This window comes from Plantibacter cousiniae (nom. nud.), assembly GCF_977070315.1.
Genome location: NZ_CDRVEU010000003.1, coordinates 170,270 through 225,871, shown reverse-complemented (window position 1 = coordinate 225,871; position 55,602 = coordinate 170,270). Strand labels below are relative to the sequence as shown.

Annotated in this window: 55 protein-coding genes (2 of these 55 only partly in view); 23 read left to right on the top strand and 32 right to left on the bottom strand. The window is 59.1% G+C overall.

The window, feature by feature from the left end:
- Positions 1-405, bottom strand: the 5' portion of a protein-coding gene (locus ACW55A_RS07805) for a hypothetical protein (RefSeq protein ID WP_058397258.1). 123 nt of this gene lie to the left of the window's left edge; 405 of the gene's 528 nt are visible here — the first part of the coding sequence; it begins with the start codon at positions 403-405; its stop codon lies beyond the left edge, outside the window.
- A 1,277-nt stretch (positions 406-1,682) separates the two neighbouring features.
- Between ACW55A_RS07805 and ACW55A_RS07800 the strand changes: the two genes are divergently transcribed.
- Positions 1,683-2,309, top strand: coding sequence for a response regulator transcription factor (locus ACW55A_RS07800; protein ID WP_002554843.1), 627 nt, complete (start codon positions 1,683-1,685; stop codon positions 2,307-2,309).
- A gap of 154 nt (positions 2,310-2,463) precedes the next feature.
- Here ACW55A_RS07800 and ACW55A_RS07795 read toward each other — a convergent pair whose 3' ends face one another.
- The 4 genes from ACW55A_RS07795 to metG all read right to left on the bottom strand — a co-directional run bounded on the left by ACW55A_RS07795 (position 2,464) and on the right by metG (position 6,443).
- On the bottom strand, positions 2,464-2,646 hold the full coding sequence (locus ACW55A_RS07795; RefSeq protein WP_003363588.1) for a PA3496 family putative envelope integrity protein: 183 nt from the start codon (positions 2,644-2,646) through the stop codon (positions 2,464-2,466).
- Positions 2,647-2,752: 106 nt separating this feature from the next.
- Entirely contained in the window at positions 2,753-3,391 is a 639-nt protein-coding gene (nth, locus tag ACW55A_RS07790) for an endonuclease III (protein ID WP_003363585.1), read from the bottom strand.
- Positions 3,388-4,263, bottom strand: a complete 876-nt coding sequence (gene rsxB, locus ACW55A_RS07785; RefSeq protein ID WP_368984942.1) for an electron transport complex subunit RsxB — start codon at positions 4,261-4,263, stop codon at positions 3,388-3,390. The genes nth and rsxB overlap by 4 nt, the downstream gene beginning before the upstream one ends.
- Positions 4,264-4,394: 131 nt before the next feature.
- Positions 4,395-6,443 carry a methionine--tRNA ligase gene (metG, locus tag ACW55A_RS07780; protein ID WP_455808724.1) on the bottom strand — a complete coding sequence of 683 codons (2,049 nt, stop codon included), beginning with the start codon at positions 6,441-6,443 and terminating at the stop codon, positions 4,395-4,397.
- A gap of 185 nt (positions 6,444-6,628) precedes the next feature.
- Between metG and apbC the strand changes: the two genes are divergently transcribed.
- Positions 6,629-7,723 carry an iron-sulfur cluster carrier protein ApbC gene (gene apbC / locus ACW55A_RS07775; RefSeq protein ID WP_498810925.1) on the top strand — a complete coding sequence of 365 codons (1,095 nt, stop codon included), beginning with the start codon at positions 6,629-6,631 and terminating at the stop codon, positions 7,721-7,723.
- 148 nt (positions 7,724-7,871) lie between these two features.
- On the opposite strand, the gene ACW55A_RS07770 is transcribed toward apbC, so the two are convergent.
- Entirely contained in the window at positions 7,872-8,081 is a 210-nt protein-coding gene (locus tag ACW55A_RS07770; RefSeq protein WP_002554837.1) for a cold-shock protein, read from the bottom strand.
- A gap of 319 nt (positions 8,082-8,400) precedes the next feature.
- On the opposite strand from ACW55A_RS07770, the gene dcd reads away from it, so the two are divergent.
- Both dcd and ACW55A_RS07760 read left to right on the top strand, forming a co-directional pair.
- Positions 8,401-8,967 carry a dCTP deaminase gene (gene dcd, locus ACW55A_RS07765; RefSeq protein WP_002554836.1) on the top strand — a complete coding sequence of 189 codons (567 nt, stop codon included), beginning with the start codon at positions 8,401-8,403 and terminating at the stop codon, positions 8,965-8,967.
- 113 nt (positions 8,968-9,080) lie between these two features.
- Positions 9,081-9,299, top strand: a complete 219-nt coding sequence (locus ACW55A_RS07760; protein WP_003363577.1) for a hypothetical protein — start codon at positions 9,081-9,083, stop codon at positions 9,297-9,299.
- A gap of 65 nt (positions 9,300-9,364) precedes the next feature.
- Here the strand turns inward: ACW55A_RS07760 and pdeM are convergent, their stop codons facing one another.
- The 11 genes from pdeM to ACW55A_RS07705 form a co-directional block, all read right to left on the bottom strand.
- The gene (gene pdeM / locus ACW55A_RS07755; protein ID WP_044310583.1) at positions 9,365-10,021 is read right to left on the bottom strand and encodes a ligase-associated DNA damage response endonuclease PdeM; all 657 of its coding nucleotides are present in this window, start codon (positions 10,019-10,021) and stop codon (positions 9,365-9,367) included.
- Complete coding sequence (locus ACW55A_RS07750) at positions 10,018-12,510, bottom strand: ligase-associated DNA damage response DEXH box helicase (RefSeq protein WP_455808728.1); 2,493 nt, start codon at positions 12,508-12,510, stop codon at positions 10,018-10,020. The genes pdeM and ACW55A_RS07750 overlap by 4 nt, the downstream gene beginning before the upstream one ends.
- Before the next feature lie 240 nt (positions 12,511-12,750).
- Positions 12,751-13,515, bottom strand: a complete 765-nt coding sequence (locus ACW55A_RS07745; RefSeq protein ID WP_003431202.1) for an ABC transporter ATP-binding protein — start codon at positions 13,513-13,515, stop codon at positions 12,751-12,753.
- A gap of 9 nt (positions 13,516-13,524) precedes the next feature.
- On the bottom strand, positions 13,525-14,643 hold the full coding sequence (locus ACW55A_RS07740) for a succinylglutamate desuccinylase/aspartoacylase family protein (protein ID WP_072366769.1): 1,119 nt from the start codon (positions 14,641-14,643) through the stop codon (positions 13,525-13,527).
- 12 nt (positions 14,644-14,655) lie between these two features.
- The gene (locus tag ACW55A_RS07735) at positions 14,656-15,366 is read right to left on the bottom strand and encodes an ABC transporter permease (protein WP_058416681.1); all 711 of its coding nucleotides are present in this window, start codon (positions 15,364-15,366) and stop codon (positions 14,656-14,658) included.
- Positions 15,363-16,091: an ABC transporter permease gene (locus tag ACW55A_RS07730; RefSeq protein ID WP_003363567.1), complete on the bottom strand. Its 729-nt coding sequence runs from the start codon at positions 16,089-16,091 to the stop codon at positions 15,363-15,365. The genes ACW55A_RS07735 and ACW55A_RS07730 overlap by 4 nt, the downstream gene beginning before the upstream one ends.
- A 77-nt stretch (positions 16,092-16,168) precedes the next feature.
- Entirely contained in the window at positions 16,169-16,951 is a 783-nt protein-coding gene (locus tag ACW55A_RS07725; RefSeq protein WP_003363566.1) for a transporter substrate-binding domain-containing protein, read from the bottom strand.
- A 343-nt stretch (positions 16,952-17,294) separates the two neighbouring features.
- Positions 17,295-18,998 carry an ATP-dependent DNA ligase gene (locus ACW55A_RS07720; protein WP_003431199.1) on the bottom strand — a complete coding sequence of 568 codons (1,704 nt, stop codon included), beginning with the start codon at positions 18,996-18,998 and terminating at the stop codon, positions 17,295-17,297.
- Positions 18,995-20,041 (bottom strand): ligase-associated DNA damage response exonuclease, encoded by a 1,047-nt coding sequence (locus ACW55A_RS07715; RefSeq protein ID WP_060708186.1) that lies wholly within the window; start codon positions 20,039-20,041, stop codon positions 18,995-18,997. Before ACW55A_RS07715 ends, ACW55A_RS07720 begins: the two co-directional genes overlap by 4 nt.
- A 416-nt stretch (positions 20,042-20,457) precedes the next feature.
- Positions 20,458-22,932, bottom strand: a complete 2,475-nt coding sequence (locus ACW55A_RS07710) for a penicillin acylase family protein (RefSeq protein WP_498810926.1) — start codon at positions 22,930-22,932, stop codon at positions 20,458-20,460.
- Between the two features lie 245 nt (positions 22,933-23,177).
- Positions 23,178-23,378, bottom strand: a complete 201-nt coding sequence (locus tag ACW55A_RS07705; RefSeq protein ID WP_003431196.1) for an SEC-C metal-binding domain-containing protein — start codon at positions 23,376-23,378, stop codon at positions 23,178-23,180.
- Positions 23,379-23,536: 158 nt separating this feature from the next.
- On the opposite strand from ACW55A_RS07705, the gene ACW55A_RS07700 reads away from it, so the two are divergent.
- From ACW55A_RS07700 to ACW55A_RS07690, 3 genes are all read left to right on the top strand, one after another.
- The gene (locus ACW55A_RS07700) at positions 23,537-24,193 is read left to right on the top strand and encodes a LexA family protein (RefSeq protein ID WP_003431195.1); all 657 of its coding nucleotides are present in this window, start codon (positions 23,537-23,539) and stop codon (positions 24,191-24,193) included.
- A 128-nt stretch (positions 24,194-24,321) separates the two neighbouring features.
- The gene (locus tag ACW55A_RS07695; RefSeq protein ID WP_003363552.1) at positions 24,322-24,570 is read left to right on the top strand and encodes a DUF1654 domain-containing protein; all 249 of its coding nucleotides are present in this window, start codon (positions 24,322-24,324) and stop codon (positions 24,568-24,570) included.
- Positions 24,571-24,759: 189 nt separating this feature from the next.
- Positions 24,760-25,089 (top strand): hypothetical protein, encoded by a 330-nt coding sequence (locus ACW55A_RS07690; protein WP_003314406.1) that lies wholly within the window; start codon positions 24,760-24,762, stop codon positions 25,087-25,089.
- A 9-nt stretch (positions 25,090-25,098) separates the two neighbouring features.
- Here ACW55A_RS07690 and ACW55A_RS07685 read toward each other — a convergent pair whose 3' ends face one another.
- Positions 25,099-25,590 (bottom strand): LEA/WHy family protein, encoded by a 492-nt coding sequence (locus ACW55A_RS07685; RefSeq protein WP_003363550.1) that lies wholly within the window; start codon positions 25,588-25,590, stop codon positions 25,099-25,101.
- A 117-nt stretch (positions 25,591-25,707) separates the two neighbouring features.
- On the opposite strand from ACW55A_RS07685, the gene ACW55A_RS07680 reads away from it, so the two are divergent.
- Together ACW55A_RS07680 and ACW55A_RS07675 are read left to right on the top strand one after the other, a co-directional pair.
- Entirely contained in the window at positions 25,708-26,259 is a 552-nt protein-coding gene (locus tag ACW55A_RS07680; protein WP_054082123.1) for a hypothetical protein, read from the top strand.
- A gap of 111 nt (positions 26,260-26,370) precedes the next feature.
- Positions 26,371-28,806: a TonB-dependent siderophore receptor gene (locus tag ACW55A_RS07675; protein WP_455808733.1), complete on the top strand. Its 2,436-nt coding sequence runs from the start codon at positions 26,371-26,373 to the stop codon at positions 28,804-28,806.
- A 129-nt stretch (positions 28,807-28,935) separates the two neighbouring features.
- Here ACW55A_RS07675 and ACW55A_RS07670 read toward each other — a convergent pair whose 3' ends face one another.
- The 3 genes from ACW55A_RS07670 to ACW55A_RS07660 form a co-directional block, all read right to left on the bottom strand.
- Entirely contained in the window at positions 28,936-29,409 is a 474-nt protein-coding gene (locus tag ACW55A_RS07670) for a YchJ family protein (RefSeq protein WP_003431189.1), read from the bottom strand.
- A gap of 3 nt (positions 29,410-29,412) precedes the next feature.
- Positions 29,413-29,910 carry a DUF6231 family protein gene (locus ACW55A_RS07665; RefSeq protein ID WP_455808734.1) on the bottom strand — a complete coding sequence of 166 codons (498 nt, stop codon included), beginning with the start codon at positions 29,908-29,910 and terminating at the stop codon, positions 29,413-29,415.
- Positions 29,911-30,323: 413 nt separating this feature from the next.
- Positions 30,324-30,506: a hypothetical protein gene (locus ACW55A_RS07660; RefSeq protein ID WP_054082124.1), complete on the bottom strand. Its 183-nt coding sequence runs from the start codon at positions 30,504-30,506 to the stop codon at positions 30,324-30,326.
- A gap of 46 nt (positions 30,507-30,552) precedes the next feature.
- On the opposite strand from ACW55A_RS07660, the gene ACW55A_RS07655 reads away from it, so the two are divergent.
- From ACW55A_RS07655 to ACW55A_RS07620, 8 genes are all read left to right on the top strand, one after another.
- On the top strand, positions 30,553-31,230 hold the full coding sequence (locus ACW55A_RS07655; protein ID WP_003363540.1) for an iron-containing redox enzyme family protein: 678 nt from the start codon (positions 30,553-30,555) through the stop codon (positions 31,228-31,230).
- A gap of 24 nt (positions 31,231-31,254) precedes the next feature.
- Positions 31,255-32,142, top strand: a complete 888-nt coding sequence (locus ACW55A_RS07650) for a 2Fe-2S iron-sulfur cluster-binding protein (RefSeq protein WP_455808735.1) — start codon at positions 31,255-31,257, stop codon at positions 32,140-32,142.
- A 14-nt stretch (positions 32,143-32,156) separates the two neighbouring features.
- Complete coding sequence (locus ACW55A_RS07645; RefSeq protein ID WP_455808737.1) at positions 32,157-33,368, top strand: ATP-grasp domain-containing protein; 1,212 nt, start codon at positions 32,157-32,159, stop codon at positions 33,366-33,368.
- Positions 33,365-34,528, top strand: a complete 1,164-nt coding sequence (locus ACW55A_RS07640; RefSeq protein ID WP_060708184.1) for an ATP-grasp domain-containing protein — start codon at positions 33,365-33,367, stop codon at positions 34,526-34,528. The genes ACW55A_RS07645 and ACW55A_RS07640 overlap by 4 nt, the downstream gene beginning before the upstream one ends.
- A gap of 15 nt (positions 34,529-34,543) precedes the next feature.
- Complete coding sequence (locus ACW55A_RS07635) at positions 34,544-35,641, top strand: arginine deiminase family protein (protein ID WP_455808738.1); 1,098 nt, start codon at positions 34,544-34,546, stop codon at positions 35,639-35,641.
- Between the two features lie 15 nt (positions 35,642-35,656).
- Positions 35,657-36,604 (top strand): DMT family transporter, encoded by a 948-nt coding sequence (locus ACW55A_RS07630; RefSeq protein ID WP_498810928.1) that lies wholly within the window; start codon positions 35,657-35,659, stop codon positions 36,602-36,604.
- A gap of 244 nt (positions 36,605-36,848) precedes the next feature.
- Entirely contained in the window at positions 36,849-37,124 is a 276-nt protein-coding gene (locus ACW55A_RS07625) for a DUF1145 domain-containing protein (RefSeq protein WP_003363526.1), read from the top strand.
- Entirely contained in the window at positions 37,117-37,875 is a 759-nt protein-coding gene (locus ACW55A_RS07620) for a hypothetical protein (protein WP_498810929.1), read from the top strand. Before ACW55A_RS07625 ends, ACW55A_RS07620 begins: the two co-directional genes overlap by 8 nt.
- Positions 37,876-37,944: 69 nt before the next feature.
- Here the strand turns inward: ACW55A_RS07620 and ACW55A_RS07615 are convergent, their stop codons facing one another.
- The 3 genes from ACW55A_RS07615 to ACW55A_RS07605 form a co-directional block, all read right to left on the bottom strand.
- Positions 37,945-38,976: a purine-nucleoside phosphorylase gene (locus ACW55A_RS07615; RefSeq protein WP_455808740.1), complete on the bottom strand. Its 1,032-nt coding sequence runs from the start codon at positions 38,974-38,976 to the stop codon at positions 37,945-37,947.
- Positions 38,977-39,002: 26 nt separating this feature from the next.
- Complete coding sequence (locus ACW55A_RS07610; RefSeq protein WP_003363519.1) at positions 39,003-39,914, bottom strand: nucleoside-specific channel-forming protein Tsx; 912 nt, start codon at positions 39,912-39,914, stop codon at positions 39,003-39,005.
- Between the two features lie 228 nt (positions 39,915-40,142).
- Positions 40,143-40,607, bottom strand: a complete 465-nt coding sequence (locus ACW55A_RS07605; RefSeq protein ID WP_003363517.1) for a CopD family protein — start codon at positions 40,605-40,607, stop codon at positions 40,143-40,145.
- A gap of 107 nt (positions 40,608-40,714) precedes the next feature.
- Here ACW55A_RS07605 and dinG point away from each other — a divergent pair, with 107 nt between their 5' ends.
- From dinG to ACW55A_RS07580, 5 genes are all read left to right on the top strand, one after another.
- A complete protein-coding gene (dinG, locus tag ACW55A_RS07600) occupies positions 40,715-42,859 on the top strand; it encodes an ATP-dependent DNA helicase DinG (RefSeq protein WP_003402334.1) in 2,145 nt (714 codons plus the stop codon).
- Between the two features lie 109 nt (positions 42,860-42,968).
- Positions 42,969-44,117 (top strand): EstA family serine hydrolase, encoded by a 1,149-nt coding sequence (locus tag ACW55A_RS07595; protein ID WP_003363516.1) that lies wholly within the window; start codon positions 42,969-42,971, stop codon positions 44,115-44,117.
- A gap of 153 nt (positions 44,118-44,270) precedes the next feature.
- A complete protein-coding gene (locus tag ACW55A_RS07590) occupies positions 44,271-45,431 on the top strand; it encodes an OmpA family protein (protein ID WP_455808742.1) in 1,161 nt (386 codons plus the stop codon).
- A 74-nt stretch (positions 45,432-45,505) separates the two neighbouring features.
- Positions 45,506-46,153: a pyridoxamine 5'-phosphate oxidase gene (gene pdxH / locus ACW55A_RS07585; RefSeq protein WP_003363512.1), complete on the top strand. Its 648-nt coding sequence runs from the start codon at positions 45,506-45,508 to the stop codon at positions 46,151-46,153.
- A gap of 147 nt (positions 46,154-46,300) precedes the next feature.
- Positions 46,301-46,765 carry an outer membrane lipoprotein gene (locus tag ACW55A_RS07580; RefSeq protein ID WP_003363510.1) on the top strand — a complete coding sequence of 155 codons (465 nt, stop codon included), beginning with the start codon at positions 46,301-46,303 and terminating at the stop codon, positions 46,763-46,765.
- Between the two features lie 128 nt (positions 46,766-46,893).
- On the opposite strand, the gene ACW55A_RS07575 is transcribed toward ACW55A_RS07580, so the two are convergent.
- The 7 genes from ACW55A_RS07575 to ACW55A_RS07545 form a co-directional block, all read right to left on the bottom strand.
- A complete protein-coding gene (locus ACW55A_RS07575) occupies positions 46,894-48,507 on the bottom strand; it encodes an NAD(P)/FAD-dependent oxidoreductase (protein ID WP_003431164.1) in 1,614 nt (537 codons plus the stop codon).
- A gap of 97 nt (positions 48,508-48,604) precedes the next feature.
- Complete coding sequence (locus ACW55A_RS07570) at positions 48,605-49,285, bottom strand: COG3650 family protein (RefSeq protein WP_455808743.1); 681 nt, start codon at positions 49,283-49,285, stop codon at positions 48,605-48,607.
- A 256-nt stretch (positions 49,286-49,541) separates the two neighbouring features.
- Positions 49,542-50,243 (bottom strand): ABC transporter ATP-binding protein, encoded by a 702-nt coding sequence (locus tag ACW55A_RS07565; RefSeq protein WP_002554807.1) that lies wholly within the window; start codon positions 50,241-50,243, stop codon positions 49,542-49,544.
- Positions 50,244-51,011 carry a high-affinity branched-chain amino acid ABC transporter ATP-binding protein LivG gene (gene livG, locus ACW55A_RS07560; protein ID WP_003314434.1) on the bottom strand — a complete coding sequence of 256 codons (768 nt, stop codon included), beginning with the start codon at positions 51,009-51,011 and terminating at the stop codon, positions 50,244-50,246.
- Positions 51,008-52,273: a high-affinity branched-chain amino acid ABC transporter permease LivM gene (locus ACW55A_RS07555; RefSeq protein WP_003363501.1), complete on the bottom strand. Its 1,266-nt coding sequence runs from the start codon at positions 52,271-52,273 to the stop codon at positions 51,008-51,010. Before ACW55A_RS07555 ends, livG begins: the two co-directional genes overlap by 4 nt.
- A complete protein-coding gene (gene livH / locus ACW55A_RS07550; RefSeq protein ID WP_003314436.1) occupies positions 52,270-53,193 on the bottom strand; it encodes a high-affinity branched-chain amino acid ABC transporter permease LivH in 924 nt (307 codons plus the stop codon). The genes ACW55A_RS07555 and livH overlap by 4 nt, the downstream gene beginning before the upstream one ends.
- Before the next feature lie 227 nt (positions 53,194-53,420).
- A complete protein-coding gene (locus ACW55A_RS07545; RefSeq protein WP_003431160.1) occupies positions 53,421-54,545 on the bottom strand; it encodes a branched-chain amino acid ABC transporter substrate-binding protein in 1,125 nt (374 codons plus the stop codon).
- A 292-nt stretch (positions 54,546-54,837) separates the two neighbouring features.
- Between ACW55A_RS07545 and ACW55A_RS07540 the strand changes: the two genes are divergently transcribed.
- A complete protein-coding gene (locus tag ACW55A_RS07540; protein ID WP_003363494.1) occupies positions 54,838-55,176 on the top strand; it encodes a DUF2288 domain-containing protein in 339 nt (112 codons plus the stop codon).
- 150 nt (positions 55,177-55,326) lie between these two features.
- Here the strand turns inward: ACW55A_RS07540 and ACW55A_RS07535 are convergent, their stop codons facing one another.
- Positions 55,327-55,602, bottom strand: the end of a protein-coding gene (locus tag ACW55A_RS07535) for a putative bifunctional diguanylate cyclase/phosphodiesterase (RefSeq protein WP_054082132.1). Its footprint extends 2,016 nt past the window's final position; 276 of the gene's 2,292 nt are visible here — the last part of the coding sequence; the start codon falls outside the window, past its right edge; the stop codon is at positions 55,327-55,329.

Sequence of the window (55,602 nt, the reverse complement as noted above, 5' to 3'; positions counted from 1 at the left end):
ATGCATGGCGTGACCTGCAACGACGTCATCGATGTCCGTAACGTCATCAAGGGCCTCCCTGCGGGGGGTAAGCAAGGGCTGGCTGAGGTTAACGGTCACGCCATTTTCTGTCGCCAGGCGGCGCACATCCCTTTTACTCATTCGCAATGAATACTGTAACGCGGTAAAACCGGCACCCTTGGCCGCCAGGTATTTCAGTTGCTGCACTTTGCCCGCGTGTTCAAGTCCGTGTTCTACGGCAGGTTGTGTACGAGTGGATGAGGGGGCGGCTAATCCTGCGGCCTCTCCTTCGGGTATGACGGCTATGACGCCACCGCTGGCAACAAAGGCTTCCACTGCGGTGATGAGATCAGAGGCGGTGGGGGTGGAGGTGGGTGGCCGCGTACGAGCGTATTTAGTGTTCATGGTACATCCCTTTTTGAACATGGTTATACACAGGGCCCATTCAAAAGAGTTGCCAGGCGCCCTGAGAGTTTTCAGAAGGCAGCGATGCCGGATTGGTGATATACCCAGTGCCGGAATTAATCCGACCGCGCGATACATGGAGCCTGCTTAAACACATCGCATAGGCACGTGCGCAAGTACAGTGCGCAGCAACAGGGTTTCTTATAGTGGCGCGTGTTCAAGGGCAGTAAGTAATAAAGTTGCTGTTAAAAAAGTAACGACTGGTAATAAATTTTGCAAGGGAAAAATGGCAAGTTATAAGAATTGACCGAGCGGTTTTTATAATGTCTTACGAGTTGTAATGTCACGTCTGCTAATCGTGTAGTCCGTTTCCTATTCGAAAGAATACGTCTGGCTTTGAAATGAAAAATGGTATTTGCTACGTGTCGAAAGAGCTACTTATGGTCTTGAATGATGTAGGGTTATGCTAGGGTGTATGTAAGATTTTGCGACAGTAAGAGAATGGAGCTTGTTGAGTAGAGGCATGTCAATGAGCAGTTCATAGAGGTATGGCACGTTGATGCTATGTATTTGTTTGTAGGATTTTTCTTGCTGTTTTGTGAGGATTCTCCTTAAATAAATATTTGTACGAAATTTTGTAAATAATGTGTAATTTTTAAACCTTATTTACGTATTTAGTGTGTGGGGTGTGTCCAATGGTCTTCGATCATGGGTGTGCAGGTTAGGGCATCCGCATGCAGAAACTTTTCAGTCACCCTGCTAAGGGGCGTTATGGGCAGATGTCGCCTTCCACGCCGCAGATCGTTAGCAATAGGCTTTAACAGCAGATGTGCTCAATCGGGAACGCAGGGAACGACCTGTTTTTTAAATGATTCAGCTAAAGGGAATTGGTTTTAAATTGCTGGCGATAAGCCATGTGTCGGGTCGATTTGTGACGCTGATGCAGGAATGCTCTGGCGATACTGTTAACAGGTGCAACAGGGCCGCATTTTGAATGTAAGAGTTCGGCGATCGTCTGCTGTACGCATTTATCTACTGATGCTGCGATGCTTGTGCTGCAGCGATCAGCAACAAAATTCACCAGGTTCCGGAAAGGAAGGCTTTGTGAGAATTAATAAAAAATGTACGTTCCTGCCAAGTATTGTAGGAAGTTTCTGCTGTAATTGTAGGAATGGTCTTTGGCTGTCAGTCCACAAGGGTGAGCGCCATGCAAAGCAGTAAACGACTAAGTTATTGTGCTGGCTCTGAAAATTCGAATAGCGAAAAATGGACTGCCCATGAATAAAGTGCTGATCGTGGATGATCATCCCGTCATTCGCCTTGCTGTACGCATGCTGATGGAGCGTCATGGCTATGAGGTCATCGCGGAGACTGACAACGGTGTGGATGCGCTGCAACTGGCGCGTGAGCACCTCCCGGATATCGTCATTCTCGATATCGGTATCCCCAAGCTCGACGGGCTGGAGGTAATCGCCCGACTGTCAGCCATGACGTTGCCATTCAAGGTTCTGATCCTCACCTCCCAGGCGCCGGGCCACTTCTCCATGCGCTGCATGCAGGCCGGGGCCGCCGGCTATGTCTGCAAGCAGCAGGATCTGACCGAGCTTCTCAGTGCCATCAAGGCGGTACTGTCAGGGTACAGCTACTTTCCCAACCAGGCGTTGCACACTGTTCGCTCCAGTATGGGCAACGCGAGTGAGTCGGATATGGTCGACCGGCTTTCCGGCAGGGAGATGATGGTTCTGCAGCAGTTGGCCCGAGGCAAGACCAACAAGGAAATTGCAGATGGCATGTTTTTGAGCAACAAGACCGTCAGTACCTACAAAACGCGTTTATTGCTCAAGCTCAACGCGCATTCGCTGGTCGATCTGATCGAGCTTGCGCAGCGTAACGGGCTTGTCTGAGTAAGGATTGTCTAAAAGGAGCTGTGGCTGATGCCCGGTTGTGCAGGTCGGCTATCGAGCCTTCATCTTTCGTAGTGATCACGTATTGAAGCCTCTTCTGCGAGAGGCTTCAAATGCCTTGATCGAGCAAGTCAGTGCGAGGTTTCAGGGCTGTCTAGAAATCGAAGTCGTAATCAGCCAACTGCTTCTGCAAACGCCGTTCTTCAAGCAGGTTGTCGATGGTGCGTCGTTTGCTCAGGTTGGTCTTCGCCGGCTCGACAGTCACTGGTTCTGTGTCGTCCGTGTCGACGGAGACAAGGTCGTCGTCTACGTCCAGTTGTTCGTTATCAGTGCTCATGAAGTCGACTCCAGGGCTTGGGCTCTCTGGCGCTTCTTATATCGACAATCCACAGGTGGGTAAAAAAGATTTTTTCAATCGACAAGGCAGCAATGAGCTGTCTGGCTCAATCGTCGGACGTTTTTGCCTTGTAATCGCATAGATCCTCTATACGGCAACTGCCGCACCGCGGTTTACGGGCCTGGCAAACGTAGCGCCCGTGCAGAATCAACCAGTGATGGGCGTCGAGCAGGTAGTTTTTCGGCACAAATTTCATCAGTTGCCTTTCCACTTCCACCACATTTTTCCCTGGTGCGATGCCTGTGCGGTTGCTGACGCGAAAGATATGCGTGTCTACCGCCATCGCGATCTGGCGGAAAGCGGTGTTGAGCACCACGTTAGCGGTTTTGCGCCCGACGCCCGGCAGCGCCTCGAGTGCTTCTCGGGTTTGCGGTACCTCGCCGTTGTGCAGCTCCACCAGCATGCGGCAGGTTTCAATCACGTTTTTGGCTTTGCTGTTGTAGAGGCCGATTGTCTTGATGTATTCGGAAAGCCCCTCTACACCCAGTTCGTAGATGGCCTGTGGTGTATTGGCGACCGGGTAAAGCCTGGCAGTCGCCTTGTTGACGCTTACGTCGGTGGCCTGGGCGGAAAGGATGACGGCTATCAACAGTTCAAACGGCGTGGTGTAGGCCAATTCGGTTTTCGGGTCCGGATTGTCCTCATGCAGCCTGCGAAAGATTTCCTGGCGTTTTGCGGCATTCATGAACGGAGCTTTTCCTCGGAATCAGCCTGTGCGGGGGGTGGCAGAAGTGCTGCAAGTGTTTGCTCGGCAGCTTCGTATTCTCGCTGCAATTCCACAAGCCTGGCAGCCTGCTCCGCAATGGGAGGGTGACCAAACGCCTTGAGTGACTTGTTGAGCTGCGCGCGGCTCATGGCCAGCGCAATTCGGGCTTTTTTCACCGCTTCATCCGGTCCGGCAGGCTTGTCGTTGCGGGCGAGAGCGACGGCGGATTGAGGCAGCACACTACGAGCGGATTCAATGCGCTGTGACCGCGCAAGGCGCTCTGCCAGCCGCTTTTGCTGTTCACGGTGCAGGCGCGCATTTCGTGCTTCGAAACGCATCCGGGCATGGCTACGCTTGCGCTGCCGCGCCTCCTGCAGCTCGGCGGTAGGGGCCAGACCACCCACGATGGGCGTGACCGTGGCCAGTGGCAGCGGATGCATTTCAATGCAATCCACCGGGCACGGCGCAACGCACAGGTCACAACCTGTGCATTCGTCGATAATCACGGTGTGCATCAGCTTGGATGCGCCAAGAATGGCATCCACGGGGCAGGCCTGAATGCATTTTGTACAACCGATGCACTCTGCTTCGCGAATGAAGGCAACCTGCGCAGGTGCAGTGCCGCGTTGCATATCCAGTGTCAGGACCGGAACAGACAGCAGTTCGGCCAGCTGGACTATCGTTTCATCGCCGCCCGGTGGGCATTTGTTGATGGCTTCACCGCCAGCGATGCCTTCGGCGTAGGGCCTGCAGCCGGGATGGCCGCACTTGCCGCACTGAGTCTGCGGTAGAAGGGCGTCGATACTGCGGATCAGGTCCACGTCGGGAAGCAGGCGAATCAATTCAGTCATGGTCTTGCCAGGTGACCAACAGGTGTTCTGTCTATCGAGAGAGCAGCATTATCGGACAGATCAGGGAGCTTGCGAATGCGTAAAGGCCCGGTATCCGCCTGATGGCAGGATACCGGGCCCTGCGTCGTTTTTTACTTGATGCGCTGGCCTGGCTTGGCGCCACTGTCGGGGCTGAGCAGATAGATCTCCTCACCGCCGGGGCCTGCCGCCATCACCATGCCCTGCGAAATGCCGAAGCGCATTTTTCGCGGCTTGAGGTTGGCGATCATCATGGTCAGACGGCCTTCGAGTTCGGACGGGTTCGGGTAGGCGCTCTTGATGCCGGAAAAGACATTGCGCTGCTCGTCGCCGATGTCCAGGGTCAGGCGCAGCAACTTGTCAGCCCCCTCCACGTGTTCGGCCTTGAGAATCAGTGCAACACGCAGATCGATGGCGGCAAAAGCGTCAAAGTCGATTTCCGCCGACAGTGGGTCTTTGGTGAGTTCGCCATTACCGGCAGGTGCGGTGTCCGCCGACGAGTCGGTAGCGGTCAGGTCTTCCTTGGAGGCAGTGGCCATGGCCTCGACCTTGACCGGGTCGATACGGGTCATCAGTGCCGAGAACGGGTTGAGCTGATGATTGGCCAGCAAGGTCTTGTGGTCTGCCCAGGTCAGTGGTTCGACATTGAGGAATTTTTCCGCATCGGCGGCCAGATTCGGCAGCACCGGCTTGAGGAAAATCACCAACTGGCGGAACAGGTTGATGCCCAGCGCGCATACAGCCTGGACTTCATCCTGCTTGCCTTCCTGCTTGGCCAGCGCCCATGGCGCTTTTTCCGCGATGTAGGCATTGGCGCGGTCCGCCAGGGCCATGGTCTCGCGCATGGCGCGGGCGAAGTCGCGGGCTTCGTAAGCGTCGGCAATGCTGGGTGCAGCCGCCAGAAACGCGTCGGTCAGTTCGGGCGCCGCATTGGCTTCCACCATCACGCCGGCGTTGCCCTTGTGAATGAACCCGGCGCAACGGCTGGCAATGTTGACGACCTTGCCGATCAGGTCGGAGTTGACCTTTTGCACGAAGTCTTCGAGGTTCAGGTCGAGGTCGTCGACGCCACGGCCCAGCTTCGACGCGTAGTAATAGCGCAGGTACTCGGGCGGCAGGTGGTCGAGGTAGGTGCGTGCCTTGATAAAGGTGCCGCGCGATTTCGACATCTTCTGACCATTGACGGTCAGGTAGCCGTGTACGTTGATGCCGGTCGGCGTGCGCAAGGCCGCACCTTCCAGCATGGCTGGCCAGAACAGTGCGTGGAAATTGACGATGTCCTTGCCGATGAAGTGATAGAGCTCGGTGGTCGCGCCCTTTCCCCAGTACGCATCAAAGTCCAGGTCCGGACGACGCGCACACAGGTTCTTGAAGCTGGCCATGTAACCGATCGGCGCATCGAGCCACACGTAGAAGTATTTACCTGGCTCGTCGGGAATTTCAAAGCCGAAATAGGGCGCATCGCGGGAGATGTCCCACTGCTGCAGGCCACTGTCCAGCCATTCGGCGATCTTGTTGGCAACGGCGTCCTGCAGGGTGCCGCTGCGTGTCCAGCTCTTGAGCATGGCGTCGAACGCAGGCAGGTCGAAGAAGAAGTGCTTCGAGTCCTTGAGCACCGGCGTGGCACCGGAAATCGCCGACTTGGGGTCTTTCAGGTCCGTCGGGGCGTAGGTGGCGCCGCACTTTTCACAGTTGTCGCCGTACTGGTCTTCGGCCGCACATTTCGGGCAGGTGCCCTTGATGAAACGGTCGGCCAGGAACATTCTCTTTTCCGGGTCGAAGTACTGGGTAACCGAGCGCGTCGCGATATGACCCGCATCGCGCAGACGCTTGTAGATCATGCTCGACAGCTCGCGGTTCTCGTCCGAGTGCGTCGAGTGGAAATTATCGAAATCCACCAGGAAGTCGGCAAAGTCGGCGCTGTGTTCGGCCTTGACGTTGGCGATCAGTTGCTCTGGCGTGATGCCTTCCTTTTCGGCGCGCAGCATGATCGCCGAGCCATGGGCGTCGTCCGCGCAGACATAAATGCATTGATTGCCGCGGTGCTTCTGAAAACGCACCCACATGTCGGTCTGGATGTACTCGAGCATGTGGCCAAGGTGGATGGAACCATTGGCATAGGGCAGGGCGCTGGTAACGAGAATCTTGCGTGGCTCGGACATGGGGCTCGGCTACTTGAAGTGAAACGGAGACCGGCCACTATAAAGGTCTGAACGATTTTTTTCACCCGTGCGGTTGTGGGAATGCTCCTGAAAGGTGGGCCGCGGTTCAGTGAAATCATGTGGGCTGTTGGCAGAACAGGTACGATAGTCGGCTGTTCCAGTCAGTCTTTTTACGGAGTAAGCCCATGAGCGCAGTCAATCGCGCAGCGGTGGAGACGATTCTTCGCCAGTACACCGACCCCTATATGAATCAGGATCCGGTCACTGCCGGTTGCGTCCGGTCCATCGATATTCAGGGGGCACAGGTCAGCGTGCAACTCGAATTGGGCTATGCCGCCGACCTGTTCAGGAACGGCTGGGCGCAAGTGTTGAAAACTGCCATCGAGAACCTGGAAGGCGTCAGTTCGGCCACGGTCGCCATCAGCAGCGTGATCAGCGCGCACAAGGCCCAGAGCCAGATCCCGGGGCTTACCAATGTGAAAAACATTGTTGCCGTCGCGTCCGGCAAGGGCGGTGTCGGCAAGTCCACGACCGCCGCCAACCTGGCCTTGGCACTGTCTCGCGAGGGCGCACGTGTCGGCATTCTCGATGCCGATATCTATGGGCCTAGCCAAGGGGTGATGTTCGGTATTCCCGAAGGCACGCGGCCGAAGATCAAGGACCAGAAGTGGTTCGTGCCGGTCGAGGCGCATGGCATCGAGGTGATGTCGATGGCCTTTCTGACCGACGACAACACGCCGATGGTCTGGCGCGGACCGATGGTGTCGGGGGCGTTGCTGCAACTGGTCACGCAGACTGCCTGGAATGATCTGGATTATCTGGTTATCGACATGCCGCCCGGCACTGGTGATATCCAGTTGACGCTCGCGCAGAAAGTCCCGGTGGCGGGTGCCGTGATTGTTACCACGCCACAGGATCTGGCCCTGCTGGATGCGAAAAAGGGTGTCGAGATGTTCCGCAAGGTCAACATTCCGGTACTGGGCGTTGTGGAAAACATGGCGGTGCACATCTGCTCCAACTGCGGCCATGCCGAGCATCTGTTCGGTGAGGGTGGCGGCGAGAAGCTGGCGACGCAGTACGATGTCGAGCTGCTGGCGTCACTGCCGCTGTCGATGCTGATTCGCGAGCAGGCAGATGGCGGCAAGCCTACGGCGATTGCCGAGCCGGAGAGTCAGATTGCGATGGTGTATCAGGAGCTGGCACGTCATGTCGGCGCACGGATCGTGTTGCAGGAAGCTGCAAGTCCAGCCATGCCGACCATTTCGGTAAGCGAAGACTGATTGGATAGCGATGATCGGGCGGGGGAGGTGCTTTGCTTCTCTCGTCCCGGTCAGCTGTACAGCAGGTGCTCAGCCGGCGAGAGGTCAAAAGACGGGCAATAAAAAACCCCGCTTTTAAGGGCGGGGTTTTTAAGCGAATCAGTACAAGTTAGATAACTTGAACTTCTTCAGCTTGCATGCCTTTCTGACCGCGGGTAGCGATGAAAGAAACCTGTTGGCCTTCTTTCAGGCTTTTGAAGCCGTCGGATTGGATAGCTTTGAAGTGCACGAACAGGTCGTCACCGGATTGTGGAGTGATGAAGCCGAAGCCTTTTTCATCGTTGAACCACTTAACGGTACCAGTTTGGCGATTGGACATAGTATATCTCCTTGGACAAAGTTAACTGCGGCGTAGGAAGAGCCCTGGCCGAGACTGAGTGCAAAGAGCTGGAAAATTCATGGAGATGGTTGGATCGAAATTCAACATCGTGTAGAGATTCTCAGTGACACAAGCAACACAGTGACGCCACCTTAACCCTTTTTTCCGAACGTGCCAATGGTCTGTTGATGATTATTTCCATTCACAGCGAAACAGCCCGGCCAGTCACGCAAACTCGCGATCTGTTGCCTTTGAACCGTCGGCCTCAGCCCGGTAAGATGCCGGATATCTTTTTCACCTCGCTATTCAGGACACCGCCATGAGCATCAAATCGGACAAGTGGATTCGCCGCATGGCGCAGGAACACGGGATGATCGAGCCCTTCGTAGAGCGCCAGGTACGTGGCGAAGGCGCCGATCGGGTGATCTCTTTCGGGGTGTCCAGTTACGGCTACGACGTGCGTTGCGCCGACGAATTCAAGGTGTTCACCAACATCAATTCGGCCACGGTCGATCCGAAAAACTTCGATGAAAAAAGCTTCGTCGATATCAAGAGCGACGTGTGCATCATCCCTCCCAACTCGTTTGCGCTGGCGCGCACGGTGGAATATTTCCGTATTCCGCGTAACGTTCTGACGATCTGCCTGGGCAAGAGCACCTACGCGCGCTGCGGCATCATCGTCAATGTCACGCCGCTCGAGCCAGAGTGGGAAGGCCATGTAACGCTGGAGTTTTCCAACACCACGACACTGCCGGCCAAGATCTACGCCAACGAAGGCGTGGCGCAGATGCTGTTCCTGGAGTCCGATGAGGAGTGTGAAGTGTCCTACAAGGATCGGGGTGGCAAGTACCAGGGCCAGCGTGGCGTCACCCTGCCACGCACCTGATTTGCGCTTCAGGTGACTAGTGGAATTGAATTAATACTCTATTCCGCACTCTATCTGCTCACATGCTTTCGCATCATTCATTACGTGCGAAGGCCTTTGATCTGGAGTGCCCTATGAAGACTACTTTCAAAATCTCTGAACAGGTTCAATCTCCGCTTAACGAGATCGGGCTGCTCGCCTGGTCATTGATGGCTCATTCCGATCTCAGCCCGGAGCTGAACATGGTCGGTGGCGGGATCCCGGGCGATCCAGGCCCCGACACTCCGTTTCAGCCTACCGAGCCAGGCGGGCCTACTGTTCCGGACGAGCCGCCACCTGCACCTGTGGCCTGATTATTACAAGACTGCCTGCTGCTCTCGCGAGCAGTGGGCAGTTTTTTATAGGGCGACCGGCTACGTTATGCCACTCGCCACACCGCATCACCGCCGGTCACATAGACCGTGCTGTCCTGCGCGGGACGAATCTGAAAACCACCGGTGAATTCGCCGAAGGCTGGCAGCAGACTGACTTGCCGGCCCAGGTAAAAACACGCCAGCCGCAAGCTTTGCCGGCCGCGCCCGTGTAGCCGATACACCGGATGAACGTGCCCGGCCAGTACGTGCAGGTCAGGGTGCGGATCGGGCTCGTGCTGCAGTGCAAATGGCCCGAGTGCCAACGGCTCGGGGACCACATCGATGCCCAGATAAGCGGGCGGATCGCCAGCCCGTTTGTCATGGTTGCCGCGGATCAGTGTGATGCGCAGCGTCGAGCGTTCTGCCCGCCATTGTTCCAGCGCGGCCAGCGTGCCGACCGCGTGAGATTCCGGCGCGTGCAGGAAATCGCCCAGAAAGATCAGATGATCGCAGGGATAGGCCTTCAAAAGGCTGTCCAGGCGGCGCAGATTCTCCTGTGTAGTGCCGTGCGGCACCGGCTGGCCGAGCTTGCGATAGGCGGCCGCCTTGCCAAAGTGCGCATCGGCAATCAGCAAGGATCGTTCGGCGGGGTAGTAGATGGCCTTGTCAGCCAGCAACCACAGCTCTTCTCCTGCCAGCGTGACAGCCAGATACGGGTTCATTGTTCAGTCTCCGGGCCGGCGGCTTTCTCCAGGTCGCGGACCATTCGCGCGATGCGGTCGGCAAGTTTCTCCGAACTGAGGCTTTCGCGAAAGCGTTCGACCAGCAATGGAAAGGCCAGCGGAGTCGCGCGCTTTATTGCGTGCAGGTCCAGCGTGCGGCTGTTGATCTGGCGCAACGTCAGTTCAAGACGCTGCAGGTCCAGTTCCTGACGCAGGACTTCCTGTTCGGCCTGGGTCAGCAGCATGTTGTCCGCGTCGTACTGCTTGAAGACCTCGAAGAACAGTCCGCTGGATGCCTGAAGCTGACGATTGCTCTTGGCCGCGCCAGGGTAGCCGGAAAACACCAGACCGGATATACGCGCGATTTCCCGAAAGCGCCGCAGGGCCAGCTCGCCAGCGTTCAGGCTGGCGATAATATCGGCTAACAGATCCGTTTCGCTGAACAGGTCAGCCTGCAACGCTTGCGCCCAGTCGATCTCGCTGGCACTGAGCAACTCCAGCCCGTAGTCGTTGACGGCAATGGAAAAGGTCAGCGGCCGATGCCGGCTCAGGCGCCAGGCCAGCAGGCTGCCCAGTCCCAGGTGCACGTGTCGGCCGGCGAACGGGTAGAGGAACAGGTGCCAGCCTTCGCGGGATTTGAGTGTTTCGGCCAGCAATGTGTCGCGTCGTGGTAGCCCTGACCACTGCTGCTGCACTTCCAGCAGGGGTTTGATAGCGCGCATTTCCGGGCTGTTGAATTCGCCTCGTGCAGCGGCATCGAACTTCTCCACCACGGCATCCGCCAGTTCGCTGGACAGCGGCATTCGACCGCCATTCCAACGTGGCACGGCGGCTTTCTTGCCGGTCGCGCGCTTGACGTAGGCCGTCATGTTTTCCACTCGAACCAGCTCCAGCAAGCGTCCGCCGAACAGAAAGCCGTCACCGGGTTTGAGTCTGGCGATGAAGCCTTCTTCGACGCTGCCCAGCGAGCCACCGCCGCCACCTTTTTTCCAGTATTTCAGGTTGACGGTGGCCTCACTGACGATGGTCCCCACGCTCATGCGGTGACGTCTGGCGAGACGCGCATCGGGGACGCGCCAGACGCCGTCCTCGTCAGGTTCGGCACGGCGATAATCAGGGTAGGCGGTCAGTGAGTGGCCGCCGTTGCGGACAAACGCCAGCGCCCATTGCCATTGCTCGTCGCTGAGGTCCCGGTAAGCCCAGGCGCTGCGTACCTCGGCGAGCAGCTCATCAGGCAGGAAACCACCGCCCAGAGCGATGCTGACCAGGTGTTGGACCAGCACGTCCAACGGCTGGAGCGGTGATTCGCGGGGCTCGATCATCCGTACTTCGACGGCGTCGTGAGCGGCAGCGGCTTCGACCAGCTCCAGGCTGTGGGTCGGCACCAGCGTCACGCGCGAGGGGCGACCCGGCGCGTGGCCTGAGCGCCCGGCGCGCTGCATCAGGCGCGCGACACCTTTGGGTGAGCCGATTTGCAACACGCGCTCCACCGGTAGAAAGTCCACGCCCAGGTCCAGACTGGAGGTGCACACCACAGCCTTGAGTGCGCCTTCTTTCAACGCGCGCTCGACCCAGTCTCGGACCTCTCGCGCCAGCGACCCGTGATGCAGGGCAATCAACCCGGCCCAGTCGGGGCGGGCTTCCAGTAGCGCCTGATACCAGATTTCCGATTGTGCCCGAGTGTTGGTGAACACCAGACAGCTCGCGCTGCTTTCCACCTCGGCGACGACCTGCGGCAACATGCGCAAGCCCATATGCCCGGCCCACGGGAAGCGTTCGATGGACGGCGGCAACAGCGTATCGACCTGTAAGTCCTTGACGATCTTGCCTTGCACGGTCACGCCGCCGTCGCCGATCAGCACCTGCTGCGCGTGTTGCTGATTGCCCAGCGTCGCGGAAATGCCCCACACGATCAGTTGCGGATTCCAGCGCCTCAGGCGCGCCAGGGCCAGTTGCAACTGCACGCCGCGCTTGTTGCCGATCAGCTCGTGCCATTCGTCCACCACCACCATCTTCAGTGTCGACAGGGCGACATGAGCGTCGGCACGGGTCAGCAGCAGCGTCAGGCTTTCAGGGGTGGTGATCAGGGCAGAGGGCAGCCGCCGGCTCTGCCGGGCCCGTTCGCTGCCGCTGGTATCGCCGGTGCGCAAGCCGACCGACCACGGGATATCCAGTTCAGCCAACGGGGCCTCAAGGGCTCTGGCGGTATCGGCGGCCAAGGCGCGCATGGGCGTGATCCACAGCACACTCAGCGGTTCAGCGGGCGGTTTGCGTTTGCGGGGTTTGTTGTCAGCGGTGAGCGTATTGGCTTTGGCGAAGCGGTTGAGCGCAGCGAACCACACGGCGTAGGTCTTGCCCGAGCCGGTGCTGGCATGCAGCAATCCGGACTCACCGTTTTTTACCGCTGCCCAAACTTCCTTCTGAAACGCAAAGGGCTTCCAGCCCCGGGCGAGAAACCATCGTCGAGCGAAATCGGTGGGTCTGCTCATCCGTTTGAGTGTGCTCTGAGTGGCGTTAAGTCAGAGACAGCAGAGAAAGGGTAATAGTTTTAAATGGTTATGTGGCTGATCGCTCCTGGATTACCCATCGTGCCGATGCTCCGCGTCGACATGCCGTTCTGGACGCTCTGCGTCCTGTTTATGACTCGCAGCGTCATGAAGGCCATTCCCACGCTGGAGCGTGGGAACGAGATTTGAGGGGGGGCAGACGTGTGTACGCAGCAATCGGTACTACTTCAGATTGCCGCTCAAGAACTGCTGCAAACGCTCGCTTTTCGGATTGTTGAGTACTTCGTCCGGGTGGCCGGACTCTTCGATCTGGCCCTGGTGCAGGAACACCACCTGGCTCGCCACCTTGCGTGCGAAACCCATTTCGTGGGTCACCAGAATCATCGTCCGGCCTTCTTCAGCCAGGCCTTGAATGACTTTCAGCACCTCACCGACCAGCTCCGGGTCCAGCGCGGATGTCGGCTCGTCGAAGAGCATGATTTCCGGCTCCATCGCCAGCGCACGGGCAATGGCCACGCGCTGCTGCTGACCACCGGAAAGAAACGCGGGGTACTGATCGGCAACACGCTCCGGCAGACCGACCTTTTCCAGGTATTTGCGCGCGCGCGCCTCGGCTTCGGCCTTGGGCACGCCCAGGACCCGGCGCGGCGCCATGGTGATGTTTTCCAGCACGGTCATGTGCGCCCACAGGTTGAAGTGCTGAAACACCATCGCCAGCCGCGTGCGGATACGCTGCAGCTCATCCGGGTCGGCAACGCGCATGCCGTCCTTGTCGCTGACCATGCGCACTTGCTTGCCATCCAGGCTCATCGCCCCGTCACTGGGTTGTTCGAGAAAATTGATACAGCGCAAAAAGGTGCTCTTGCCGGAGCCGCTGGCCCCGATCAGGCAGATGACGTCACCGCTGCTGGCCTTGAGCGATACGCCTTTGAGCACGTGATTGTCGCCATAGCTTTTGTGCAGGCCATCGATGGTCAGTTTTTGCATGACAGGTCCTCAAGGAGAAAGTAGATAGCCGCTGCGATAGGCCTGGGTGCCGGCGATGTGCGCAATGACCATGCCGGCAGTCGCCATGCGGCGCAGCGAACGCGCATACAGCAGGCCTGCGTTGAGGGCATGGATGCAGGTCACGGTGTCGCTGATGGGGTCGATGACCTCGGCAATCAGCTGGCCGGCCTCGACGTGTTCGCCAGGCATCGCACAGAACACCAGCAGGCCGCCGACCGGCGTAGCCACCGGTTCGACCGCTGCCAGTGGCGTAGCGGGGTAGAGCAGTTCGGGCAGCGGCTGCAGATCGCCGTCGATGATGCCAGCGTCGATCAGGTAATGGATGATCGCCTGACAGTCGCGGCTGGCCAGCGCATGGTTCACATCGCCTTGTCCGCGCAGCTCCAGGGTCACTGAAAAGCTGCCCATGGGAATCGGAAAACGCTCGCCAAAGCGTTGCTGCAATTGCCACCAGACCAGCGTAAAGCACTCATCGAACGACTGACCGCCTGAGTCGGTTGCCAGCAGGCTGGCTTGCGCGCCCAGGTAGCGTGAGAGCGGTTCGACTTTTGGCCAGGCCTCGGGCGTGGTGTACAGGTGCTCGACCGACTCGAAATCACAATGCAGGTCCAGCACGATGTCGGCGTCGCAGGCCAGGCGCTGCAGGGTCAGGCGCAGCGATTGCAACTGGGTGGTCGCCGACAGGGCATTCAGCGCCGCCAGCAGGCTGTCCCTGACCAGTGCGCGGTTGTGCTCTGCGTCGGCAGTCAGTCGGGCTGCAATGTCATCACCGACCTGAGTGCCGAGATCGCTGAACCAGCGATTGAAATTCTGGCCGCTTTCCAGCTCGTAGCGGCCCAGCGGGGTGTCCATCAGCACCTGTTCCAGACCGATCGGGTTGGCGACGGGCACCACAACGATTTCGCCCAGCAGGCGCCCGGCATTTTCCAGTTCGGCCAGACGCTGCTTCAGGTACCAGGCCACCAGCATTCCGGGCAGCTCATCGGCATGCAGCGACGCCTGGACATAGACTTTGCCGGTGCCGTTTTGCGGACCGTAATGGAAGCTGTGGATCTGCCGGCCAGTGCCGGGCACTGGCGACAGCAAGTCATGGGTGTGGTGGCGCATGTTCAGTCCTGATTAATGGGCCGGGCCGAGAAAGGCCAGCCAGCGGCGTTCGGCAAGGCGGAACAGCCCGACCAGAATGAACGTCACGGTCAGGTACATGACGGCGGCGATACCGAAGGACTGGAAGGTCATGAAAGTGGCAGAGTTGGCGTCCCGCGCTACTTTCAGGATGTCCGGCACCGTGGCGGTAAAGGCCACGGTGGTCGAGTGCAGCATCAGGATCACTTCGTTGCTGTAATACGGCAGCGAACGGCGCAGCACCGACGGCATGATCACGTAGGCGTAAAGCTTCCAGCCGGTCAGGCCGTAGGCCTTGGCCGCTTCGACTTCGCCGTGGGCCATGCTGCGGATCGCCCCGGCAAAGATCTCCGTGGTGTAGGCGCAGGTGTTCAGAGTGAAGGCCAGGATCGTGCAGTTCATCGCATCGCGAAAGAACGCATCAAGCATCGGCTGTTCACGCACCGCAGCAATGCTGTAAATGCCGGTGTAGCAGATCAGCAACTGTATATAGAGGGGCGTGCCGCGAAACAGGTAGGTGTAGAACTGCACCGGCCAGCGCACCCAGCGGTTTTTCGACACCCGCGCAATCGACAGCGGGACCGACACGCAGAAGCCGATGGCGATGGAGGCGCTGAGCAGCCACATGGTCATCGCCAGGCCGGTGACGTTGACGCCATCTGTATAAAGGAAGGGCTTCCAGTATTCCTGCAGCAATTCGATCATCGCTGTGCCTCCCGGCTGCCTGCGGCGTAATACCGCTCAGCCCAACGCAGGGCGAAGTTCGAGGCGCTGGTGATCAGCAGGTAGATCAATGCCGCCAGTACCAGAAAGTAGAACAGCTGATAGGTGCTCTTACCCGCGTCCTGTGACGCCTTGACCAGATCGGCCAGGCCGATGATCGACACCAGCGCAGTCGCCTTGAGCAGCACCTGCCAGTTGTTGCCGATGCCCGGCAGCGCATAACGCATCATCTGCGGGAATACGACGTAACGAAAGCGCTGGCCGCGTTTCAGTCCATAGGCTGTCGCTGCTTCCACCTGACCGCGAGGCACGGACAGAATCGCGCCGCGAAACGTCTCGGTGAAATACGCACCATAGATGAAGCCCAGGGTGATGACGCCTGCGCCGAACGGGTTGATCTCGATGTATTCCCATTCCATCGCGTCGGTCAGCATGGTGAGCCAGGTTTGCAGGCTGTAGAAAATCAGCAGCATCAACACCAGGTCCGGAACACCACGGATCAGTGTCGTGTAAATTTGCGCCGGCACGCGCAGCAGCGCGGAGCTCGACAGTTTGGCGCTGGCCCCGATCAGTCCGAGCAGAATGCTCAGAGCAAGCGACAGCACAGCCAGTTTGACGGTCATCCAGGTGCCTTCCAGCAACAGCGGGCCAAAGCCCTTCAGGCTGAATGCCGAGAGTCCCAGGTTTTGCATGAGTGCATCGAGCATGGATAGGCCTTGTTACCAACAAAAACGCCCACCGATCGGGCGACGAATCATCGCCGAAATCGATGGGCGTCGGGGTGTTATTTACCGCTATAGAGATTCAGGTCGCCAAAGTGTTTTTTCTGGATTTCAGCGTAGGTGCCGTCGTCGTGCATCGCCTTGATGCCTTTATCCAGCAGCGCTTTGAGTTCCTTGTTGCCCTTGGCAATGCCGATGGCGGTTTTGGCCGGCAGCAGTTCGCTGTCGACAGGCTTGCTGACTTCGTAGTCGGCACCGGCTGGCGATTTGAGGAAGCCCAGTTCGGCCTGCAGCATGTCCTGGATAGAAGCGTCCAGACGGCCCGAAGTCAGGTCGGCGTAAACCTGGTCCTGGTTGGCATAGGCCTTGGTGGATACACCAGCCTTGTCCAGTACGGCCTTGGCGTAGGCTTCCTGGATGGTGCCTTGCTCATAGCCCACGGTCTTGCCTTTCAGGCTGGCCGGGTCGGCGGTCAGGCCTGCACCTTTCTTGAACACCAGCGAGGTCGGGCCGGAGAACAGTTCGTTGGAGAAGTCGATGACTTTTTCGCGAGCCGGGGTCACGGTCATCGAGGAAATGACGCCGTCGAATTTGCGTGCCTTGAGGCCAGGGATCATGCCGTCGAAGTCGCTTTCGACCCATTTGCAGGTGACTTTCAGCTCTTTGCAGATCGCGTTGCCCAGATCGATATCGAAACCGACCAGGCTGCCGTCGGCCGCTTTGGACTCGAACGGTGCGTAAGATGGATCGACGCCGAAGCGCAGTTCCTTGTATTCCTTGGCCATGGTGTTACCGGCGGCGATGCACAGAGCCAGTGCAGAAAGAGTCAGCCATGCTTTTTTCATTGTTCAGTCCTTAAAACCTTAAATGGGGCGTTGGGAATACGCGAAGCGTGCTACCGGCAAGTGCCAGACAGGCATTGGTTAGCAATTTCCGAACCAGAGGAACGAACGTGCGTTTGAAATATAAGGGGTTGTCGCTATTTCATATAAACGGCTGGCAATAGGCCGCCCATGCGCGCTTACAGGGCTGGTGTTCATCGCCCGGTCCTACACAAGATGCTTTTTCAGGTAAGAAAGAGCGGAAGATTGGTAACGAATCGGGAAGTTTCCTGCGTGGAGACGGGATGATTCGTTCGTCGGTGTTTCAAAAAGGTGCACGGTATTTATCGTGCGCCTTTTTGGTGCTCTAGTTCAGCAGGTCCTGCAGCGTCGCCAGACTGTCGGCTTCGGCGACCGGCTTGTCCTGCCGCCAGCGCAGCATGCGCGGAAAACGCACCGCGATGCCGCTCTTGTGGCGCTTCGACAGCGCGATACCTTCAAAGCCGAGCTCGAACACCAGCGTCGGGGTGACGCTGCTGACCGGACCGAATTTCTCCACCGTCGTCTTGCGAACGATGGCGTCGACCTTGCGCATTTCTTCATCGGTCAGCCCCGAGTAGGCCTTGGCGAACGGCACCAGGGTGCGCTCACTGGCGTCGGGCGGGCCGTCCCACACTGCAAAGGTGTAGTCGCTATACAGGCTGGCGCGTCGTCCGTGACCGCGTTGCGCGTAAATCAGCACGGCGTCGACACTGAACGGATCGATTTTCCATTTCCACCACACCCCCATGTCTTTGGTGCGACCGACCCCATACAACGAGTCGCGAGCCTTGAGCATCATGCCCTCGACGCCCAGGCTGCGAGAGGCCTCGCGCTGGGTGGCCAGATCGAGCCAATCCTTCCCGCTGAGCACCGGGGAGGGCATCAGCACCTCGCTCTGGCAGGTTTCGATCAGCGCTTCCAGTTGCGCACGGCGCTCATGTTGCGGGCGACTGCGCCAGTCATCGCCTTGCCACTCCAGCAGGTCATAGGCGAGCACCACGACCGGAACGTCGGCAAGAATCTTTTTGCCGAGCGTCTTTCGGCCTATGCGCTGTTGCAGCAGGGCGAACGGTTGAACCGAGGGCGCAGCCGCAGGCGCATCGCTGTTCAAGGCAAACTCCGCATCGGCATCGGGGTTCGCATCGGGGGCTTTCCAGACCACGATTTCGCCATCGATCACCGTGCCGTCCGGCAGGCACTGCACCAGGCTGTGCAACTCTGGAAAACGGTCGGTCACCAGCTCCTCGCCGCGCGACCAGATCCACAAGCGTCCGTCACGCTTGACCAGTTGCGCGCGAATACCGTCCCACTTCCATTCCACCTGCCAGTTCTGCGCCGGGCCGAGCAACTCCTCGAACTGATCGGCGGGCTGTTGCAGGGAGTGGGCGAGGAAAAACGGGTAAGGCTGGCCGCCGCGTTGGGCGTGCTCATCTTCGGATTCAGGCGCGATCAGCTTCAAATAGCGTTCGGCGCTGGGTCGGTGCGACAGGTCGGTGTAGCCCACCAGTCGTTGTGCGACCCGCTTGCTGTCGATGTCTGCCAGCGCTGCCAGCGCACGGGTGACCAGCAGCTTGGACACGCCGACGCGGAAGCTGCCGGTGATCAGCTTGATACAGACCATCAGGCTGCTGCGATCCAGCTGCGACCAGAACAGCGGCAACCGCTCGGCGAGTTCTTCAGGCGGCAGGCCGCGCAATGGCAACAGCTTGTCTTCCATCCATGTGGCCAGACCTTCGTCATTACTGTGGTCGGCCTGGGGCAGTAACAGCGACAGGGTTTCCGCCAGGTCGCCGACCGCCTGATAGCTTTCTTCGAACAGCCATTCCGGCAGATTTGCCAGGGTCATTGCCTGCTCGCGCAGCACACGAGTAGGCACCAGTTGCCGTGGACGTCCGCCTGACAGAAAGTACACCGCCCAGGCGGCGTCCTCTGCTGCCGCCTTTTCGAAGTAGTCGCGCATGGCGGCAAGTTTGGCGTTGCTTGACGTAGTCGCGTCCAGTTGTGCGTAGAGTTCAGCGAAAGCTTTCATGACTGAGCCTCACCCGTGCCTGCCGCCTCGGGTTCCCTGGTTGCCGGGTTGCTGTCTTCTTCATCGCCGTATTCGGTGCTGAAGCCTTGCGCATCCAGGCCCAGTTCACGCAGGTAGCGCACCAGTATGCCGACCGAACCGTGGGTCACCATGACGCGTTCGGCGCCGGTCTGTTCGACAGCCCATAGCAGGCCCGGCCAGTCGGCGTGATCGGACAGCACAAAACCACGATCCACACCGCGCCGGCGTCGTGTACCGCGCAGCATCATCCAGCCGCTGGCAAACGCATCGCTGTATTCCCCAAAGCGCTTCATCCAGCTGCTGCCGCCTGCCGAAGGCGGGGCGAGAATCAACGCCTGGCGCAGTGCGGGATCGGTCTTTTTGAAATCGCCGGCGTATTGGGTTTCGGGGATGTAGATGCCGCCCTCGCGATACACACGGTTCAGCGGTTCAACGGCGCCGTGGACCAGAATCGGCCCGATCTGCGCGTCGATGCCATGCAGAATGCGCTGGGCCTTGCCGAACGAATAGGCGAACAACACGCTGGCCTTGCCCTGGGCTGCATTGGCACGCCACCACTGGTTGATGCCTTCGAAGATCTGCGCCTGCGGTGCCCAGCGATAGATCGGCAGGCCGAAGGTCGATTCGGTGATAAAGGTATGACAGCGCACCGGTTCGAAGGCCGCACACGTGCCGTCCGGCTCGACTTTGTAATCGCCGGAAGCAACCCAGACCTCGCCTTGGTACTCCAGTCGCACTTGCGCCGACCCCAACACATGCCCGGCCGGATGCAGGCTGAGTTTCACGCCGTGATGGGTGATGGTTTCGCCGTATTCCAGGGTCTGCAGATTAATGTCCTGCCCGAGGCGCGAACGCAGAATGCCCTCGCCACTGGCCGCCGACAGGTAATGCTCGTTGCCGGTACGGGCATGGTCACCATGCGCGTGGGTGATGACTGCCCGTTCGACAGGACGCCATGGATCGATGTAGAAATCACCGGGTGGGCAGTACAAACCTTCGGGGCGTGCAACGACAAGATCCATGGGGCAACCGTATGGATGGGCTTGTTAGCTATGAGCCGGTAAGGATCTGGAAGTTCGGGGAGTTTGCGTGAGGGCTGCGAAGCGTGAGGTGCGATAAATGTCCAAAAGAACACTATCGTGCATAAAAGCGCTTTTTTGTCGCGATGGCACAGACGACGCCGAGTGCGACGTAAGTGACAGGGCGAAGGAACCCGACGAAGTCGGGCCGGAAACCGGAGCGAAAGGCGTTGGTTACTTTGGCCTCATCAAAGTAACTCGCCGAGGGGCGAAAAGGTGACTTGAGTCGAGCCTAAATCCACCTGACACCACAGAACCGCTGTGTGACGCAGAGCGTCACGAAAGGCATTACCACGCTGGAGCGTGGGAACGATAGGTGTCCTGGAGAACACCCTCGTGCCCATGCTCCCTTTCGGCGCTTACTTGCCCGGCGTCAGCGTCAGGCGCTGTTTGCCGTAGCCCTTTTCGTAGTTCTGTTGTTGCACCGGAATCGACTGGTACTGGCCTTTCTGCCACGGCTCGATGCTGTTGGCGTAATACGGGCTGGCCGGGTTGCCGGATTGGCCGGTGCTGATCAGTCCGGTCATCGGTTCGACCAGGCTGAAGTCGACAATCATACGCAGACCGGGTGCCATGCGGGCGTCGAAGCCCTTGCCCCACTCGACGCCGGACACGTTCAGCGTCGTGTGATCACCCCCCGCTGGTGTGGCGCCACGGTTGAACTCGCCGCCACCCAACTGTTTGGCCAGCGGGCTGGTCGAGGCCCAGTTGTCGCGGTGCAGTTTGCCCCATTGCCAGGCCTTGTGATCGCTGCCCAACAGGCTGTCGCCGCTGGTGATGGCGGCCGCCAGACTGCGCGCAAGGATGGTCGGTTTATCTTCCTTCTGCGCGGTTTTGACGTCATCCCAAAACGGACTGTCATCGCGACCCAGCAAGTGGTCGGCCTGTGGCGAGTAGGATGAACTGGCGTTGGCCACCAGTGCCTGCCAGGCAGGGCTGGTTTCCGGGCCCAACTCATCAAGGAAAATCTGCTTGGCACTTTCCTGCAGAAACAGCTCGTACAGCGCCGCATCAGCCGAAGTCGCACTGAGCTTGCCATCGAACGCCATCAGGCGCGTGAGCGCTTCGCGGGCCTTGTTGCGCTCAGCTTCGGGCAGAGCATCAATGGCCTGTTTGAGCGGCTTGCTCATGCCCGGCGCCTGGAACATGGTCTTGAGCTTGGCGGCGAACGTCGTGGTCTGGTCGTATTGCATGGCGATGGTGCTGCGCAGGTCCTGCTTGCCGCCGTTGGCGAGTTCGGCAATCCGCTCGGCGCGCTCCGGGTAGCCCCACGAGTTGGAGAGCTGCATGCCGTAGCCTTTCGGAATCGTGCGCTGGTTGGCCGCTGCAAGCCAGCCCTGGCGCGGGTCCTGATCATAGGGGTGGAGCATCGAGTCGGCGAAGCCGTCCCAATCGTACTTGCCATCCCAACCCGGCGAAGGCAGCAGGCCCTGGCCTTCACGGCGGTTCGGGAAGCGGCCGGTGACCTGCCAGCCAATGTTCGAGGCGTCGGCAAAGATCATGTTCAGGGTGATCGCCCGGATCTCGCGGCTGGTATCGAAGGCTTTCTCGACGTTAGGCGCACGGGACAGGTCGAAGAACGCATCCAGGCTCTTGTCGTCCTTGAAGTTCGGAACCTGCAGCGCCAGGCTCAAACCGTTGCCGGGCGGGGTTGCAGAGGCGTTGAGCAGCGCGCCGTGGCGGGTTTCGTACACGGTTTCACGCAGCGGGCTGCCGCCCTTGACCAGAAAGGTTTCCTGATGAGCCGCCGCTGGCAGCCATTTGCCGTCAGCCATATAGGAGACGCGGTTGCCTTCGCGCTTGATCTTCTCCAGAAACAGGTCCTGGTTGTCGCCCTTGACGTTGCTCATGCTCCACGCCAGTTTGCCGTTGAAACCGCTGAGCACCAGCGGCATACCGGCGATGGTGACACCGGACACCTGGTATTTTGGTGCGCGGATCTGCACGAAGCTCCAGGCAGAATTGAGCCCGGCAGGCAGCTGCATGTCACTGGCCAGCAGGCTCTTGCCGTTTCGGCTGCGTTGTGGCGCGATGGCCCAGTTGCTGGAGGCCGCGACACCGAGCATGTTCAGGTCCGAGAGCTGCAGAGCGATCCTGTTCAGATCGCTCAGGCCGGTGACCTGATTGTTCAGGTTCAGGCCCTTGAGCTTGTCGGCTTCGGCAAATGGCAATTCTTCGTCAGGGTAGGTCGGCAGTAGCCAGGCGAGCTTGTCCGCGCTGACTTTCTGCGCCAGAACCAGCGCCGACAGCTCTTCCTGCAGGTTGACCGACAGGCTGAAGTTGAGCAGGCTGAAGATCAGCGCCGAGTCTTCCGGCTTCCAGTATTCCGGCTTATAGCCCGAACTGGCGATATCGGCAGGCAGCTTGTCGCGATAACGGAACAGGTAGGCGTTCACGCCGCGCGCATAGACATCGAAGAAGCGTTTCAAGCGTGGCGATGCGGCGTTGTACAGGTCGCTGGCATTCTGCTTGAGGTTGACCGAGCGCATCAGGCGGTCGACGTCCAGCGCATCTGCGCCGGCCATTTCCGACAAACGGCCCTGCGCCAGCAGGCGCATGCCGAGCATCTGACCGATTCGATCACCGGCATGGACGTAGCCGAGCGTGAACAGCGCATCGTGGTAGCTGCTGCTTTCTATCAGCGGCATACCCATCGCGTTGCGGCGCACCGAAACGTTCTGCGCCAGCCCTTTGAGCGGGAACGTCCCGGAAACAGGCAGCACGGTCTCGGGATCGCCGCCGCCCAACTGGCACCCGGCAAGGCTCAGGAAGCTCGCCGCAGCGGCGGCAGCGCCGAATGGGGGTAGAAAATGACGAAGGGCTGGCGAGGCCATGGGCAAGCTCCTGGAGGGGTAACGTACAAAAGCCGCTACGTTAGAGAGCAGGCAAGCCGCACGCAAGCGGCACGGACTAGTTTATTTCAGGATTTTGCAGAGGCTGACCAGACGCCTTTAGTTCGCAACGCTCTGCGCTACATGGCAGCCAGTGGCTACATGCCTTAGGTCCCTAACTGAAGGCATGCAGCACACTCAAATGAAAACGGCCTGCAATGCAGGCCGTCGTCAGAATGCTCCGCGCCTTACGCGCCGTGGCATTTCTTGAATTTCTTGTCGCTGCCGCATGGGCAGGGATCGTTACGACCGACATCCTTGAGGGTATTGCGCACTGGCTCCTGATGGGCGTGACCGCAGTTCGGACCGTGTACATGGCCGTGCTGGTGGTCGTGGTGATCGTGATCATGGTCGCAATCGGGGCCATGCACATGGGCTTGCTGGTTCATCGGTTTTACTCCGCAATTAATACTGGCGCGCATTATCCCGCAAATCATGGCAAAGCAGTATCGCCATATCAGGATTCGCATAGCATCGATTTTTAAGTATGCTTAGTTTTAGTCGAGCGTTTTTCAGCGTTCTTTATTCCATGTGCAGAGCCGACTCCATGACCCGACAGGAACGCATCGCCAGGGCAATCGCCGCCAGTGGCCTGAAGAAAGGTGAGATTGCCGCCCTTTGCGGCGTGGCCAACTCTGCCGTCACCCAGTGGATCAGCGGAGAAAGCAAGAGCCTGAGGCCGGAAAACCTTTACGCACTGGCTCGTGCCACGGGCTTTCGTGCCGAGTGGCTGGCGATTGGCGAGGGGCCGGAAAAGGCGCCTGCCTTCGACGCCAACGTTGCGCTGATCGATCAGCCGAAAATGTCCTTCCGTTATCCGGTGATCAGCTGGGTCTCGGCAGGCTCGTGGGAAGAGGCGGTTCAGCCTTACCCCGACGGTTTTTCCGACCGCTATGAAATCTCCGACTACGACTCCAAGGGGCCGGCGTTCTGGCTGGAGGTCAAGGGCGATTCGATGACCGCACCCACCGGCGTCAGCGTGCCGGAAGGGATGCTTATTCTGGTGGACACGGAGGCCGACGTGCAGCCTGGCAGGCTGGTCATCGCCAAGCTGCCCGCCAGCAACGAGGCGACGTTCAAGAAGTTGGTCGAGGATGGTGGCACACGCTACCTGAAGCCCTTGAACCCGGCGTACAAAATGATCGAGTGCGGTGCCGACTGTCGCATTATCGGCGTGGCCGTGAGGATGACTGGCAGGCTGTAAGCCTTGCGTGGCAGGGCGTGCGGGCATTTTTGTCCAAGATGCTCGGCAGGACACGTCCTACGAAATGCTTGCGAGGTTCATGCAGCTGGAATACTGTATTTATATACAGTTATGCCTCGGAGGCTATCATGGCTGGCAGTAATAATGGATCGACAGGCAGGTCTTCCTACGAACAGATCGGCAAGCGCATTCAACGGCTGGTCTCCGCGCCGAATGTTCAAAAGACCCAGTGGGTCATCGTCGTCCGTCGTGATGATGAGCCCTTGGACAGCTGGAACGTGGTGCTGCAGGAAATCGAAGAGACCGAAGGCATCGAGATTGACCGTCAGCCAGACGGTTCGATAAGGATCGGCTGGCAGCGCTACATCGATAATTGACCTCAAGCCTCTGATCCTCGCCCGGTAGCGCGGTGGGTTGACGGCATATGTTTGCCTGTTTTTTTAAGCATGCTTAATTTTATGATTTTTGAACGGTGCCGACGCCGCAGCAATTCCCGGCAGGTCCCCCAGTGTCTGAATTTTTCTGTGTTCGTGAACGGCTGTATTTCTTGAACGGAGTCAGAAGCGATGGATATCTTGAATGGTTTGGCAGACCGAGGCGAATGGCTGGTAGCCGGTCTGGTGGGTGCGATCATTTCTGGCTGGTGGCATAAGGCAGGTCTGCTTGACTGGCGTGCCTGGCTGGTTTTTCTGGTGACCGGTGTGGCTTGTGCTGTGTTTCTCACCGGCATTGCCAGTGATTACCTTGGCGTGGCAGACCCGCGCAACACCACGGGCGTGGGGTTTCTGCTGGGATCGTTCGGCGGTGCGCTGATCAGTGCCGTCAATCGGGCATTGTGGGCCGCGGACATCTGGAAGTTTCTTCTGGAACTGATCAAGGGCAAGCTGGGCGGATAGCCGGAATGATCATCGGCGCTGGATCAGGTCGTGCGGCAGCACATCGCCTGATGTGCCGATGCGGACGTTGTGCCTGAATACGATGCCGGTCTTGAGCTTGCCGTCCAGCCGATAATGGATCGGCTCATCAGGCTTTTTCAGCAGTTGAGCGATGTACCGTGCGTAGCGCCAGAGGTTGGTGCGAATCGGCACCACAAAGGTTTTGCGGCTATTACCGTCGACGACAAACCAGTCGCTGAACGTGTCATCGACGAGGACCACGTCATTGAGGGTGATCTTGTACTTCAGGCCACGCACCAGCAAGCTGTCTTCGTTGGGGTTTTCAACTTCGAAGTACAGCTTGAAATCCTGCTGTGTCAGCCTTGCCTTGACCACCTGGACCTTCAGCAAATGCACTTCCGGTTCCTGAGTGCGGTCAAAACTCAGGAGTGAGCATCCGCCGAGCCCGAACAGGATCAACGCAAGGCTTATGATTCTTGTAATGTGCGCCTGAAAAAACATGGATGTGCTCCCTTTGACGCCTGAGTCTACCAACTCGACGTTCAACGGCAACGCGCTTATTGCGCTGTATCACGCTACGCCATACTTTTACTGACGTGCATATCGGTGTCTTCTTCCATGAATCTCTACGAAATTGTCTTCAGCGCTGAACTCGTCGCCGGAGCACAACCCGAGAAGGTAAGGGCTAACCTTGGCAAGCTGTTCAATGCGGATGCTGAACGTCTGGACCTCCTGTTCTCGGGGCGCCGACTGGTTCTGAAAAACAATCTCGACGCCGCAACCGCAGAAAAATACCGTGCCACCCTGGAGCGCGCAGGTGCTCTGGTGCGTGTGCTGGAAATGAATACGCCACCGCCCATGGAAGAAGTCGAACTGGCGCCGCCGCCCGACGCACCGACCTGGTTGCGCAAGACCTCGGTCAGTCCGGGGCGTTTGCAGATCAAACCGCGCGACGCTTACATGGCGGCTTTCGTGGACGTCGATGCGCCGGACTACTCGGTTGCAGAAGCGGGCGTCGAGTTGCTGCCCGGCAAGCCTCAGCCTGTTGCGCCGCTGCTGGATCTCTCGCGTTTGAGCCTGGCCCCGGTGGGCAGCGACATGGGACAGGTGGAAAAGCCCGAGTCGCAGGAGGCGCCCGATACGTCGCATCTGAAGATCATCCCGGAGTGATGCTGCGAGCCCGCTGAATCCTGAAACGGAATTATTTTCAATCAGCCCTGTTACTTTCGAGCGTTCGTCCGGCTAACAGGCATTGAGAAGTATTCCATCAGGAGTTGCCCGATGTCCCGTTCGTTAGACACCCTTCTGCGTCCCAGTCTGTTGGCCGTGGCGATCGCCCTGTGCACGCCTCTGACCAGCCCGCTGTCGATGGCGGCGCAGCAGGCCAGCGTGGTTGCCTATGATCTGCCCGCAGGCCCGATGGCGACCACGCTGAATCGGATCTCCAGCCAGGGTGGTCTGGCACTGAGTCTTGATCCGGCGTTGGTCGCCGGCAAAACCAGCTCAGCGGTGAAAGGCAATTTCGATGCGGCGACGGCCTTGCGCGAGGCCCTGCGTGGCAGCGGTCTGCAACTGGTGCAGAGCAGCGCTGGCACCTACACGCTGATGGTCATGGAACAGAACGCCTTGAACCTGTCGGACGTCAACATCAACGCCAATAGCACGCCCCTCGAAGGTTCGGAAGCAGCGGGTTATCGCAGCGAGACCGTCAGCAGCGTCGGCGCGCTGGGTGGCATGAGGCTGCAGGACACGCCTTATTCCATCAGCGTCACGCCTCAGGCATTGCTGAAAAACATCCAGGCCACCTCGCTGGACGATGTCATCAAGCACAACCCGTTCACCCAGATGTACTCGCCGACCAGCGCCGGCTACGCCAGTGCCGTCAACATTCGTGGTTTCAGCAGCGCGGGCAGCCTGAACATCGCCAATGATGGCCTGCGTTTCACCAACGGTGCCGACGGCAGCAACTACATGGAAGAGATGGAACAGCTGGAAGTCATTACCGGGCTGACCGGCTTTCTGTATGGTCCGGCCTCGCCGGGCGGGCTGGTCAATTACGTGCTCAAGCGCCCGACCTATCAACGCTACAACAGCGTCACCCTGGGCAATGCCGGGGGTGAGAATTACTACCTGCACGGTGACTTCGGCGGGCCGATCGACAGCGAGGGCAAATTCGCCTATCGCCTCAATGTGCTGACCCAGGATGGCGAAACGGCCGTCGATCTGAACAAGCGGCGTCGCGAGATGATTTCCCTGGCGCTGGACTGGAACGTGTCCGACGATCTGCTGGTGCAGTTCGACGCCTCGCACAAGAAGACCGAGATTCGCGGCCTGACCAGCTACTGGTATTTCGGTGACCAGTCCCTGCGTCCCAGCGCGGCATCACTGGACAACGACAAGCTCTACAGCCAGAAGTGGTCGTTTTCCGATTACGAGTCCGACAAGGCCGGTGTTCGCGCCAAATGGCGCTTGAACGACACGTTCACCTTGCGCGCAGCCTTCGCTGCCCAGCAGTACACCTCGGAGAACACCTACACCGGGCCGACTGTCTACAGCGCGGGCCTTTACTCGCAGCCGCTGTATGCCTTCGCCCCGATTGAAACCGAAGAAAAGACCGGCTCGTTGTTTCTCGATGCGACGTTCGATACCGGTTTCATCGGTCACAAGGTCACCGTGGGCTATCAGGGCAATACCTCGCGCCAGAAACAGTACGAGGATCACATCCCGTACACGCCCGATCAGCCAGGCCCGCAATACACCTCGCCGGTGGGCACAATACCGCTGGACCAGATGCCTCAGGTCGGTAAACCGTCGTACTCGATCGGGCATGGCGACCAGCGCCTGGCCAACAGTTCGGAAAGCAACAATGTCCTGATCGGTGACGTCATCACCTTCAACGAACAATGGTCAACGATCCTGGGTGTGACCAACACGCAGATCAAAACCTACGCCAACGAGTTCGTCTATGCCAAGGCGTTCGGCTCGGCGGAAACCGAGACGAAATACAATGAAAGCAAGACCTCGCCAAATATCTCGCTGGTCTATAAACCACTGCCGTGGCTGACCACCTATGCGACGTATATAGAAGGCCTGCAATCGGGTGGCGTCGCGCCTAGCGGTACGCTCAATGCCGGCCAGGCGTTTGCGCCTGAAATCAGCGAGCAATACGAAATTGGTGCCAAGGCGACGCTGGGCGAAACCCTGCTGACCCTGGCGCTGTTCAACATCGAAAAGCCCAACGGCTACACCACCGGTGGCAACATTTACGTGGTTGACGGACGTCAGGAAAACAACGGCCTGGAATTCAGCGTCACCGGCAAGGTCATTCCGGAACTGACTGTGGTTGGCGGCTTCACCTTACTGGACCCGAAAATCAAGAAAACCGGCGTCGCCGCAGATGAAGGCAACGTGCCGACCAACGTCGCCAAACAACTGGCCAAGGTCTATGCCGAATACGACATCAACCCGGTACCAGGCTTGGCCATGACTGGTGGGGCGTTCTACACCGGCAAACAATACACCGATCAAAGCAACGAAAACGACCTGCCGTCCTTCACCACCTTCGACGCCGGAGCCCGCTACCGCCTGCGCCTCTCAGAAAACGACCTGACCCTGCGCGTCAATGTCAGCAACCTGACCAACAAGGAATACTGGCTCAACAGCAGCTACCTGGGCGACCCACGCACCGTCGCGTTCTCGGCGCAATTGGAGTTTTAAGGTGAGCCCAATCCACCTGATAAGGCAGACCGCTGTGTGACGCAGAGCGTCACGAACTGCATTCCCACGCGGAGCGTGGGAACGATGGTCAACCGCAGAGTTCTCGACGCTCAAGCAAAGAGACGCAACTCAGTCCACATAAGCCGAGCAGCACTTCTTGAACTTCTGCTCACTGCCACACGGACACGCATCATTACGCCCAGCTCTCAACGGCACGGTAGAGTCGATAAAATACCAGCGGCCCTGATTCTGCACGAACGACGAACGCTCCTTATGACTGTGCTCACCATTGCCATCATGCCAGCGAGCGGTAAAGGTCACGAACGCATGCTCCGGCTTGCCGCCGAACACCTCCGAGCTTTCCACCTCCAGCCCCAGCCAAGTGCTCTGCGCACTCCACTGCGCGATAGCCTCACGGTCCAGCCCGTCTTGCTGCACCGGCAGAGTGGTCTGTACCAGATAGTCGGTCAGCCCCAACACATAGGCGCTATAACGCGAGCGCATCAGCTTTTCCGCGCCGGGTGCAGGCTGACCTGCGTGATAGCGACCGCAGCAGGCCAGCAACAGATCGCCGCTGCCGCAAGGGCAAATGGCACTACTCATAGGTCACCACCAATACTTTCCAAAATTCTCCGGGTTGGCCCAGTACTTCGCGTTCAGCCAGTCGGGCACCTGTTTGTACTCACGCAAGTCGTACGTAAACAGGTTCAGTACCTGCTCGTTGCGAGCGAAGCGTTCGCTGGACTGCAGCGCCAGCGAGAAAAAATCCGTCTCCTGCCAGCCGCAGGCCTGCAAATCGGCGAGCACCGCGATGCGGCTGGCGTTGAGGTTGCGGATGCCACCCAACAGTTCCAGGCCGGTACGCTTGGGGATGTGCTCAAGGCAATCGACCACCAGCGCCAGATCGAAACGTTGCGCAGCCAGATGGGCAGGCAGCGCACCGGGTTCGGCCAGCGCGACCTCAGTCTTGGGATGGGCCTCCTGAAAGGCCTGCAACGCCGGGAACGCCTGAGCGCCGATCAACAGCAGGCGCTGCGGCGCATAGCGATCGAGCAAGGCAGCCAGCGCTTGTTGGGGCGTACGGTTCGAGTAGCCGACGGTCATTGAAAGTCCTCTGGTTGGCTGACAAGACTAGCCTGCCCGGCGAGGTCTGGAAAGCGTCGTTCACGGGCCTTCAGGTACAGCGACTGGTTCATTAAGCCATTTGGCAGATACTTAGATTATAAAGTTACTTGCAAGCTGTTTTAAGAGGTATTAGGATCCCCGGCACAAATTGGATCCCAAGAGTGACTGCATGGACGCGACGCCTGAACACCTTCAATGTAACTCAATTGTATTTTCTGCGATGCCTTGATAAAGGCGTGGCACTTACTGTGTGTCCGGCGGGCATGCAGAATATTCTGACCACGGGCTATTAGGCGTGCGGCGTTCATTATGATGAACCGCTTTTCTGTGCGCCTTGGATACGCAAAGCAATGATATTGCCCGGGTCATCCGGGTGCGTGCCGGTACAGCTATTAAAAAAGCGCTGGTTGTTCAGCTGCCGCATCTGGTAATAGGCAGGGGCGCCTGTTTGACGTCATTTTTTGTTTTACGCAATCGCTGTTTGACCACTCGATCAGCTTTTGCTCTCGGTTCAGGCCGTCGGTCATTTGTTTTGTTGTGATACGGATAACACGGTTCAGCATGGCGCTGAACATTAAATGTCATTAAGCCATTAATGATTAACATGGAGAGAAGCAAACGATGATATCCACCGCTGAGATGCTAAAGACGCTTGAAAGCACCGTTGACGCCTGCCTGGAAGCAGAATTCAAAAAAGACACTGTCATGGGCGAGTTCCATAAAGGCGACTGGTTCAATGAGTCTTATTACAAGCGTCATATCCTGGAGTGCGTGATCCGCATTCACATGAACAACGAACTGGACGCACGGGCTGTACAGGTTGCGGCGGTCGATAACATTTCCGCGGCCAAACAATTGTCCTACTATTTGTATGATGAGTTCGGCCACGACGAAATGTTCGGTCAGGACCTCGCTACGTACGGCTATTCCCCTTCCGATATTCAGGCGCAGTTCGCCTTTCCGGAAACCTGGAAACTCATGGGTTACCTGAACTTCTGCGTCAGCAAGTTCGGGCCATTGTCCTCGATCACCTGGGACTGGTTCCTTGAATACTACGGCGACAAGTACAGCTCGTTCATCACTCAGAAGGCCAGCGCCAGCATGGGCCAGCCAGCGGTCAGCGGAGCGGCTTCGCACGTGGCTTTCGACGAAGCCGAGGACCACAGCGGCATGATGAACAACATGCTGGCGTCGGTTATCAAGGACGAGAAGGATCTGCAAAAGGCTGTCGTTCATATCAAGGCATTCGTGCCGATGGTCGGTGAGTACTTCCAGGCCCTGCGTGCAGCAACGCTTTAATACACCTTACTCAAGGTCGGTGTAATGGCAATCTACAGTGTTCGTATTGGAGACCAGACTTACACCGCCGAGAGTCAGCACCCCCTTACCGATGCCCTTCCTCATGAAGCGTTGGTAAGGGGGTGTCTCAAAGGGGTGTGCAGAGTGTGCAAGTGCACACTTGTTTCGGGTCGCGTTCTGGAACAGGGAAAAGTCGTTGCCTTGAATGAAGCCTTTTTGCCATGCGTCAGTCGTGCTGAAACGGATATTGATATCCGCGTTGCGATCAGCACTTTTCATAAGGCCAGGCTGAAAAGCAAACGGATTCTGTCCGGGCAAATCATGGAAGTCGTGCTTGAGGTCAAAAAGGTTTTTTATAACGCCAAGTCGGTCATCAGCTTGAAATACCCCGAGGGTTCAGCGGTACGAAGTTATTCCGTGGTCACCTTGGGTGGCAAGGATTACGACAGCCTGACCTGCCATGTGAAGTTGCGTGAGGGTGGCCTGTTCTCGGGCTTGTTGGTGAAGTGGCCAATTGGCGAACCGTTGGAGTATTCAATTGCAAGTCCTGCCTTGCCGGTCTATGAACAGTCCCTGAGTCGTTTGAATGTCGTGAGCGGTGGAAGTGGAATGGGGGCGGCACTGAGCCGTGCACAGGAACTGGTGACGAAGTACGGTATTAGTGAAGTTGCCATTTACGCCGTCAATCGTGCAGGCCTAAGCGATTATCACGCGGGGTGTATAGAGGTCTTCCGCAAGACGGTTGAATGCGACGTTCAGGTCACCAACTTTCCATTTTCCGAATGGACCCACCCTGACTTCGCCATTGGCGAACACTTGATGCACGACACGCTCACCATCGGCGTCGGGTCGGATGGGGTGATCGGCAAGTTAAAGAACCTTCCCTTGTGTGAACTTGAAAGTTTTGGATAGTCGGAGACTGAGCCATGTCCATCGTTGTCATTGATCCTGTTTCATCCGGCATTAACTATATCAATGCGGCGCAGCAACTGGGCGTCGATGTCTATGTGTTTTCCTGTGACGGTGGCGAGCAGGAGCTCAACGCTGAGTTGCGGGCCAAGGTGCGTCAGGTCATCAAAATCGACACCGGTGATTTCGATGCACAGCTAGAGAAAATCAATGAGTTGGGAAACATCCGCGCCGTTCTTCCCGGTGTGGAGTACGCCGTGCCCATGGCCGCGCGCCTGGGGGCTGCGTCAGGCACAACGCATCTGCACGACAGTGCAGTACAGAAAGTGCGCAACAAATTCAATTTCCGCAGTCGGCTGACTGACGCGGGGCTGAGCACTATCGGCTTTTTCCTTCTGGATGCCCACGCCCCGGTATCGGTGCCGGAGGGCTTCAGCTTTCCGGCGGTGGTCAAGCCGATCGATATGGCGGGCAGCATCGGTGTGCGCAAGCTCTACAGCCATGAAGAGTTGATCGAAGCGGTGGAGACATTCCGTCAATCATTGCCCGACGACATCGGCTTTACTGCCAGTGGCCGGCTGATTGTCGAAGCGTACATTCCCGGCACGGAATACAGTGTCGAAGGCATCGTGCGCAGCGATGGCAGCGTCACCCTTGCGTCCATCACGGAAAAACTGCTCGGCTCGGAGCCGTATTTCGTCGAAGTCGGTCACATTGTGGGCCAGGGCTATGACGAAGGGTTTCGCAAGGTGCTGACCGAATACTCGCTGGCGGTGCTTGAGGCCATAAAGCTCAACGTCGGGCCGTTCCATCTGGAGTTGCGTGTAACGCCACAAGGCCAGCCGGTGGCGGTTGAACTGGCGGCCCGCCTTCCAGGCGACAATATCGTCGAGTTGATCAGGCGTGCCAGCGGCATTGACCTGGCCAAAGAGACGCTGTGTGAGTACCTGGACATCGACAGTCGCACTGTGCCATGTGCGAACGGCGTCAGTGCCATCGCCTTCATCCCCCGAGGCGACAAGAGCGAATTTACCGAACTGCAGGGGCTCTCCGACATTTTCGACAGTCCGTATTACCTCTCGCATCAGGTGTATTACCGGTCCGGAGATGCTCTGGGCTCCGATCAGGACTGGACCTCAAGAATTGGCTACGTCATGTTCGGCGGCGCCGACGAGGCGCTTTTAAGAAGCCTCGTCGGGCGGGTACACACAGAGGTTGGAATCGTATGAAGCATGTCCTGATCATCAACCGCTATGACGACGAGCTTTCGGACTACCGCAACTACATCGATCACTCGCAGGTCGATGTCTCCTACATATCGCTGGCAGGGCACTCGCGACTTATTGATCCGCAGGTCAGCGCCAATGTGGTCGAAGTCAGCGTACTGGACGCCGATCTGATACTTCAGGAAGCGCGGGCCATTCATCGTCGTCAGCCCGTCGATTTCGTGATCGCCTTTTCGGAATACGATCTGGATGCCGCTGCGCTGGTGCGTACCGAATTCAACATACCTGGTGCCAAGGTCGCCGATAACCTGCTGTGCCGTAACAAGGCGAGCATGAAGGAAGCCTTGACCGGTTCTTCGGTTCGTTATCCTCAGTACCGGAATGTAGCGTCGCGCAGCGGCGTCGAAGCCTTCTGTCGCGAGCACGGCTTTCCGGTCATCCTGAAACCCCAGGTTGGCGCCGCCTCGGACGGCGTGGTGAAGATCGAACGCCTGGAAGACATACCCGACCTGCCGGATTTCAATGGCTACGAAGTCGAAGAATATATAGAAGGCGATATTTATCATGTCGACGCGATACTGGCGGCCGACAGCATGCCGTACTTCAAGGTGTCCAAGTACCTGAACACCTGCCTGGACTTTCGCAACGGCCTGCCGCTCGGCTCGGTCACAGTCGATGACCGGGCATTCATCGCGCGGGTTCGCGCGTTCACCGAAGAAGTCTGCCTGCGTCTCAACCTGCACAACCAGGCCATTCACCTGGAAATCATCGAGCGTCGTGGCGAGCTGGTGTTTCTGGAGATCGGCGGTCGCGTCGGTGGCGGCGAGATTCCGTTTGTCGCGTTGCGCAGCGAGGGGATCGACCTATATGAGCTCTGGACCCGCGCCGCGCTCGAAGTGGCCATCGCTCCGCTAGACACCCGAATCACCGGTTTTCTGATGATGCCCAATCCGTTCCCCGGCGGGTTCACCTTCGATCCGCAGATGGAGCTCTCCCATCCGCTGCTGACCTATAGCAGCGTGCAGTCTCAGGGCGATTCAAGTGCGTTCAGCTACGAGGATATCCCCGCCAGACTGCACTTCGCCGCCGACAGCCAGGCTGCGATAGAGCAGGCCATTGTGCAGTGCATGAATATTTTGCAGACGTCGATCCGCGCAACCTGATTTCTGGAACCCTGGATGAAAGTGCTCCTGCAGCTTCCCTCTGTCGTGCAGCCTGTTTCCATGTCGGTATTCATGGAATCGCAGCAGCCGTATTCGCTTCGGCAGGCAGATGCCGATGTCATGGCTATGGCCAGTTCGTTCAATGCAGCGGGTTTCCCGACCGTCTTCCTGTCCGATGCGCTGTTCAGCGAGGACGGTCCGCATGTCGCCATCGAGGATATGCGGCGGTTGGCAAGGCATGCATTGCGCTTTGCCGACAACGTCGAACACGGGCGCCAGCAGCTTGCTCACCAGCAATTGTTCCGCTGCAGTCGGCAGGAGTTGGCCGAGATCATCATCAACCAGCCTGAGCTGCGGCTGCATGACGATGACGAGTTGGGCCGGATCAGTCCGGACGCTACCTACGAGAGCTACCGGATTCAACCGCTGTACGGACTTCTGTTTCCGCGTGACCACTTCATGAACGTAGGTGGACAGCCGGTTTTCGGGCGTCTGAAGCGTCAGGACAGGGCGCGTGAGGTTGATGTGGTGAAGCAGGTGGTCGCTGCACATGGTCACGTTCCCGTCGAACTCGATCAGGTGCTCGAGGGCGGCGACTATCTGGAAAATGAACGCGTATCCGTGATCAACACCGGCTTTCGTACCGAGCTCCCGGTGCTGGAGTTCTTGCTGGCTTCAAACCTGCTCAAGGGTGAAGTTGTGCTGGCGGTGCAGGACGTATGGCGCAATCCGGAACAGTTTCACCTGGATCACTACGCCTGCCTGCTGCGCGACGCCCTGCTGGTCGACGCGAAAAGAGCGGACGCAGCCGACCGATCCCTGGTCAACGTTTATCGGCGCGTGTCATCGGGCTGGCAACTGACTGACAAGGACCTGACGCTTCGCCAGGCAGCACAGGTCGCGGGTATCGGGCTGATACCGCTGGACGAAGAAATGATGGCTGCATGGTGCGCAAATGCATTGTCATTGGGCAACCATGTCTGGATCGATCAGAACGCACCGGTGCGCCTGCTTGATCAGTTGGCTGAGCATGACTGTCATGTTCATCTGATCGCCTGTACAGAGCATCAAAAGCAGTTCGGCGGCATTCATTGCGCCACTCAACTCCTATAACTTCGAGGGACCGTCATGAAGGTGGGTAATAAGGCGTTTCTGCCCGTTCTGGCACTGATCATAAGTACCATCGGTGTGGCCTCCGCCATTGCGTTCGTCAAACTCAGTGAAGTGGATGCCACGTCTACCCTGATGCTGCGAATGTTCATGGCGGGCGGTATGGCCTCTGCGCTGGCTGCCTGGCCAGCAGGTAAAAACACTGAGACCGGGACCATCGGTACGGCGCGCAGCCGGCGGGCGATGCTCTGGTTGCTGGTGCTGTCGGGCGTGGTGTCGTGTGTGGATCTGCTGTCCAATCACTGGGCGGTCAAGCTGACCAGCATGGCCAACACGTCGGTCCTGATGAACCTGTCCCCGGTGTTCGTGGCGCTGCTGTCCTATCTGTTCATGAAGGAAAAAATCGGCGTCTATCAAGTGTTGGCGCTGGCCCTGAGTATCGGCGGGGCGTGTCTGCTGGTGTTTGACGGCAGTGCCAGCGTGGCATTTTCCAGTCAGAGCGTGACCGGCGACCTGCTGGCCCTCAACTCGGCGCTTTTCTATGCGATCTACCTGATCATGATCAAGTCGTTGCGCGACTGCTTCACGTCTCGCAAGATTATTATCTGGAACAGCTTTACCTGTGCAGTGCTGTTACTGCCCATCGCTTTGCTCACCAGTCCGAAGGTTCTGCCGGACACCGTGTACGGCTGGGTGGTCATTGCGTTGCTCGCGCTGATCAGCCAGCTTCTCGGCCATGGCCTGATGGCATATGCACTCAGGCACGTCGATGTGGTACTGGCCTCTATTTCTGCACTGGCCCGTCCGGTGGTGGCGATTTTGATCGGTTTCTTCTTTTTCGATGAGCAGCTCACGTTCGTGCAATGGGTTGGCGTTGCTGCAGTATTGGCAGGTGTCTGGTGGTACAAGCGCCCGGTGCCGGTGGTACGTCCAGTCGTCCAGGCCAAGACTCCCAGCGAGGCCTGACAGGCTCGATACACATCAGAGGTCCTGCAAAAAGCCCTGCATCCTTTGTGACAGGGCTTTTTGGTGTCCGCTATCCTTGATTGCAGTATTGCCGAACACAAACATTGTCTTGCGTCGAGATCATTGCGGATCTTTTTCAACACACCGCTGGCATATTCGGCGTACAGCACGTCTACTGTGCGGCGACGAAAAGCATGCGAAGACTGCAATTTCGTAATGGATCATGACAAGGGGTGGGCAGGCAATGAAGGTGTTTTGGGGGCTGGGAAAGATATTGATGCTGGGCTTCTGGCTGGTGGTGCTGGTCAACGCGGCGATTGAGGCGCCCAGCCCGTTTGGCGTGATGATCGACATGGCAGGCGCGGTGCTGTTGTTGACTCATTTGCTGGAGCTGATTCTGTTCAACGGCAGCCTGCGCGGTCGCCGGCATCCGTGGCGCGACCGGGGCAAAATCATTCTTTTCGGCATCTTTCACGTTCAATCCATCGGCCGTTCGGTCAGGGGGCACACTCATGCGTAAGCTCGTTCTGCTGGCGGCACTGTTCAGCCCTCTGGCCATGGCCCAGGCAATCATCGTTGCGCCACACTCGCTGATGCGTCTGCCTGGCAACAGCAGCGTTCTGCAGGTCGAGCGCCTTGAAGTGGCCGACTACGGCACTCTGCTGATCCCGGCCGGGATCGATGATGTGAAGATTGGCGAGCTGGTGCTGGGGCACGAAGCGCGAATCGCCATCGTCCCTGGTGTGCAGGCGTTCAATATGGTCGTGCTGCACGGTGAGTTCGGCACCGGCAGCCAGATCACCGCGCGGGGCGCGCCGGGTACTTTCGAGAAACCGGCACGGCCAGGGCGCAACCTGACCCTGCGCCTGCAGAGCCTGAGTGCCGAAGAACTGTCGATTGACGCCCGTGGTGGCGCAGGCAGCCCTGGCTATGCCGGGCTGGACGGCGGCACGGGCGAAGACCCGGGCTGTACCTGGGGCCAGGCCGGGCGTGGTTATAACGGCGACAGCGGCGGTAATGGTCACGATGGCGCTGCGGGCGCACAGGTGCGTCTTGAACTGCCACAGAGCTATCCGGCCGAGCGCATCAAGGTGAATGTCGCGGGTGGTGCGGCGGGCAAGGGGGGCGAAGGAGGCAAGGCAGGCAAGGGCGGTGCGTCAAAAGGCTGTATCGTCTACCGCGCTGAAGGCGGCAAGGCTGGCAGACAGGGTGAGCCCGGTCTGCCAGGTGCTCCGGGACCGGCAGGCGCGTTGATCCTGCAACGTCTGTAATCTGCGAGAGCCTGTCCGGATCAGGTGCAAGGCCATGATCCGGACAGTCGCGAGCCGCTTCACATCACATTATTGCGGTACGCCTTTCTCCCAATTCTTCCAGTCGCCGACAATCGCCTGCACCAGCGGGTTGCCGGTGCGGTAGAGGTTTTCCAGCGCCGGGACGAAGGCCCCCTGATCGGCGTACTTGAGCAGGTTGTCCACCTCGCTGTAACCCGGATACGGACGATCGAAGTCGGAACCCGCGCGCACGACAGCCAGGCGATTGACATCGACCTTGCCGGCCTTGCTTGCTCGCAACAGAGCCTCGTAGGTGGAGTTATCCTCCTGCTGGGTGGTGCAATACACGCCCTTGCCGTCGGTCAGCAGCTTGGTCCAGACTTCCGCACGCTCGCTCAGACGCGTGCCGGAAAACCAGGTATTGCCTGCCAGCGTGTCGCACTGCGCGACCTGCGGCGGCTGGTTGGCAGGCGCATAAGGGTATTTGACGCGCCAGGCTGCTGATTCCTTGCTCTCGCTGAGGGTCACTTTGTGCGACAGGGCAAACGCCTTGGCCTGCAGCTTGGGGTTGAGCTCGAAGACTTCGGTCTTGTAATCCAGTGGCGGCTTCTCGTTCGGACCTTTGGTGTTGATGCCCAGATAACCGGTCGGCCATTCCTTGGGCACATCGCGGGAGTCGATTTCCCACTGCGTGCCGAATTCCACCAGATAATGCGCCCAGGCCGTGGTGCCGAGTGTGCCGTGGTGCGGGTTGATGCCGGCAATGCCCGCGACGATGAAGTAAGTCTTGCGCAGGTCGAATTGCGGCGACAGGGCCAGGGCCAGAGTCGATGCTGCGGCATTGGTCTGACCCATGCCGGTGACCAGCAGGCAGACGTCCTGATCATTGCAGCGGATGGCCGGGTACTCGGCGGCAAGGCCGGGCACCTGGATCTCCTTGGTCAGATGCAGCCGGTCGATCCAGTTCTGTGCTTCGGGCGCAAACATGGCGACCAGCATGACCTTGGGCGTGACCGGTGCCACCGGCGCGGTAGCCGCCCAGACAGCCGGGCTAAGCAGTGCCAGCGTGGCGCAGAGGGTATTGCGAGTTGTGTGTTTCATGAAAACTCCTGTCGTCATAATCAGGTTCAGAACTGGTAACCCACGCCTGCGTAATAGCCCCAGCCGTCGGAGCGCGCGCGGAAGTTGCCGTCGCCGAAGTTCAGCTCGCTGCCGTCCTGCCAGTTGCCGCCGTTGTGGAAGTAGCGGCCAACCAGGGTGAAGCGCAGGTGCGTGAAGGCGTAAAGCAGCACATTGGTGGCGACCGTGGAGTTGCCGGTGCGTGCCGGATCGTTTTTGAGGTCCGAGCCGAAATCGAAGTTGGTGAAGCCGATGTAGGTCAGTGAGGCGCCGTTGTCGAACGTGCTGATCGGTACGATGTATTTGAGCTGGGCGCGATAGCCGTCCCACGAATATTCGTTGCTGGCACCGTAGTTCTCCCACTGGTAGCGGCCATAGAAGTTGGCCGACAGATTGACCCGCGAGTGGGTATCGATGTCAGTGCCCAGGCCGCTGTACAGGGTGTTGGCCCGGTTCGCCGTATTGCTGCCGTGGTCATAGATCCAGTCGAAGGCGACGTACCATTCCTTGAACGGACCGATGGCCAGACTGCGCCCGGCGAGGTAGTCGATCGAGACGCGTGGCTCGTGCTCCATGAACAGCGGCGAGCCATGGTCCCAGACGCCTTTGTCATTATCATTGCCGATGCCGAGAATCTTCGGTACGTCGACATAGCCATACAGCTCGAACGGCCCTTTGCGGCCGAAGTATTCGTACTCCAGGTAGATGTCATCGTTAGGCTTGGGGCCGAAGCTGATGTCCTTGCTGCCGATCAGCGTCAGGTCCTGGTTGAACCAGTCTGAAAAATACGCGCCTTTACCTTCCTTGGGCGAGGCAGGCGGGCTGAGTGCTTCGCCCTGCGCCGAGTCTTCGGTAGCGGCGGGCTGTGCCAGCGCGCTGGTGCATGGCAGCGCCGCAGCGGCGGCGAACAGCAGAGGCATGAGAAATCTTGAGGGCGTTGCGGGTCGAGTGAACGGCGGCTGTGGCATTGAAGCTCCTTTTCGTGGGCGCGTACTGCTGATCGCAAACGTTTGCACAGCCCATGCCAAACTGTTTCAAGATGTTGAATACCTTGGATATCAGGCGCAGAAGATGACCGATCGGGCAGAAAAACGCCCGCAAGCTGTGCGCGGTGTCACCGCCAGTGCCCCGCGATGTTCCGTTTTACCTCAAAGGCCCGGACGAGCAGCGGCGAGCATGACCACGGCCAGACCGATAATCAGGTTGATGCCGACCAGGCGGCGGATATGGCCCAAAGCCGCGGCGCCCTCGGCCCACTGCTCGGCTTCCACGGCACGACGCAGCTCCGGCAGTTGCAATGACTGGATACGCAAAAACAGCGCAACCATGACCACGTACAGGCCCATCATGATCTGCACATAACGCGGCGCGGTTTCAAAGCCGGTGAAGTTGAGCTGAATCATGCCGATGCCGGTGATCGGCAGCAGCACCACCGCAGCCCAGACCCAGGCGAAGAAGCGCGGAAACACCTGGACCCACACTTTCAGGCGAGAAGGGCCTTCAAGTGCTGCAATGACTGCTGGGCGCAACACCATCCAGGCGAAAAACATCCCGCCAACCCACACCAGGGCAGCCAGCAGATGCAATGTATAGACAGTAGAAAAAGCGGTCATCGGACACTCCGTTCTGCGCGGATGGATTTAGCGCGCTATGATAGCGCCCACTCAGAACTACTGAAAATTTATCCAGCCTTTTTAGCCGTGCCCCCGAACCGAAGCCAATGATCAGTACCGAACTCAAAACCCAGATCCAGGGCGCTTACTCGCGTTTCCTCGAAGCCAAGAGCCTCAAGCCACGCTATGGCCAGCGATTGATGATCGCTGAAGTCGCCAAGGTGCTGGGGGACATTGACACCGATGAAGAGGGCCGTCGTTCGGGCGATCCTGCGGTAGTGGCCGTCGAGGCCGGGACGGGTACCGGCAAGACCGTGGCCTATGCCATCGCCTCGATTCCCACTGCCAAGGCGGCAGGCAAGCGGCTGGTGATCGCCACCGCGACCGTCGCCCTGCAGGAACAGATCGTCTACAAGGATTTGCCGGACCTGATGCGCAACAGCGGTCTGAATTTTACCTTCGCCCTGGCCAAGGGGCGCGGGCGTTACATGTGCCTGTCCAAGCTCGACGCATTGCTGCAGGAAAGTGACGCGACCAACGCGACCGCGCAGCTGTTCGAGGAAGAAGGCTTCAAGATCGAAGTCGATGAGGCCAGTCAGAAGCTTTTCACCAGCATGTTGCAGAAGCTGGCGGGCAACAAGTGGGACGGCGATCGCGACAGCTGGCCGCAGGAACTCGCCGATCAGGACTGGGCGCGTCTGACCACCGATCACAGCCAGTGCACCAACCGGCACTGCCCCAACTTTCAGCAGTGCGCCTTCTACAAGGCGCGGGAAGGCATGGGCAAGGTCGATGTGATCGTCACCAACCACGACATGGTACTGGCTGACCTGGCACTTGGCGGCGGTGCAGTGCTGCCGGACCCGCGTGACACCTTGTATGTCTTCGACGAGGGTCATCACCTGCCGGACAAGGCCATCGGCCACTTTGCCCATTACACCCGTTTGAAATCGACCGCCGACTGGCTGGAACAGACCGCCAAGAACCTCGCCAAGCTGCTGGCCCAGCATCCGCTGCCCGGCGATCTGGGCAAGCTGATCGAGCAGGTGCCGGAGCTGGCCCGCGAGATCAAGGGCCATCAGCAGTTCATGTTCGGTGCCTGCGAGCAACTGGCGGATTTCCGCGCCGGTGAAGACATGCAGGGCCGCGAGCGTCCACGTCACCGCTTTGTCGGCGGCGTGATTCCCGAGCACATTCGAGAGATGGGCATCGAGCTCAAGAAGGGCTTTGCGCGCCTCGACGACCTGTTCACGCGCCTGACCGAGCTGCTCAAGGAAGGCATGGACGGTGAGGTCAACATCGGCATCGCCAGCCATCAGGCCGAAGAATGGTATCCGCTGTTCGGCAGCCTGCTGGCCCGCGCGCATGGCAACTGGGAATTGTGGACAGCCTTCACCGCCGAAGACCCGGAAGACAGCCCGCCAATGGCGCGCTGGCTGACCCTGGCCGACAGCGGTGCAATGTTCGATATCGAGGTCAATGCCAGCCCGATCCTGGCGGCGGAAATGCTGCGTCGCAACTTGTGGAACATCGCCTACGGGGCGCTGGTTACCTCGGCGACCCTGACCGCGCTGGGCAAATTCGACCGCTATCGCATGCGTGCCGGCCTGCCCAAGGGGGCGGTGACCGCCGTGGTACCAAGCCCGTTCCATCACGCCGATGCCGGTGTGCTGCGCGTGCCGGACCTCAAGGCCGACCCGCGTGACTCGGTGGCCCACACCGCAGCGATCATTCGCGACCTGCCGGGTCTGGTGGAAGGTTCGCGAGGCACGCTGGTGCTGTATTCGTCGCGCAAGCAAATGCAGGATGTCTTCGACGGCCTGGACCGTGACTGGCGCAAGCAGGTGTTCATTCAGGGCAATCTGTCCAAGCAGGAAACCCTCAACAAGCACAAGGCACGCGTCGACAGCGGCGAGTCCAGCGTACTGTTCGGGCTGGCCAGCTTTGCCGAGGGTGTGGATTTGCCCGGCGCCTACTGCGAACACGTGGTCATCGCCAAGATCCCGTTCGCGGTGCCGGATGACCCGGTCGAGGCCGCGCTGGCCGAGTGGATTGAAGCGCGTGGTGGCAACCCGTTCATGGAGATCGCCGTGCCGGATGCCTCGTTGCGTCTGGTACAGGCCTGTGGCCGCTTGCTGCGTACCGAAGAGGACCGCGGCACCATCACGCTGCTGGACCGACGCGTGGTCACCCAGCGCTATGGCAAGGCGATTCTCAATGCGCTGCCACCGTTCCGCCGGGAAATAACCTGAGCCAAAGATGAAGAGCGTTTCACATCTGTTCCCAAAGCGCTCGATCGCTGAAACAATACGCGCCATTTAGCCTGTCGCCAGGCTCATGTTGCCAGTCAGGAGTCAGCCGTTGCAGATCCAGGGTCATTACGAACTTCAATTCGAAGCAGTACGTGAAGCCTTTGCGGCGCTCTTTGACGACCCGCAGGAGCGCGGCGCTGCCTTGTGCATTCAGGTCGGCGGCCAGACCGTCATCGATCTGTGGGCGGGCACTGCCGACAAGGACGGTGCCGAGGCTTGGCACACCGACACCATTCTCAACCTGTTCTCCTGCACCAAGACCTTCACCAGCGTGGCGGTTCTGCAACTGGTCGAAGAGGGCAAGTTGAAGCTGGACGAACCCGTGGCCAGGCTTTGGCCCGAATTCGCCGCGGCGGGCAAGGCCTCCATCACCCTGCGCCAATTGCTCTGTCATCAGGCCGGCCTGCCCGCGTTGCGTGAGCCGTTGCCTGCCGAAGCGCTTTACCAGTGGGACACCATGACCGCCGCCCTGGCCGCCGAAGAACCCTGGTGGACACCGGGTCAGGGGCATGGTTATGCAGCGATCACCTATGGCTGGCTGGTGGGCGAGATGCTGCGCCGCGCCGATGGTCGAGGTCCCGGTGAATCCATTGCTGCGCGTATCGCCCGCCCGCTGGGGCTGGATTTTCATGTGGGCCTGGCGGATGACCAGTTTCATCGTGTGGCCCACATCGCGCGTGGCAAAGGCAATGCCGGTGACGACGCTGCCCAGCGCGTGCTTCAGGCGACGATGCGCGAACCGGCTTCGATCACAGCCAAGGCGTTCACCAACCCGCCGTCGATCATGACCAGCACCAACAAGCCGGAGTGGCGCCGCATGCAGCAGCCAGCGGCCAACGGTCACGGCAATGCGCGCAGTCTTGCCGGTTTCTATAACGGTCTGCTCGATGGCAGCCTGCTTGAAGCAGACATGCTCAATGAGCTGACCCGTGAACACAGCCTCGGTCAGGACAAGACATTACTGACCTCGACCCGTCTGGGACTGGGCTGCATGCTCGATCAGCCGGGCGTTGCCAACGCGACTTACGGCCTGGGGCCAAAGGCCTTTGGCCATCCGGGGGCGGGCGGCTCGGTGGGTTTCGCCGATCCTGATGGCGAGGTTGCCTTTGGCTTCGTTACCAACACCTTGGGGCCGTACATTCTGATGGACCCACGCGCTCAGAAACTGGTCGGGGTTCTGCGTGAGTGTTTGCAGTAAGTATCGGCCATAAGTGCTTGTTTCATACCGACTGTCAGTTAAATGGCTGTAACAGGAACCGTACGACGGTTTCTTTTTCCAACTGCATCTTTATGCATGTTATACCGGCGTAGTTACGTCCTTCTGTCTGATCAAAACCGTTGCGGGTTACCCATGTCGTCTAATAAAAGCCTCGTTCTCGCCCTGTGCATCGCCGTGACCGGCTGTGCGCAAACCCCACAATCCGACTCTGCTGCAACCGGAGGCCATTGGTGGCAGTTCGGTTCCGGCAGCGACTCCGCTGACGCAGGCACCGCTGCCAAGGCTCCGGCACCGAGCCCGGCGCCCGCTCCGGTTGCCAAGGCTGCTGCAACGCCGGCACCTGAGGCAGGTGCTGAAAACAGCGCGCGGTGGTACTGGCCGTTCGGCTCGAACGATAACGCGCAGGCCAAACCTGATGCCGTGGCCGAAAAGCCGGCCGCCAAGCCTGCTGCACCGGCGATGGTTGCCAAGTCGGAGACCGACAGCAAGTGGTGGTGGCCGTTTGGCAATGACTCCGCCAAGGACGAGCCGAAAGCGCTGCCGATGCCTGATCCGAAAGTGACCCAGGCCTGGCTGGACGAATACGAGCCGCGCCTGCGCGCTGCAATCAAGGACAGCCCTTTCCAGCTGGAGCGTCGCGAAGACCTGCTGGCAATCACCGCGCCCGTCGACAGCTCGTTCAACCCCGACCGTCCGGCCATGCTGCTGCCGAACACGCTGGGTCCGATCACCCGTCTGGCCAAGGTGGTAGAAGGCGATCAGAAAACTGCTGTGCTGATTCTCGGTCATGCCGACACTTCGGGTCCTACCGAAGCCAACCAGAAGATCAGCCAGGAGCGTGCGCAGTCGGTTGCCGCGATTTTCCGTCTCAGTGGCCTGGAGCGTAATCGCCTGAGCCAGCGTGGCATGGGTGCGGTGATGCCGCGCGCCGCCAACGACAGCCTGCAGGGGCGTGCGCTCAACCGCCGGGTCGAGATCCTCATGACGCCGCAGGACACCATGCGCGCGCTGATGAGCCGCTACGCACTGCCGCCAGTTGCACCGACTATGGTCGCGACCCAGGACGTCAAGCCAGTCGCCCCGGCACCTGCCGCCGCACCTGCGAAGAAAACCGCTGCGAAGAAAGACACCGCCAAGAAAGCTGCACCGGCCAAAGCCAGCACCGCCAAGAAGGCCGCGCCAGCCAAGACCACCGCAGCGGCCAAGAAGCCGGCAGCGACCAAAACCACCGCCAAGGCCCCGGCCAAAACCGCAACGCCCGCCAAGAAGGATGACAGCCAGGCCAGTAACTAAGCCTGTCAGCACCCACGCGGATCGTCACTGACGCTTCGCGTGGGGTCGATCCCTGACCTCGCAGGAACCAGAGCATGACCCAGACCCTGGCCGATATGCGCCGTGATTACACGCGCGACGGGTTGACCGAAGCGCAATCGCCGGACGAGCCCTTTGCACTCTTTCATGCATGGTTTGCCGACGCGGTGAACACCGAGCAACCGCCGGTCGAGGCTAACGCCATGACATTGGCGACGGTTGATGAGCAAGGACGTCCCCATTGCCGCGTCCTGCTGCTCAAGGGCCTGGACACTCAGGGCTTTACGTTTTTCACCAACTACGAAAGCGCCAAGGGCCAGCAGATCGCTGCACGTCCATTTGCCGCGATGACCTTCTTCTGGCCGACACTGGAGCGCCAGGTGCGTATCGAGGGTCGGGTCGAGAAAGTCTCTGCGCAAGAATCCGACGCCTATTACCAGGTGCGCCCTCTGGGCAGCCGTCTGGGTGCATGGGCCTCGCCACAAAGTCGGGTGATCGCCGATCGCGACGAACTGGAAGGTCTGATCAGACAGACGGAACAACGCTTCGCAGACACCCAGCCACACTGCCCCGAGCACTGGGGTGGCTATCGTCTTTTGCCCGAGCGGATCGAGTTCTGGCAGGGTCGCTCCAGTCGACTTCACGACCGTTTGAACTATCGTTTGATAGACGACAGATGGACACGCGAGCGCCTTGCACCCTGATTGAATTATTCGTCTGGCCAATCGTCTGAGCGTTATACGGGCCGTGGCTGTATGAGGCCTGAATCAATTTAATTTGCGGGCTCGGGGCCGTGACAGCGCCTTTGTCGGGTAGTCTAATGGCCACTGATTCCTCTGGAGATTCCTTTTATGCGCAAGTCTGCTCTTCTGGTTGCTTCGTTCACTGCCATGGCACTGATGATGGGCGGCTGTACCTCGAATCTGACCGGTGATTCCTACTCCCGTGACGAGGCCAGGACCGTACAGACAGTTCGCATGGGAACGATCGAATCCCTGCGTCCGGTCAAGATCGAGGGCACCAAGACCCCGATCGGCGGCGCGGCAGGTGCAGTCGTTGGTGGTGTGGGCGGCAGCGCTATCGGTGGCGGTCGCGGCAGTATCGTGGCAGCGGTGATCGGCGCAGTGGCCGGCGGCCTGCTGGGTTCGGCGACCGAGGAAGGCCTGACCCGTACGCAAGGTGTCGAAATCACCGTGCGTGAGGATGACGGCAGCATGCGTGCCTACGTGCAGCAGGTTCAGGAAAACGAGATTTTCCGGGTCGGCGAGCGTGTGCGCATCATGAGCGTCAACGGCACCAGCCGCGTTACTCACTGATCTGCAACACCGCACAGCAAAACCCCGAGCCGCAATGCTCGGGGTTTTTTATTGCCAGGCGTAAATGGGCGTGAATACCATGCCCATTGCTCACGAAGACGATGTATCGAACGCCCTGTTTCCTGGGGTCAGCCCTCGATCCCCAGCATGTCGCGCACCAGCGCTTCAGCCACCCGAATGCCGTCCACGCCAGCCGAGAGAATCCCGCCCGCATAGCCAGCGCCTTCACCGGCCGGGTAAAGGCCTTTGGTGTTCAGGCTTTGCAGAGCCGGCCCGCGGGTAATGCGCAGCGGTGCCGAGGTACGGGTTTCGATGCCGGTCAGCACGGCGTCGTGCAGCGAGAAGCCTTTGATCTGCTTGTCGAACGCAGGCAACGCTTCGCGAATAGCTTCAATGGCAAAGGCGGGCAGGGCCTCGGCAAGGTCCACCAGCTTCACGCCCGGCTTGTAGGACGGTTCAACACTGCCCAGAGCGGTCGAGGCCCTGCCTGCAATAAAGTCGCCGACCAGTTGCGCCGGAGCCTCGTAGCTGCTGCCGCCGAGCAGATAGGCGTGGGATTCCAGACGCTCCTGCAACTCGATACCGGCCAGCGGGCTGCCAGGGTAGTCCTGTTCCGGCGAGATACCGACCACGATGCCCGAGTTGGCATTGCGCTCGTTGCGTGAGTATTGGCTCATGCCGTTGGTGACCACTCGACCGGGCTCTGATGTGGCTGCCACGACCGTGCCGCCAGGGCACATGCAGAAGCTGTAGACCGAGCGGCCGTTGCTGGCGTGGTGCACCAGTTTGTAATCGGCTGCGCCGAGCTTCGGGTGACCGGCATATTTGCCCAGTCGCGCGCGGTCGATCAACGATTGCGGGTGTTCGATGCGGAAGCCCACCGAGAATGGCTTGGCTTCCATGAACACGCCACGGCCGTGCAGCATGCGGAAGGTGTCACGGGCACTGTGGCCCAGCGCCAGAATCACGTGCCGGGACTCGATCTGCTCGCCGCTGTCGAGCTGCACGCCCAGCAATTGGCCATCCTCGATCATTACGTCGGTCACGCGCTGCTGAAAGCGCACTTCGCCGCCCAGTGCTTCGATCTGATGGCGCATGTTCTCGACCACGCCCGTCAGGCGGAACGTGCCGATATGCGGCTTGCTGACATAGAGGATTTCTTCCGGCGCGCCGGCCTTCACGAACTCGTGCAGCACCTTGCGTCCGATGAATTTCGGGTCCTTGATCTGGCTGTAAAGCTTGCCGTCGGAAAAGGTCCCGGCACCGCCCTCGCCAAACTGCACGTTGGATTCGGGGTTGAGTACGTTTTTGCGCCACAGTGCCCAGGTGTCCTTGGTGCGCTGGCGAACTTCGGTGCCGCGCTCGAGGATGATCGGCTTGAAGCCCATCTGCGCCAGCAGCAGCCCGGCAAAAATGCCGCAGGGTCCGAAACCCACGACGATCGGACGCTCTGTCAGGCCCTCGGGAGCGTGACCGACGACTTTGTAGCTGACATCAGGTGCCGGGCCGACGTGGCGGTCATTGGCCAGCTTGCGCAACAGTGCCTCTTCATCCTTGACCTGGAAGTCGATGGTGTAGATGAAGCACAGCTCGGAAGACTTTTTGCGCGCGTCGTAACTGCGTTTGAAGAGGGTAAAGTCCAGCAGTTCGCCGCTGTCGATACCCAGGTGCTTCAAGAGCGCAACGCGCAGGTCTTCTTCCGGATGATCGATCGGCAGCTTGAGTTCGGTGATTCGTAACATTAAGGGGTCCAGTTTTCGGGCCGCAGGTTCAGCCCGACAGCACTACAAGAACCGGCGATTATAAGCGCTGAACCCCTTTGGCGGCGAGCCTGGGCGATCAGTCGTCGCGCGAACCGCCGTAATAACCGCAGCCACGCTGGGCCTGGCCGTTGATGCGCAGCTCTGCGGTGAGGTGTTGCACCGAGCCGTCGACGCTGTCGACGCAGCGCTGTGGCGCGACCCAGATCTCGATGCGCTGGTTGTTGGCTTCACTGCTGATGCTGAAACTGCCGTCCGGCAGCTTCTCTTCCACGTAGGGCAACGCCAGTGGGGCAACGCCCTCGCGCTCCAGAACCATGCCCTTGCCGCTGACATTGACGTTCCAGGCGGGTTTGTTGCCATTGACGTGCAATGTCAGGCGTTTGAAATTGAGGTCTTCACAGGCCTGGCCGGGACGTTCGACGCGGTACAACTGATGCAGGTCCAGCTGTCCGTCACTGTTGGCCGCCTTGCTCGCAGCAAAACTGCCGCGCAGATCGGCAAACACCGCGCCCTTGCTGTCCGCCAGCGAGGCCGCTTCCTGCAGAATACCGGTGTTGCCGCGATCCTTGACCACGTAGCGACGCTGCTCGTTACACGGCTTGAACAGCAGCTGGCCGTTTTCTCCGGTCAGGTCGCCCTGCATACGGAGCATGCCCGCCGTGGAAACCTTCGGTTCCTCGGCCTGTTTACCGAGCAACTGACACCCGGCAAACAGCGGTAGAAGAGCAAATACGAGGACGGAACGGGCAGCGAACATGATGTGGTCTCCAGACAAGTGCCGCCACGTTACTCAGACTGGAGGTGCATCACAAGGGTCGGGATGCTTATCGCGCGAGCAGTGGCTTTGACTATCGTTCAGGTTTGACGCTGACGGTAGGAGCGAACGTGTTCGCGAAAGGGCCGTTTTGTTCGACGAAAATACATCGTTTAAACGAACGCCTTCGCGAACAAGCGAAGCGTCACCCGATTCGCTCCTGCAAAACCGTTTCGGCCTATAGGGGCGTGGCGTGAGCTTACCCGCCCAGATACGCGTCCCGCACTTTCGGATCGACCAGCAGTTCTTCGCCTGTGCCTTGCATGACCACGCGGCCGTTTTCCAGTACGTAGGCGCGGTCGGCGACTTTCAGGGCCTGGTTGGCGTTCTGTTCGACCAGAAACACCGTCACGCCATCGCGGCGCAGCTGTTCGACGATCTCGAAAATCTGCTGGATGATGATCGGCGCCAGACCCAGCGAAGGCTCGTCCAGCAACAACAGCTTGGGCTTGCTCATCAGCGCACGGCCAATGGCGAGCATCTGCTGCTCGCCACCGGACATGGTGCCGCCGCGCTGATTGAAGCGTTCCTTGAGGCGTGGAAAGAGCTGCAGGACCTTGTCCATCTGTTCCTGATAATCAGCCTTTTCCGTGAAGAAGCCGCCCATCGCCAGGTTCTCTTCAACGGTCAGACGCGCAAACACCCGACGGCCTTCCGGCACCACGGCAATGCTCTTGCGCATGATGATCGACGACTCCAGCCCGACCAGTTCCTCGCCCATATAGCGAATACTGCCGCTGTGGGCGCGTGGTGAGCCGCACAGGGTCATCAACAGGGTGGACTTGCCGGCACCGTTGGCACCGATCAGGGTGACAATTTCACCCTGACGCACTTCCACGTTGACGCTGTGCAGCGCCTGGATCTTGCCGTAGAACGTGGAAACGTTTTCGAACTGCAGCATTTACGCTTCCCCCAGGTAGGCTTTGATCACATCGGGATTGTCACGAATCTGTTCCGGCGTGCCATCGGCCAAAGGCGTGCCCTGATTGATCACCACGATGTGGTCGGAAATGCTCATTACCAGTTTCATGTCGTGCTCGATCAACAGGACCGTAGCGTTGTGCTCGCTGCGCAACACGCCGATCAGCGCTTTCAGATCATCGGTTTCTCTGGGGTTCAGACCCGCCGCCGGTTCGTCGAGCATCAGAATGCGCGGGCGCGTCATCATGCAGCGGGCGATTTCCAGGCGGCGTTGCTGACCGTAGGCCAGCGTACCGGCAGGGCGGTTGGCGAACTCCCGGAGGTTGACCGCCTCAAGCCAGTGCTCGGCGTAGTCCATGGCTTCACGTTCGCTGCGGCGGAACGCGGGCGTCTTGAACAGGCCGGACAGGAAGTTGGTGTTCAAATGGCGGTGCTGGGCAACCAGCAGGTTTTCCACGGCAGTCATTTCCTTGAACAGGCGCACGTTCTGGAACGTACGCACCACGCCCTTGCGCGCGATCTGATGGCCAGCCAGGCCCTGGATCGGCTCACCGTCCAGCAGAATCGTGCCCGCGCTTGGCCGGTAGAAACCGGTCAGGCAATTGAAGACTGTCGTCTTGCCGGCGCCATTGGGGCCGATCATCGATACGACCTGCCCCTGATTGACGGTCAGGGCAACGCCATTGACCGCCAGCAGGCCGCCAAAACGCATGCTCAAGCCAGTGGCTTGCAGTAATGGGCGGCTCATTTCGACTGCTCCGCTTTCAATTTCATTTCGGGGCGCTGCATCGGCAGGAAGCCTTGTGGGCGCCAGATCATCATCAGCACCATCAGCGCGCCGAACATCAGCATGCGGTAGTCACTGAACTCACGCATCAGCTCGGGCAACAGGATCATCACGATGGCTGCCAGGATCACACCCAATTGCGAGCCCATGCCACCCAGCACGACGATGGCCAGGATGATTGCCGACTCGATGAAGGTGAACGATTCCGGGGTGATCAGGCCCTGACGTGCGGCAAAGAAGCTGCCTGCGAAACCTGCGAACGCAGCGCCAAGGGTGAACGCCGAGAGCTTGATCACGGTCGGGTTCAAACCCAGTGCACGGCAGGCGATTTCGTCTTCGCGCAAGGCTTCCCAGGCCCGGCCGATCGGCATGCGCAGCAGGCGATTGATGACGAACAACGCTGCCAGTGCCAGCAGCAGGGCGATCAGGTAGAGGAAGATGACCTTGTTGATCGAGTTGTACGGCAGGCCGAAGAACTCATGGAAGGTCTGCATGCCCTCAGCGGCCTTGCGCTCGAAGGTCAGACCGAAGAGGGTCGGCTTTTCGATGTTGCTGATGCCGTTCGGGCCGCCGGTGATATCGGTCAGGTTACGCAGGAAGATACGGATAATCTCGCCGAAGCCCAGCGTCACGATAGCCAGATAGTCGCCGCGCAGACGCAACACCGGAAAGCCCAGCAGGAATCCGAACAGCGCCGCCATCAACCCCGCGATCGGCAGGCAGATCCAGAAACCGAGTCCGTAGTAGTGCGACAGCAGGGCATAGCTGTAGGCGCCGACCGCATAGAAACCGACATAGCCCAGGTCAAGCAGACCTGCCAGGCCGACTACGATGTTCAGGCCGAGGCCGAGCATCACGTAGATGAGGATCAGCGTGGCAATGTCCACCGCACCGCGCGACCCGAAAAATGGCCAGATGAACGCAAGCACGATGAGCGCCGCAAGGCCCCAGCGCTGGGTTTTCGGCTGGGTCAGAAAGTCGCTGGTCTTTTGCGGGATCAGCGGCTTGTCGGAGCCGCGACGCAGGCCGCTGATCTGCTCGGCAAACAATACGCGCAGAAACAGCAGGACCGAACACACGGCAATGATGGTCAGGGTCAGCGGGCTGGCGTTCTGCACTTGCAGGGTGACGCCGGAAAAGGCCAGTTTCAGACCGAACACCGGATAGGCCACGGCCCAGACCAGTGCGGCGCTGAACAGCGCCTGTTTGAAGGACTTGCTCATACTTTCTCAACCTCCGGACGACCCAGAATGCCGGTCGGTCGGAACAGCAGCACCAGGACCAGCAGGCCGAAAGCCACGACGTCCTTGTACTGATCACCAAAAATGTCGGCACCGAAGGCTTCGGCGACGCCCAGCACCAGGCCACCGAGCACGGCACCTGGGATCGAACCGATACCGCCCAGTACCGCAGCCGTGAAGGCTTTCAGGCCGACGAGGAAGCCGGCGTTGGGGTTGATCACGCCGTATTGCATGCTCAGCAGCATGGCGGCGACAGCGGCCAGTGCCGCACCGACCACGAAGGTCAGGGCGATGATGTTGTTGGTGTTGATGCCCAGCAGATTGGCCATCTTCATGTCCTCGGCGCAGGCGCGGCAGGCGCGGCCCATTCGCGAGCGGGAAATGAACAGGGTCAGGCCGGTCATGGCCACCAGGGTGACGACGAACACCACGATCTGCATGTAGGAAATCAGCACTTCCTCTGCGCCACCGGGCCCGAACGAGAGGCTGCCGGGTAGCAGGTTGGGGATGGCGAAGTTGCCCGAACCCTGGGAAAGCTGGACCGAGTTCTGCAGAAAGATCGACATGCCGATGGCAGAAATCAGTGGAATCAGACGGTTGCTGTTGCGCAGCGGACGGTAGGCCACACGCTCGATGCTGTATCCATAGGCACTGGTCACGATGATCGCAGCGGCAAAACCGGCAATCATCAGCAACGGCAGGCTGTGAATCCCCAGCATCGCCAGACCGGCGAGTGCCATGAAAGCTACATAGGAACCGATCATGTACACCTCGCCATGGGCGAAGTTGATCATTCCGATGATGCCGTACACCATCGTGTAACCGATGGCGATCAATGCATACGTACTGCCAATGGTCAGGCCATTGACCAGCTGCTGCATGTAGTGGAATAACTCGGGCATTTACCGCGCTCCTAAAAACCTGATCTGCATTTCTCTGACCTGCGCCGGGGTGGCATTCTGTGGATGCGTAGCCTGTTGCGCTGCCAGGGAACCGCTATTGATGGTTTTAAGATTTTCAGGGGGCCTCGTGCACGCCGTTCGGGTCGCCGAAACGTGCGTACGGGCCTGGATTCGTAAAACAAAGCCCACTGCGCTGGCAGTGGGCTTTGAGGGTTGATGCAAGCAGCTTATTTGGCGGCTTCGGTCTTGGGTTTGCCGAAGTGCCACTCGTAGACCACGAACTGGAAGTTCTTCAGGTCACCTTTTTCGTCGTAGCTCAGCTCGCCCATTGGCGTCTTGAAGGTACCGGCATGGATGGCAGCGGCCACCTTGGCGGTGTCTTCGGACTTGGCGGCCGCGATGCCGTCAGCAATGACCTGCACGGCGGAGTAGGACGGGTACACGAACGGGCCGCTCGGATCCTGGCTCTTGGCCTTGAAGGCTTCGGTCAGCGCCTGGTTGGCCGGGTCCTGGTCGAAGGATTTTGGCAGGGTGACCAGCAGGCCTTCCGAAGCATCGCCCGCGATTTGCGAGATCGACTCGTTGCCGACGCCTTCAGGGCCCATGAATTTGGCGTTCAGGCCTTTTTCCTTGGACTGACGCAGGATCTGGCCCAGCTCAGGGTGGTAGCCGCCGTAGTAGACGAAGTCGACGTTGGCCTGCTTGAGCTTGGCGATCAGCGACGAGAAGTCCTTGTCGCCAGCGTTGATGCCTTCGAACAGTGCAACCTTGACGCCTTTTTTCTCCAGCGTCTGCTTGACGGCTGTCGCGATGCCTTCGCCGTACTGCTGCTTGTCGTGAATGACTGCAACGATTTTCGGCTTGGCGACGTCGGCAATGTAGTTGCCAGCGGCCGGACCCTGGGCGCTGTCGAGACCGATGGTGCGGAACACCAGTTTGTAGCCGCGCGCGGTGATTTCCGGGCTGGTGGCAGCTGGGGTCACCATGATGATGCCTTCATCTTCGTAAACGTCGGACGCTGGCTGAGCGGAGCTGGAGCAGAGGTGGCCGACCACGTATTTAACGCCGTCGTTGACCACTTTGTTGGCGACCGCAACGGCCTGTTTCGGATCGCAGGCATCATCGTATTCGACGGCTTCGAGCTTTTTGCCATCCACGCCGCCTTTGGCGTTGATCTGCTCGATGGCCATCTTGGCGCCATTGAACTGCATGGTGCCGTATTCGGCGACAGGGCCTGTCTTGGGGCCGGCGATGCCGATCTTGATGGTGTCAGCTGCGAACGAATGGCTGGCAACCCCCGCCATAACCAGTGCGGCAAACAGCCTTGAAAGCTTATTGGTACCCTTAGTCATGATGCTCCACTCTTGCGTTGTAGTTTTTATAATCCTGATGGCCAAGGCTCCAGGACCGATTCGATCACCGGTTGTCCCACGCCGCCAACTGTACCGGAACAGTTTAGAGCGCGGTTCGCTGGCTTGGAAAGCCGGGCGTCTGGGGACAAATCTGTGGGTGTCGCTTAATCGAAAGAAAGTTACAGAATCGAACCGCTTGAGTGTCTGAAATCACTTCAGATCCATAAGGTTATCTGCACTTCCCTGCGATAAATCGCCTGCTTCTGGGCTTGCCGGTGGGAAAGTCGGCGGTATGATTGCGCCGATTTTCTTTTTGGTGAAACCCATGACGCAAGAACCTAGCACCCTCTATGCCAAACTGCTTGGCGAAACGGCCTCAATCACCTGGACTGAATTGCAACCATTCTTTGCCAAGGGTGCCCTGTTGTGGGTCGAGTTGCCTCTGGATTTGATCGAAGTCGCCGAGGCAGTGGCCGAAAATGATGCAGCCAGGGTGTCTGCGTGGCTGGCGGAGGGGCGGGTTGGCAAGGTGTCTGAAACCAAGGCGCTTGAGCTGGTGGAGACAGATCCGCTGCTCTGGGCTGTGGTAGTGGCACCTTGGGTTTTGATTCAAAATAGGGCGCAGGATTGATTTGCGCACCAGTCAGGTGCCTTGCGGTTTTCCGGAGTGAGTGGGAAGGTAACTCTTCGGCAGCCCGCGTAGCGTAAAACCACACCGTTAAGGTGGCGGTTTCTGCAGGCTGCACTGTTTCTTTTGACGATGGAGCCTTGCGCTGCTCCTTCAGGTACGAACAGGTCTGGGACTGGCGAAGTCGTCATTTTCAGGCAGTTCGGCAAACACATCCGGAATGTCTGGTGTTTCGCTGTCTTGCCCCTGGCTGTGCTGTTGTGGCAGGGCAGACCAGCGGGTCGTGGGCTCGCGCTGGTTCATCTGTCTGGCAAGAGGCAGGATGCGCTCCAGCGGCTGGGGCCTGTTGAACAGATAACCCTGTACGTAATCACTGCCAAACTGCCTGAGAAACTCCAGTTGATCCTGGGTCTCGACGCCTTCGGTCAC

Excerpts from the sequence above, each read along its gene's own strand:
- ACW55A_RS07620 (WP_498810929.1), top strand. The coding sequence starts at position 37,117 with ATGCGTAAGCTCGTTCTGCTGGCGGCACTGTTCAGCCCTCTGGCCATG.
- livG (WP_003314434.1), bottom strand. The coding sequence starts at position 51,011 with ATGAGCCGCCCATTACTGCAAGCCACTGGCTTGAGCATGCGTTTTGGC.
- ACW55A_RS07610 (WP_003363519.1), bottom strand. The coding sequence starts at position 39,914 with ATGCCTCTGCTGTTCGCCGCCGCTGCGGCGCTGCCATGCACCAGCGCG.
- pdeM (WP_044310583.1), bottom strand. The coding sequence starts at position 10,021 with ATGAACCCGTATCTGGCTGTCACGCTGGCAGGAGAAGAGCTGTGGTTG.
- ACW55A_RS07715 (WP_060708186.1), bottom strand. The coding sequence starts at position 20,041 with ATGGATCTTGTCGTTGCACGCCCCGAAGGTTTGTACTGCCCACCCGGT.
- ACW55A_RS07630 (WP_498810928.1), top strand. The coding sequence starts at position 35,657 with ATGAAGGTGGGTAATAAGGCGTTTCTGCCCGTTCTGGCACTGATCATA.
- ACW55A_RS07740 (WP_072366769.1), bottom strand. The coding sequence starts at position 14,643 with ATGCGCCACCACACCCATGACTTGCTGTCGCCAGTGCCCGGCACTGGC.
- pdxH (WP_003363512.1), top strand. The coding sequence starts at position 45,506 with ATGACCCAGACCCTGGCCGATATGCGCCGTGATTACACGCGCGACGGG.
- ACW55A_RS07730 (WP_003363567.1), bottom strand. The coding sequence starts at position 16,091 with ATGCTCGATGCACTCATGCAAAACCTGGGACTCTCGGCATTCAGCCTG.
- ACW55A_RS07625 (WP_003363526.1), top strand. The coding sequence starts at position 36,849 with ATGAAGGTGTTTTGGGGGCTGGGAAAGATATTGATGCTGGGCTTCTGG.
- ACW55A_RS07635 (WP_455808738.1), top strand. The coding sequence starts at position 34,544 with ATGAAAGTGCTCCTGCAGCTTCCCTCTGTCGTGCAGCCTGTTTCCATG.
- ACW55A_RS07555 (WP_003363501.1), bottom strand. The coding sequence starts at position 52,273 with ATGAGCAAGTCCTTCAAACAGGCGCTGTTCAGCGCCGCACTGGTCTGG.
- dinG (WP_003402334.1), top strand. The coding sequence starts at position 40,715 with ATGATCAGTACCGAACTCAAAACCCAGATCCAGGGCGCTTACTCGCGT.
- ACW55A_RS07575 (WP_003431164.1), bottom strand. The coding sequence starts at position 48,507 with ATGTTACGAATCACCGAACTCAAGCTGCCGATCGATCATCCGGAAGAA.
- ACW55A_RS07680 (WP_054082123.1), top strand. The coding sequence starts at position 25,708 with ATGAATCTCTACGAAATTGTCTTCAGCGCTGAACTCGTCGCCGGAGCA.
- ACW55A_RS07670 (WP_003431189.1), bottom strand. The coding sequence starts at position 29,409 with ATGAGTAGTGCCATTTGCCCTTGCGGCAGCGGCGATCTGTTGCTGGCC.
- ACW55A_RS07660 (WP_054082124.1), bottom strand. The coding sequence starts at position 30,506 with ATGTTCAGCGCCATGCTGAACCGTGTTATCCGTATCACAACAAAACAA.
- ACW55A_RS07665 (WP_455808734.1), bottom strand. The coding sequence starts at position 29,910 with ATGACCGTCGGCTACTCGAACCGTACGCCCCAACAAGCGCTGGCTGCC.
- ACW55A_RS07605 (WP_003363517.1), bottom strand. The coding sequence starts at position 40,607 with ATGACCGCTTTTTCTACTGTCTATACATTGCATCTGCTGGCTGCCCTG.
- ACW55A_RS07770 (WP_002554837.1), bottom strand. The coding sequence starts at position 8,081 with ATGTCCAATCGCCAAACTGGTACCGTTAAGTGGTTCAACGATGAAAAA.
- rsxB (WP_368984942.1), bottom strand. The coding sequence starts at position 4,263 with ATGACTGAATTGATTCGCCTGCTTCCCGACGTGGACCTGATCCGCAGT.
- ACW55A_RS07725 (WP_003363566.1), bottom strand. The coding sequence starts at position 16,951 with ATGAAAAAAGCATGGCTGACTCTTTCTGCACTGGCTCTGTGCATCGCC.
- ACW55A_RS07800 (WP_002554843.1), top strand. The coding sequence starts at position 1,683 with ATGAATAAAGTGCTGATCGTGGATGATCATCCCGTCATTCGCCTTGCT.
- apbC (WP_498810925.1), top strand. The coding sequence starts at position 6,629 with ATGAGCGCAGTCAATCGCGCAGCGGTGGAGACGATTCTTCGCCAGTAC.
- ACW55A_RS07760 (WP_003363577.1), top strand. The coding sequence starts at position 9,081 with ATGAAGACTACTTTCAAAATCTCTGAACAGGTTCAATCTCCGCTTAAC.
- ACW55A_RS07685 (WP_003363550.1), bottom strand. The coding sequence starts at position 25,590 with ATGTTTTTTCAGGCGCACATTACAAGAATCATAAGCCTTGCGTTGATC.
- ACW55A_RS07545 (WP_003431160.1), bottom strand. The coding sequence starts at position 54,545 with ATGACTAAGGGTACCAATAAGCTTTCAAGGCTGTTTGCCGCACTGGTT.
- ACW55A_RS07615 (WP_455808740.1), bottom strand. The coding sequence starts at position 38,976 with ATGAAACACACAACTCGCAATACCCTCTGCGCCACGCTGGCACTGCTT.
- ACW55A_RS07580 (WP_003363510.1), top strand. The coding sequence starts at position 46,301 with ATGCGCAAGTCTGCTCTTCTGGTTGCTTCGTTCACTGCCATGGCACTG.
- ACW55A_RS07570 (WP_455808743.1), bottom strand. The coding sequence starts at position 49,285 with ATGTTCGCTGCCCGTTCCGTCCTCGTATTTGCTCTTCTACCGCTGTTT.
- dcd (WP_002554836.1), top strand. The coding sequence starts at position 8,401 with ATGAGCATCAAATCGGACAAGTGGATTCGCCGCATGGCGCAGGAACAC.
- ACW55A_RS07690 (WP_003314406.1), top strand. The coding sequence starts at position 24,760 with ATGGATATCTTGAATGGTTTGGCAGACCGAGGCGAATGGCTGGTAGCC.
- ACW55A_RS07675 (WP_455808733.1), top strand. The coding sequence starts at position 26,371 with ATGTCCCGTTCGTTAGACACCCTTCTGCGTCCCAGTCTGTTGGCCGTG.
- ACW55A_RS07700 (WP_003431195.1), top strand. The coding sequence starts at position 23,537 with ATGACCCGACAGGAACGCATCGCCAGGGCAATCGCCGCCAGTGGCCTG.
- ACW55A_RS07705 (WP_003431196.1), bottom strand. The coding sequence starts at position 23,378 with ATGAACCAGCAAGCCCATGTGCATGGCCCCGATTGCGACCATGATCAC.
- livH (WP_003314436.1), bottom strand. The coding sequence starts at position 53,193 with ATGCCCGAGTTATTCCACTACATGCAGCAGCTGGTCAATGGCCTGACC.
- ACW55A_RS07745 (WP_003431202.1), bottom strand. The coding sequence starts at position 13,515 with ATGCAAAAACTGACCATCGATGGCCTGCACAAAAGCTATGGCGACAAT.
- ACW55A_RS07590 (WP_455808742.1), top strand. The coding sequence starts at position 44,271 with ATGTCGTCTAATAAAAGCCTCGTTCTCGCCCTGTGCATCGCCGTGACC.
- ACW55A_RS07795 (WP_003363588.1), bottom strand. The coding sequence starts at position 2,646 with ATGAGCACTGATAACGAACAACTGGACGTAGACGACGACCTTGTCTCC.
- ACW55A_RS07650 (WP_455808735.1), top strand. The coding sequence starts at position 31,255 with ATGGCAATCTACAGTGTTCGTATTGGAGACCAGACTTACACCGCCGAG.
- ACW55A_RS07750 (WP_455808728.1), bottom strand. The coding sequence starts at position 12,510 with ATGAGCAGACCCACCGATTTCGCTCGACGATGGTTTCTCGCCCGGGGC.
- nth (WP_003363585.1), bottom strand. The coding sequence starts at position 3,391 with ATGAATGCCGCAAAACGCCAGGAAATCTTTCGCAGGCTGCATGAGGAC.
- ACW55A_RS07645 (WP_455808737.1), top strand. The coding sequence starts at position 32,157 with ATGTCCATCGTTGTCATTGATCCTGTTTCATCCGGCATTAACTATATC.
- ACW55A_RS07695 (WP_003363552.1), top strand. The coding sequence starts at position 24,322 with ATGGCTGGCAGTAATAATGGATCGACAGGCAGGTCTTCCTACGAACAG.
- ACW55A_RS07540 (WP_003363494.1), top strand. The coding sequence starts at position 54,838 with ATGATTGCGCCGATTTTCTTTTTGGTGAAACCCATGACGCAAGAACCT.
- ACW55A_RS07655 (WP_003363540.1), top strand. The coding sequence starts at position 30,553 with ATGATATCCACCGCTGAGATGCTAAAGACGCTTGAAAGCACCGTTGAC.
- metG (WP_455808724.1), bottom strand. The coding sequence starts at position 6,443 with ATGTCCGAGCCACGCAAGATTCTCGTTACCAGCGCCCTGCCCTATGCC.
- ACW55A_RS07565 (WP_002554807.1), bottom strand. The coding sequence starts at position 50,243 with ATGCTGCAGTTCGAAAACGTTTCCACGTTCTACGGCAAGATCCAGGCG.
- ACW55A_RS07640 (WP_060708184.1), top strand. The coding sequence starts at position 33,365 with ATGAAGCATGTCCTGATCATCAACCGCTATGACGACGAGCTTTCGGAC.
- ACW55A_RS07720 (WP_003431199.1), bottom strand. The coding sequence starts at position 18,998 with ATGAAAGCTTTCGCTGAACTCTACGCACAACTGGACGCGACTACGTCA.
- ACW55A_RS07710 (WP_498810926.1), bottom strand. The coding sequence starts at position 22,932 with ATGGCCTCGCCAGCCCTTCGTCATTTTCTACCCCCATTCGGCGCTGCC.
- ACW55A_RS07735 (WP_058416681.1), bottom strand. The coding sequence starts at position 15,366 with ATGATCGAATTGCTGCAGGAATACTGGAAGCCCTTCCTTTATACAGAT.